This window comes from Streptococcus sp. 116-D4 (assembly GCF_009731465.1).
GTDB classification, from domain to species: domain Bacteria; phylum Bacillota; class Bacilli; order Lactobacillales; family Streptococcaceae; genus Streptococcus; species Streptococcus pseudopneumoniae_E.
Window position 1 is genome coordinate 115,343 of sequence record NZ_AP021887.1, and the last position, 57,671, is coordinate 173,013.

53 protein-coding genes and 1 pseudogene (2 of these 54 running past the window's edge) are annotated in these 57,671 nt (G+C 39.9%); 42 read left to right on the forward strand and 12 right to left on the reverse strand.

Going from position 1 to position 57,671, the window contains the following annotated elements; all coding sequences use genetic code 11:
* Positions 1-190, forward strand: the final stretch of a protein-coding gene (ilvD, locus tag UKS_RS00560) for a dihydroxy-acid dehydratase (RefSeq protein ID WP_156011367.1). 1,514 nt of this gene lie to the left of the window's left edge; the window shows 190 of its 1,704 coding nt (coding positions 1,515-1,704); its start codon lies off the left edge, out of view; it ends in the stop codon at positions 188-190.
* Positions 191-250: 60 nt separating this feature from the next.
* On the opposite strand, the gene UKS_RS00565 is transcribed toward ilvD, so the two are convergent.
* Positions 251-592 (reverse strand): metal-sulfur cluster assembly factor, encoded by a 342-nt coding sequence (locus tag UKS_RS00565; protein ID WP_049494775.1) that lies wholly within the window; start codon positions 590-592, stop codon positions 251-253.
* A gap of 122 nt (positions 593-714) precedes the next feature.
* Here UKS_RS00565 and UKS_RS00575 point away from each other — a divergent pair, with 122 nt between their 5' ends.
* The 12 genes from UKS_RS00575 to UKS_RS00630 all read left to right on the forward strand — a co-directional run bounded on the left by UKS_RS00575 (position 715) and on the right by UKS_RS00630 (position 11,369).
* Complete coding sequence (locus UKS_RS00575; protein WP_156011368.1) at positions 715-1,569, forward strand: helix-turn-helix domain-containing protein; 855 nt, start codon at positions 715-717, stop codon at positions 1,567-1,569.
* 312 nt (positions 1,570-1,881) lie between these two features.
* The gene (locus UKS_RS00580; protein ID WP_156011369.1) at positions 1,882-3,129 is read left to right on the forward strand and encodes a transporter; all 1,248 of its coding nucleotides are present in this window, start codon (positions 1,882-1,884) and stop codon (positions 3,127-3,129) included.
* A gap of 76 nt (positions 3,130-3,205) precedes the next feature.
* Positions 3,206-4,486, forward strand: coding sequence for a histidine--tRNA ligase (gene hisS, locus UKS_RS00585; RefSeq protein WP_156011370.1), 1,281 nt, complete (start codon positions 3,206-3,208; stop codon positions 4,484-4,486).
* Positions 4,486-4,950: a hypothetical protein gene (locus UKS_RS00590; protein WP_156011371.1), complete on the forward strand. Its 465-nt coding sequence runs from the start codon at positions 4,486-4,488 to the stop codon at positions 4,948-4,950. Before hisS ends, UKS_RS00590 begins: the two co-directional genes overlap by 1 nt.
* Before the next feature lie 9 nt (positions 4,951-4,959).
* The gene (locus UKS_RS00595; protein WP_001176227.1) at positions 4,960-5,166 is read left to right on the forward strand and encodes a helix-turn-helix transcriptional regulator; all 207 of its coding nucleotides are present in this window, start codon (positions 4,960-4,962) and stop codon (positions 5,164-5,166) included.
* A complete protein-coding gene (locus UKS_RS00600; RefSeq protein ID WP_156011372.1) occupies positions 5,166-5,363 on the forward strand; it encodes a hypothetical protein in 198 nt (65 codons plus the stop codon). The genes UKS_RS00595 and UKS_RS00600 overlap by 1 nt, the downstream gene beginning before the upstream one ends.
* Positions 5,360-6,100 (forward strand): DUF3169 family protein, encoded by a 741-nt coding sequence (locus UKS_RS00605; protein ID WP_156011373.1) that lies wholly within the window; start codon positions 5,360-5,362, stop codon positions 6,098-6,100. Before UKS_RS00600 ends, UKS_RS00605 begins: the two co-directional genes overlap by 4 nt.
* Before the next feature lie 11 nt (positions 6,101-6,111).
* A complete protein-coding gene (locus UKS_RS00610) occupies positions 6,112-6,753 on the forward strand; it encodes a CPBP family intramembrane glutamic endopeptidase (protein WP_156011374.1) in 642 nt (213 codons plus the stop codon).
* A gap of 17 nt (positions 6,754-6,770) precedes the next feature.
* Positions 6,771-7,001 carry a hypothetical protein gene (locus UKS_RS00615; RefSeq protein WP_049494763.1) on the forward strand — a complete coding sequence of 77 codons (231 nt, stop codon included), beginning with the start codon at positions 6,771-6,773 and terminating at the stop codon, positions 6,999-7,001.
* A gap of 270 nt (positions 7,002-7,271) precedes the next feature.
* The gene (gene aspS, locus UKS_RS00620) at positions 7,272-9,035 is read left to right on the forward strand and encodes an aspartate--tRNA ligase (protein ID WP_156011375.1); all 1,764 of its coding nucleotides are present in this window, start codon (positions 7,272-7,274) and stop codon (positions 9,033-9,035) included.
* A complete protein-coding gene (locus UKS_RS00625; RefSeq protein ID WP_156011376.1) occupies positions 9,013-9,954 on the forward strand; it encodes a YitT family protein in 942 nt (313 codons plus the stop codon). Before aspS ends, UKS_RS00625 begins: the two co-directional genes overlap by 23 nt.
* A gap of 158 nt (positions 9,955-10,112) precedes the next feature.
* The gene (locus UKS_RS00630) at positions 10,113-11,369 is read left to right on the forward strand and encodes an ISL3 family transposase (protein ID WP_156011377.1); all 1,257 of its coding nucleotides are present in this window, start codon (positions 10,113-10,115) and stop codon (positions 11,367-11,369) included.
* Positions 11,370-11,403: 34 nt separating this feature from the next.
* Here UKS_RS00630 and UKS_RS00635 read toward each other — a convergent pair whose 3' ends face one another.
* The 5 genes from UKS_RS00635 to UKS_RS00655 all read right to left on the reverse strand — a co-directional run bounded on the left by UKS_RS00635 (position 11,404) and on the right by UKS_RS00655 (position 16,864).
* Positions 11,404-12,390, reverse strand: a complete 987-nt coding sequence (locus UKS_RS00635; protein WP_156011378.1) for a LacI family DNA-binding transcriptional regulator — start codon at positions 12,388-12,390, stop codon at positions 11,404-11,406.
* 9 nt (positions 12,391-12,399) lie between these two features.
* Positions 12,400-13,200, reverse strand: coding sequence for a DUF1189 domain-containing protein (locus tag UKS_RS00640; RefSeq protein WP_156011379.1), 801 nt, complete (start codon positions 13,198-13,200; stop codon positions 12,400-12,402).
* A gap of 145 nt (positions 13,201-13,345) precedes the next feature.
* Positions 13,346-14,188 carry a sugar ABC transporter permease gene (locus UKS_RS00645; RefSeq protein WP_049494757.1) on the reverse strand — a complete coding sequence of 281 codons (843 nt, stop codon included), beginning with the start codon at positions 14,186-14,188 and terminating at the stop codon, positions 13,346-13,348.
* 1 nt (position 14,189) lies between these two features.
* On the reverse strand, positions 14,190-15,482 hold the full coding sequence (locus UKS_RS00650) for a carbohydrate ABC transporter permease (protein ID WP_049494755.1): 1,293 nt from the start codon (positions 15,480-15,482) through the stop codon (positions 14,190-14,192).
* Positions 15,483-15,592: 110 nt separating this feature from the next.
* Complete coding sequence (locus tag UKS_RS00655; RefSeq protein ID WP_156011380.1) at positions 15,593-16,864, reverse strand: extracellular solute-binding protein; 1,272 nt, start codon at positions 16,862-16,864, stop codon at positions 15,593-15,595.
* A 478-nt stretch (positions 16,865-17,342) separates the two neighbouring features.
* On the opposite strand from UKS_RS00655, the gene malQ reads away from it, so the two are divergent.
* The 8 genes from malQ (at position 17,343) to UKS_RS09780 (ending at position 26,298) form a co-directional block, all read left to right on the forward strand.
* Entirely contained in the window at positions 17,343-18,860 is a 1,518-nt protein-coding gene (malQ, locus tag UKS_RS00660; protein WP_156011381.1) for a 4-alpha-glucanotransferase, read from the forward strand.
* Between the two features lie 25 nt (positions 18,861-18,885).
* Positions 18,886-21,144, forward strand: a complete 2,259-nt coding sequence (gene glgP, locus UKS_RS00665) for a glycogen/starch/alpha-glucan family phosphorylase (protein ID WP_156011382.1) — start codon at positions 18,886-18,888, stop codon at positions 21,142-21,144.
* Positions 21,145-21,535: 391 nt separating this feature from the next.
* Positions 21,536-22,438 (forward strand): helix-turn-helix domain-containing protein, encoded by a 903-nt coding sequence (locus tag UKS_RS00670; protein ID WP_156011383.1) that lies wholly within the window; start codon positions 21,536-21,538, stop codon positions 22,436-22,438.
* Between the two features lie 150 nt (positions 22,439-22,588).
* Positions 22,589-23,491 carry a helix-turn-helix domain-containing protein gene (locus UKS_RS00675; RefSeq protein WP_156011384.1) on the forward strand — a complete coding sequence of 301 codons (903 nt, stop codon included), beginning with the start codon at positions 22,589-22,591 and terminating at the stop codon, positions 23,489-23,491.
* Positions 23,492-23,675: 184 nt separating this feature from the next.
* Positions 23,676-23,897, forward strand: a complete 222-nt coding sequence (locus UKS_RS00680) for a hypothetical protein (protein ID WP_033679542.1) — start codon at positions 23,676-23,678, stop codon at positions 23,895-23,897.
* Between the two features lie 41 nt (positions 23,898-23,938).
* On the forward strand, positions 23,939-24,763 hold the full coding sequence (locus tag UKS_RS00685) for an ABC transporter ATP-binding protein (RefSeq protein ID WP_156011385.1): 825 nt from the start codon (positions 23,939-23,941) through the stop codon (positions 24,761-24,763).
* The gene (locus UKS_RS00690) at positions 24,756-25,511 is read left to right on the forward strand and encodes an ABC transporter permease (RefSeq protein WP_156011386.1); all 756 of its coding nucleotides are present in this window, start codon (positions 24,756-24,758) and stop codon (positions 25,509-25,511) included. The genes UKS_RS00685 and UKS_RS00690 overlap by 8 nt, the downstream gene beginning before the upstream one ends.
* 580 nt (positions 25,512-26,091) lie before the next feature.
* Positions 26,092-26,298 carry a hypothetical protein gene (locus UKS_RS09780; protein WP_000265676.1) on the forward strand — a complete coding sequence of 69 codons (207 nt, stop codon included), beginning with the start codon at positions 26,092-26,094 and terminating at the stop codon, positions 26,296-26,298.
* A 105-nt stretch (positions 26,299-26,403) separates the two neighbouring features.
* On the opposite strand, the gene UKS_RS00695 is transcribed toward UKS_RS09780, so the two are convergent.
* The gene (locus UKS_RS00695; protein WP_156011387.1) at positions 26,404-27,252 is read right to left on the reverse strand and encodes a putative RNA methyltransferase; all 849 of its coding nucleotides are present in this window, start codon (positions 27,250-27,252) and stop codon (positions 26,404-26,406) included.
* A 151-nt stretch (positions 27,253-27,403) separates the two neighbouring features.
* On the opposite strand from UKS_RS00695, the gene UKS_RS00700 reads away from it, so the two are divergent.
* Both UKS_RS00700 and UKS_RS00705 read left to right on the forward strand, forming a co-directional pair.
* Complete coding sequence (locus UKS_RS00700) at positions 27,404-27,682, forward strand: DUF6110 family protein (RefSeq protein WP_156011388.1); 279 nt, start codon at positions 27,404-27,406, stop codon at positions 27,680-27,682.
* A gap of 1 nt (position 27,683) precedes the next feature.
* Positions 27,684-29,744: a heavy metal translocating P-type ATPase gene (locus UKS_RS00705; RefSeq protein WP_156011389.1), complete on the forward strand. Its 2,061-nt coding sequence runs from the start codon at positions 27,684-27,686 to the stop codon at positions 29,742-29,744.
* 77 nt (positions 29,745-29,821) lie between these two features.
* On the opposite strand, the gene tyrS is transcribed toward UKS_RS00705, so the two are convergent.
* Positions 29,822-31,078 carry a tyrosine--tRNA ligase gene (gene tyrS, locus UKS_RS00710; protein ID WP_084930531.1) on the reverse strand — a complete coding sequence of 419 codons (1,257 nt, stop codon included), beginning with the start codon at positions 31,076-31,078 and terminating at the stop codon, positions 29,822-29,824.
* A 141-nt stretch (positions 31,079-31,219) separates the two neighbouring features.
* Between tyrS and pbp1b the strand changes: the two genes are divergently transcribed.
* The 6 genes from pbp1b to UKS_RS00740 all read left to right on the forward strand — a co-directional run bounded on the left by pbp1b (position 31,220) and on the right by UKS_RS00740 (position 37,924).
* Positions 31,220-33,619 (forward strand): penicillin-binding protein PBP1B, encoded by a 2,400-nt coding sequence (gene pbp1b / locus UKS_RS00715; RefSeq protein ID WP_156011390.1) that lies wholly within the window; start codon positions 31,220-31,222, stop codon positions 33,617-33,619.
* Positions 33,620-33,678: 59 nt separating this feature from the next.
* The gene (locus tag UKS_RS00720; RefSeq protein WP_156011391.1) at positions 33,679-34,590 is read left to right on the forward strand and encodes a DMT family transporter; all 912 of its coding nucleotides are present in this window, start codon (positions 33,679-33,681) and stop codon (positions 34,588-34,590) included.
* Between the two features lie 228 nt (positions 34,591-34,818).
* Positions 34,819-35,517 carry a 2,3,4,5-tetrahydropyridine-2,6-dicarboxylate N-acetyltransferase gene (dapD, locus tag UKS_RS00725; protein ID WP_156011392.1) on the forward strand — a complete coding sequence of 233 codons (699 nt, stop codon included), beginning with the start codon at positions 34,819-34,821 and terminating at the stop codon, positions 35,515-35,517.
* Between the two features lie 67 nt (positions 35,518-35,584).
* Complete coding sequence (locus UKS_RS00730) at positions 35,585-36,715, forward strand: N-acetyldiaminopimelate deacetylase (RefSeq protein ID WP_156011393.1); 1,131 nt, start codon at positions 35,585-35,587, stop codon at positions 36,713-36,715.
* An 11-nt stretch (positions 36,716-36,726) separates the two neighbouring features.
* Entirely contained in the window at positions 36,727-37,266 is a 540-nt protein-coding gene (locus tag UKS_RS00735; protein ID WP_156011394.1) for a 5-formyltetrahydrofolate cyclo-ligase, read from the forward strand.
* Positions 37,250-37,924 carry a rhomboid family intramembrane serine protease gene (locus tag UKS_RS00740; protein WP_156011395.1) on the forward strand — a complete coding sequence of 225 codons (675 nt, stop codon included), beginning with the start codon at positions 37,250-37,252 and terminating at the stop codon, positions 37,922-37,924. Before UKS_RS00735 ends, UKS_RS00740 begins: the two co-directional genes overlap by 17 nt.
* A gap of 53 nt (positions 37,925-37,977) precedes the next feature.
* On the opposite strand, the gene galU is transcribed toward UKS_RS00740, so the two are convergent.
* Together galU and UKS_RS00750 are read right to left on the reverse strand one after the other, a co-directional pair.
* On the reverse strand, positions 37,978-38,877 hold the full coding sequence (gene galU / locus UKS_RS00745; RefSeq protein ID WP_156011396.1) for a UTP--glucose-1-phosphate uridylyltransferase GalU: 900 nt from the start codon (positions 38,875-38,877) through the stop codon (positions 37,978-37,980).
* Positions 38,878-38,898: 21 nt separating this feature from the next.
* Complete coding sequence (locus UKS_RS00750) at positions 38,899-39,915, reverse strand: NAD(P)H-dependent glycerol-3-phosphate dehydrogenase (RefSeq protein WP_156011397.1); 1,017 nt, start codon at positions 39,913-39,915, stop codon at positions 38,899-38,901.
* A gap of 206 nt (positions 39,916-40,121) precedes the next feature.
* Here UKS_RS00750 and UKS_RS00755 point away from each other — a divergent pair, with 206 nt between their 5' ends.
* From UKS_RS00755 to UKS_RS00775, 5 genes are all read left to right on the forward strand, one after another.
* Positions 40,122-41,042: a helix-turn-helix domain-containing protein gene (locus UKS_RS00755; protein WP_156011398.1), complete on the forward strand. Its 921-nt coding sequence runs from the start codon at positions 40,122-40,124 to the stop codon at positions 41,040-41,042.
* A 349-nt stretch (positions 41,043-41,391) separates the two neighbouring features.
* Positions 41,392-42,060 (forward strand): ABC transporter ATP-binding protein, encoded by a 669-nt coding sequence (locus tag UKS_RS00760; protein ID WP_156011399.1) that lies wholly within the window; start codon positions 41,392-41,394, stop codon positions 42,058-42,060.
* A gap of 1 nt (position 42,061) precedes the next feature.
* Positions 42,062-43,216 (forward strand): ABC transporter permease, encoded by a 1,155-nt coding sequence (locus tag UKS_RS00765; RefSeq protein ID WP_156011400.1) that lies wholly within the window; start codon positions 42,062-42,064, stop codon positions 43,214-43,216.
* Between the two features lie 28 nt (positions 43,217-43,244).
* The gene (locus tag UKS_RS09785) at positions 43,245-43,661 is read left to right on the forward strand and encodes a hypothetical protein (protein ID WP_224782229.1); all 417 of its coding nucleotides are present in this window, start codon (positions 43,245-43,247) and stop codon (positions 43,659-43,661) included.
* A gap of 73 nt (positions 43,662-43,734) precedes the next feature.
* Positions 43,735-44,043, forward strand: coding sequence for a hypothetical protein (locus UKS_RS00775; protein ID WP_156011401.1), 309 nt, complete (start codon positions 43,735-43,737; stop codon positions 44,041-44,043).
* Between the two features lie 142 nt (positions 44,044-44,185).
* Here the strand turns inward: UKS_RS00775 and UKS_RS00780 are convergent, their stop codons facing one another.
* Both UKS_RS00780 and argS read right to left on the reverse strand, forming a co-directional pair.
* On the reverse strand, positions 44,186-44,431 hold the full coding sequence (locus tag UKS_RS00780) for a hypothetical protein (RefSeq protein ID WP_000084861.1): 246 nt from the start codon (positions 44,429-44,431) through the stop codon (positions 44,186-44,188).
* Between the two features lie 535 nt (positions 44,432-44,966).
* Complete coding sequence (gene argS, locus UKS_RS00785; protein ID WP_156011402.1) at positions 44,967-46,658, reverse strand: arginine--tRNA ligase; 1,692 nt, start codon at positions 46,656-46,658, stop codon at positions 44,967-44,969.
* 154 nt (positions 46,659-46,812) lie between these two features.
* Between argS and argR the strand changes: the two genes are divergently transcribed.
* The 8 genes and pseudogenes from argR to UKS_RS00830 form a co-directional block, all read left to right on the forward strand.
* On the forward strand, positions 46,813-47,259 hold the full coding sequence (gene argR, locus UKS_RS00790; protein WP_001231476.1) for an arginine repressor: 447 nt from the start codon (positions 46,813-46,815) through the stop codon (positions 47,257-47,259).
* A 50-nt stretch (positions 47,260-47,309) separates the two neighbouring features.
* On the forward strand, positions 47,310-49,847 hold the full coding sequence (mutS, locus tag UKS_RS00795) for a DNA mismatch repair protein MutS (protein WP_156011403.1): 2,538 nt from the start codon (positions 47,310-47,312) through the stop codon (positions 49,845-49,847).
* Positions 49,848-49,992: 145 nt separating this feature from the next.
* A complete protein-coding gene (gene patA / locus UKS_RS00800; RefSeq protein WP_156011404.1) occupies positions 49,993-51,699 on the forward strand; it encodes a multidrug efflux ABC transporter subunit PatA in 1,707 nt (568 codons plus the stop codon).
* 1 nt (position 51,700) lies between these two features.
* Complete coding sequence (gene patB, locus UKS_RS00805; protein WP_156011405.1) at positions 51,701-53,467, forward strand: multidrug efflux ABC transporter subunit PatB; 1,767 nt, start codon at positions 51,701-51,703, stop codon at positions 53,465-53,467.
* 333 nt (positions 53,468-53,800) lie between these two features.
* Positions 53,801-54,490 carry a gamma-glutamyl-gamma-aminobutyrate hydrolase family protein gene (locus UKS_RS00810; protein WP_156011406.1) on the forward strand — a complete coding sequence of 230 codons (690 nt, stop codon included), beginning with the start codon at positions 53,801-53,803 and terminating at the stop codon, positions 54,488-54,490.
* A 170-nt stretch (positions 54,491-54,660) separates the two neighbouring features.
* Positions 54,661-56,010 (forward strand): glucose-6-phosphate isomerase, encoded by a 1,350-nt coding sequence (locus UKS_RS00820; protein WP_156011407.1) that lies wholly within the window; start codon positions 54,661-54,663, stop codon positions 56,008-56,010.
* A 130-nt stretch (positions 56,011-56,140) separates the two neighbouring features.
* A complete protein-coding gene (gene gltX, locus UKS_RS00825; protein ID WP_156011408.1) occupies positions 56,141-57,601 on the forward strand; it encodes a glutamate--tRNA ligase in 1,461 nt (486 codons plus the stop codon).
* A 13-nt stretch (positions 57,602-57,614) separates the two neighbouring features.
* Positions 57,615-57,671: pseudogene (locus UKS_RS00830) on the forward strand (cytidine deaminase family protein) (it continues 378 nt past the right edge of the window).

The following is a 57,671-nucleotide window of genomic DNA, read 5'->3' on the forward strand; positions in this document are numbered from 1 at the left end:
GGTTGACCAAGATACTAAAGAAATTTCCATGGCCGTATCCCAAAAAGAACTTGAAAAACGCAAGGCAGAAACAACCTTGCCACCACTTTACAGCCGTGGTGTCCTCGGTAAATATGCCCATATCGTATCATCTGCTTCACGCGGAGCCGTGACAGACTTCTGGAATATGGACAAGTCAGGTAAAAAATAAACTCAAAAAGCAAGCCAACTTCGGCTTGCTTCTTTTCATCTTCAAAAGTAATTTTCCTGCTTAACGAGGTGGCAGTCCAAGGGCAATACGGCCATAGCGACTGATTCGTGTGATTTTCCAAGCAGGCGACCAGGTGACTTCAACCTTGACATCTTCGATACCATCAATTTGTTTCAGACCTGCCACGATTTCGATAGGCAAGCTTTCGGCACAATCACAGGCGGTGTCAGTGAAGGTCATGACAATCTTGCAGAGACCCATTTCGTCCAGATTGATTTCATAAATCAGTCCTAGATTGTAAACATCCAATTCCACATCTGTATCAAAAACCTTCTCTAGTTTTTCGATAATTTGGTCTTGTAAGGCCAAAGCACGGTCATTGATTTTGATATCGTCTCTCATTACAGTCCCTCCACGTGATAAATATCCTCTATTTTCTCATAATTCTGACAATTTGGCAAGTTTTTGATGAATTTTCTGAAAAATATGATAAAATGAAGAAAATACGGAATCAAGGGGAACCCATGGAGCAGATTGGAAAAGTCTTTAGACAATTACGAGAGTCAAGAAATATCTCGCTGAGACAAGCAACTGGAGGACGATTTTCGCCGTCTATGTTGTCCCGCTTTGAAACAGGTCAGAATGAGCTTTCGGTGGAAAAGTTTCTATTTGCCCTAGAAAATATATCTGCCAGTGTGGAGGAAATCCTCTTTCTGGCCAGAGGTTTTCAGTATGATACAGATTCTGAGTTGAGAAAAGAAATCATAGATGTCTTGGATCCAAAGAACATAGCTCCGCTTGAAGACTTGTATCGCAAGGAGTATCAAAAGCAGGCCGATTCTCAAAACAAACAGAAACATATTTTAAATGCCATTATTATCAAGTCCTATATGAAGAGCATGGATGAAAGGGTGGAGTTAACGGCAGAGGAAAGGAAAGTCCTTCATGATTACTTGTTTTCTACCGAGATCTGGGGAATCTATGAACTCAATTTATTTTCAGTCAGTTCTCCCTTCTTATCTATTTCTCTTTTTACTAGATATGTACGAGAAATGGTACGTAAATCTGATTTTCTAATGGAAATGTCTGGCAATCGAAATCTGTTTCACACTATACTATTGAATGGTTTTTTAGCTAGCATTGAATGTGAAGAATTTACCAATGCCTCTTATTTTAAACGTGTTATCGAAGAACATTTCTACAATGAAAATGAGACCTATTTCCGAATTGTCTATTTGTGGGCAGAGGGTCTCCTTGACAGCAAGCAAGGTAGAGTCAAGGAAGGTCGGAAAAAGATGGAAGAGGCTGTCCGTATTTTTGAGATGCTAGGCTGTAACAAATCTGCCGATTACTATAGAAGAAAAACTCCCGATTCTTGAATATCTGCAAACTAAGAAAATGATTTGAAATTTTAAGCGATAGAACTGTTGAGCTTTCTCAGGCCATCAAAGAAGTTCTATCGTTTTTTTGCTCATTTTGTGTGTTGCATATATTCAAAAGTTTTTTCTCTAGAATTTCTAAGTGCTATACTGTAGTCATACTTCATATAGAACTTATACTCTTCGAAAGTCTCTTCAAACCACGTCAGCTTTATCCCCAATCTCAAAACAGTGTTTTGAGCAACCTGCGGCTAGCTTCCTAGTTTGCTCTTTGATTTTCATTGAGTATTCGAACAAGAAGGGAGATTACCTATGAAACTATTGTTCAGAAATCAAGCTTATCGTCTCTTGACTTTGTCACGCTTCTTCAATGCTTTTGGTGCTTCGATTTTTAATCTGGTATTTATCGTCTATGCATCGACCTTGCCACAGGCCTCCTTTGCTGTTGCTATGGCGAATATTGTCATGATTATTCCGACTCTCTTTACAGTTTTTGTAGGGATTCGGGCAGATTACACGAGGGATAAGGTCAAATGGATGGTCTATAGCGGTTTGTTTCAGGCGGTTTTATTTTTTCTAGCAGCCCTAGTTGTTCAGCAAGCTAGTCTCTTTGCCTTTTCTAGCCTGTGTTTGATCAATGTTATCAGTGATGTGATTAGTGATTTTGCAGGTGGTTTACGAATGCCTCTCATTAAGGAAAAAGTAGCTGAAGAGGATTTGATGGAAGCTTATTCTTTTTCCCAGTTTATCACCTATATTTCAGCTATTGGTGGTCAAGCTTTCGGAGTTTGGCTCTTAGGTCTATCGGTCAACAATTTTTCCCTCGTTGCGGGAATCAATGCCTGCTTTTTCCTCGTATCAGCCTCTATTCTCTTTTTAGGAAAAAGCAAATTGAGCCTGTCAATGTCATCTGCCGCTGGTGAATCACAAAAAAATGATAAGCTTTCTATCAAAGACCAGTTCCTAACAATTTACCGAAATTTACGCCTCGTTTTTCTTAAAAGTGGACAGAAAAACTTTGGTTTTATGCTCTTTGCTGTCTTGCTGATCAATGCCTTGGGTGGCGCTTTGGGTGGAATTTATAATATCTTCTTCTTGAGCCATTCTCTTTTGGATTTTTCTTACACAGAGGCATTATTTATCAGTCAATTCTGTGCTTTGTTAGCAATCATCATCAGTAGCCTTACGGGCAATGATTACTTTGGGAAGCAGTCCCTGCCTAGATTGATGATGTGGGCGACTGTAGGACTCAGTCTAGTTGGTCTGGCTAACGTATTCAATCAAGTCGTGCTTGGCTTGCTATTTCTCTTCTTTACTCTGTATGTGTCTGGTAAAGTTTCACCAAAGATTAGTGCCATGCTCCTGAAAAATCTAGCTCCAGAGGTTCTAGCTCGTACCAGTAATTTTTTAGGTTTATTATTTACCTTATCTGTACCTGTGGGAACAGCCTGTTTTTCACTAGTAGCCGTATGGAATATACAGTTGACTTGGATGCTATTTGTTGGTTTTTCCTTGCTAGCTATTCTTTTGACAGTTATTAATCTTAAAAATGATATCTAAATCCTAATTTTTTCTCACTGTTTTAATCCCTTTATTTATGGTAAAATAAGACTATTAAGTTTAAAGAGGATTCCCTATGAAATTACAAAAACCAAAAGGAACGCAGGATATTTTACCTGCTGAATCTGCCAAGTGGCAGTACGTTGAGGGCTTTGCCCGTGAGATTTTCAAGCGCTATAACTATGCGGAAGTGCGCACGCCCATTTTTGAGCATTACGAGGTTATCAGTCGCTCTGTCGGAGATACAACCGATATCGTAACCAAGGAAATGTATGACTTCTATGACAAGGGTGACCGCCATATCACCCTCCGTCCAGAAGGAACTGCTCCCGTTGTCCGTTCCTATGTGGAAAATAAACTTTTCGCCCCAGAAGTGCAAAAGCCAAGTAAGTTCTACTACATGGGGCCCATGTTCCGCTATGAGCGCCCACAAGCAGGTCGTTTGCGCCAGTTCCATCAGATTGGTGTTGAGTGTTTTGGCTCTAGCAATCCAGCTACCGATGTGGAGACCATCGCGATGGCAGCCCATTTCTTGAAAGCAATCGGTATCCAAGGTGTTAAATTGCACCTTAACACTCTTGGAAATCCTGAGAGCCGTGCGGCCTACCGTCAAGCCTTGATTGACTATTTGACACCGCTCAAGGAGACCTTGTCTAAGGATAGCCAACGTCGTTTGGAGGAAAATCCTCTCCGTGTCTTGGACTCTAAGGAAAAAGAAGACAAGGTGGCAGTAGAGAATGCGCCGTCTATCTTGGACTTTCTTGATGAAGAAAGTCAAGCTCACTTTGATGCTGTGCGTCAGATGTTGGAAAATCTTGGAGTAGACTACATCATCGATACCAATATGGTGCGTGGTCTGGACTACTATAACCACACGATTTTCGAGTTTATCACTGAGATTGAGGGCAATGACTTGACAGTCTGTGCGGGTGGTCGTTACGATGGTTTGGTTTCTTACTTTGGAGGCCCTGAAACTGCTGGCTTTGGTTTTGGACTTGGTGTAGAGCGCCTGCTTCTCATTCTTGAAAAGCAAGATGTGGCCCTCCCTATCGAGAATGCCCTAGATGTCTACATCGCAGTCTTGGGTGAAGGAGCAAATGTCAAGGCCTTGGAGTTGGTACAAGCCCTTCGCCAACAAGGTTTCAAAGCAGAGCGTGATTACCTCAACCGTAAACTCAAAGCTCAGTTTAAGTCAGCCGATGTCTTTGCGGCTAAGACCCTCATCACCCTAGGAGAGAGTGAAGTCGAAAGCGGACAAGTGACGGTCAAGAACAATCAAACCCGAGAAGAAGTGCAAGTGTCATTTGAGACAATCAGCCAAAACTTCTCAGAAATCTTTGAAAAACTAGGATTTTAATGATAGATAAACCGGTCAGGAACCTATTCCTGACCTTTTTCTTTTGCAAAATGACAAAAATCATAAACTTTTTGACAAATATGCTTGTCAAAAAGAAAAAGATGTGTTACAATGTAAGTAAGTTAAGAGAAAAGGAGAAAGGAGCTATGATGTGGGTAGTAGTACTTATACTATTTCTGATTTTCTTTTATTCTAATAATTCTGAAAAAATCAAGAAACTAGAGAAGAAAATCAAAAAGCTTGAGCGAAAAGAGAAAGGAAATATAGAAATGTCGAGATTATTGCAAGAAATGATTGGAAAGAAACCAATTATAACAGGAGCGTATATTGGGCCAGATAACTGGGAAGTTGTGGATGTCGATGAGGAATGGGTCAAACTACGTAGTGTTGATAAAAAGGGGAAAGAAAAATTCAAGTTGCAACGTATTGAGGATATCCAAACTGTTGAATTTGGCGGAGAGTAGGTGTGTAACATGCAACTAAAAAATCGTCTAAAAGAACTTCGGGCTCGCGATGGTCTCAATCAAACCGACCTAGCCAAGCTAGCTGGGGTTTCCAGACAGACCATTAGCCTACTAGAACGGGATGAGTACACCCCATCCATTATCATTGCCCTGAAAATATCTCAAATTTTCAACGAAACAGTCGAATCGGTATTTCGCTTGGAGGAGGACGAGTGATGAACAAGTATAAAGTGATCTATTATGTAGTTGCCGTAGCCCTATTAGTCAGCCTGTGTCTACTAATTGGAACAAATTTAGGATGGTTTGATCTCTATTACAGCGACCAATTTGTTTGGGCCTACTTTGCCCTTATCCCAGTCGTTGAATGGATTGAAAAGAAATCCAAAAATCTAGCAAGTGAAAAAGGAGAATGAATATGAAAAAGAAACGTGGTTTGTTATTTTTAATTCCTTTTGTCTTGGGAGTTTTTTTGTACATGTTTGTAGATATGTTGAAGGCTGGTTCCGAATTCCACGGAATTATGTTAGATGTAAAAATCTTGATACCATGGATATCAGCTATTTGTTTACTATCAGGTTTCGTTGGCATTGTTTTGACGTTCAATTTCTTAAAGAAAAGCAGAAAATTTCACTCCTTGTATCAAGAGGAAATGGATGATGATTTGAATGAAACCTATTATGTGCAAATGTATCGGAATCTTGAGTTTGGAACCATTACTTCTAGTATTACAAGTGTAGCGATTTTATTGGCTCTTGTCATCTCAGGTAGTGAAGTAATTGTACTCGATGTAAGTCATATAACATTTTCCCTTTCCTTTTTGGAATTAGTGCTGCTCTTGCAGAGTCAAAAATATCTTTCTAAAACAATTGCGATTGTTCGTCAATTTGATTTGGCTCTTTTCTCTACACCAAAGGATGTCTTGAACTATATTAATTCTTATGATGAAGGGGAGCGTCAGGCTAATTTGGAACAGAGTTTTCGGATTTTATTCCAATTAAATAACTATGTCTTACCAGGCTTATATATTTTTCTTTTTATCATTTCTTTCTTGACAGGAGAGATTCAGTTACTAGCTTTCTTGCTTGTAGGAGCGATTCATATTTATATCAATGTGATGCAGTTACCTATGGTGAAACGTTATTTTAAATAAAGGAGTTATCTATGAAATTACTTAAAAACCTTGGCTGGTTTGTTCTTGCTTTCTTATCATTTTTGTTTATCTATGGGACCGTTCAGAGTGGGGCTGTAGAAGCTTTGAAACTAGGCGCTTCACCCTATGCTGTTACCTTGCTCTATGTGGCCTTGGCTGGAGTTTATGTGTACGGCATTTACAAATGGTATCAGAAAGGTCCTGTTCGTATTGAGAAGAGTGACTTCAACCGATTTATTTGGCTTCCTGCCTTGGTTTGGTTCTTATCTCTGGTTGTCCAGTTTTTCTTGCCAAATGATCCTTCAGTAAATCAACAAATGGCGATAGACTTGACCTTGTCTCAACCACTTTTCTCATTCTTTGCGGTCGTTATTTTTGCTCCTTTGACGGAAGAGCTTATCTTTAGAGGAATGTTGGCGCGCTATCTCTTTCCTAAGCAGGACAATAGTAAACAAACTCTGATTTTCCTTCTGGTATCTAGTCTTCTGTTTGCCTTGATTCATTTTCCAGGTGATGTGCAACAATTTTTTGTCTATTTTAGCCTGGGTTTTAGTTTAGGCTTGGCTTACATTAGCAGAAAAGGTCTGGTCTACAGTATTTCTCTCCACGCTTTGAATAATTTAGTCGGCTTTTTGATGATTCTCATGCTATAATAGAGTCAGGAGGTCACATGAAACGAGTAATTTTATTAGCAGTGATTCAGGCAGTTGTTCTATTTTTCATTATCGGGGCGCTAGCTTATGCCTTCAAGGGCGATTTCTTCTACAACTATCTAGCAGTTGTCTTTGCCCCTATTGCAGGTGTCTTGCGCTTTGGGACAGCTTATATAACGGAAATTGTCTTGCCTCGAAAGGCAGCTGAAATCGCTGAAAAGCGTAAAGCAGACAACAATTCAAATTAAAAGAGTCCGGTGATATTTTCATCGGATTTTTGTATTATACTCAATGAAAATCAAAGAGCAAACTAGGAAACAAGCCGCAGCTTGCTCAAAGCACGGCTTTGAGGTTGGAGATGAAGTTGACGTGGTTTGAAGAGATTTTCGAAGAATATTAGCGCTAATTTTTAGGGACTTTACCTGATTTTTTAAGACAGGCAAACTTTTCTGCTGATTTTCATGAAGAGCCTGCGCTTTTATGGTAAAATAGTAACAGAATAAAAGAGGAGAGAAAACATGAAACGTAGTATGTACGCTGGTCGTGTTCGCAAGGAGCACATCGGACAAGAAATGACTTTGAAAGGATGGGTTGGCCGTCGTCGTGACCTTGGTGGTTTGATCTTTATCGATCTTCGTGACCGTGAAGGAATCATGCAGTTGGTTATCAACCCTGAAAAAGTCTCTGCAGAGGTTATGGCAACAGCTGAAAGCCTTCGTAGCGAATTTGTTATCGAGGTGACTGGACAGGTCGCTGCGCGTGAGCAAGCCAATGATAAGTTGCCAACTGGTGCGGTTGAGTTAAACGTGACCGCTCTGACAGTGCTGAATACAGCTAAGACAACCCCATTTGAGATTAAGGATGGCATTGAGGCTAATGACGATACACGTTTGCGTTACCGTTACCTTGACCTTCGTCGTCCAGAAATGTTGGAAAATCTTAAACTTCGTGCTAAGGTGACCCACTCTATCCGCAACTACTTGGATGAGTTGGAGTTTATCGACGTGGAGACACCATTCCTTTCTAAGTCAACGCCAGAAGGGGCGCGTGACTATTTGGTGCCATCTCGTGTTAATAGAGGGCATTTCTACGCTCTTCCTCAAAGTCCACAGATTACAAAACAGCTCTTGATGAATGCTGGTTTTGATCGTTACTACCAAATCGTCAAATGTTTCCGTGATGAGGACTTGCGTGGAGACCGTCAGCCTGAGTTTACTCAGGTCGACTTGGAAACGTCTTTCCTTACTGAGCAAGAAATCCAAGATATCACAGAAGGCTTGATTGCGCGCGTGATGAAAGAAACTAAAGGTATCGAAGTGACGCTTCCATTCCCTCGTATGAAATACGATGATGCTATGGCTCGTTATGGTTCTGACAAGCCAGATACTCGTTTTGACATGTTGCTTCAGGACCTGACAGAAGTGGTCAAAGGTGTAGACTTTAAAGTCTTTTCAGAAGCACCTGCTGTCAAAGCCATTGTGGTCAAAGGCGCTGCGGACAACTATTCACGTAAAGACATCGACAAGATGACGGAAGTAGCCAAGCAGTACGGTGCCAAAGGTCTTGCTTGGGTCAAGGTGGTTGATGGAGAAGTAAACGGACCAGTTGCCAAGTTCTTGACTGGCATCCAAGCAGAATTGACAACAGCGCTTGCTCTTGAAGATAAGGACTTGGTTCTCTTTGTGGCGGATACGTTTGAGGTGGCCAATGCAGCTCTTGGTGCCCTTCGTGGACGTATTGCCAAAGAGCTTGGCTTGATTGATGGCGATAAATTCAACTTCCTTTGGGTGGTTGACTGGCCAATGTTTGAATGGTCTGAAGAAGAAGGCCGCTACATGAGCGCTCACCACCCATTCACCCTTCCACAGGAAGAGACTGCTCACGAATTAGAAGGTGATTTGGCTAAGGTTCGTGCCATTGCTTACGATATCGTCTTGAACGGTTATGAGCTTGGTGGGGGTAGTCTTCGTATCAACCAAAAAGACCTTCAAGAACGTATGTTCAAGGCTCTTGGTTTCTCAGCCGAAGAAGCAAATGACCAGTTTGGTTTCCTTCTTGAAGCCATGGACTATGGTTTCCCACCACATGGTGGCTTAGCTATCGGGCTTGACCGATTTGTCATGCTCTTAGCTGGAGAAGAAAATATCCGTGAAGTCATTGCCTTTCCTAAGAATAACAAGGCAACTGATCCAATGACACAAGCTCCTTCAACAGTAGCTCTCAAACAACTAGAGGAACTCAGCTTACAAGTAGAAGAAGATGAAACAAGCAAAACGAATTAAGCGGTGGCGCTATTATCTGCGCCGCTTTGCTCATCAGATAAAAATTTTACGTGTCTTACAAAGCATCTCTCGCGAAAAATATGATGAGAAGATTTCGGCCTCTCTGGTCTATGGTTTTTTATCAGCAGTAGCGGTCAATTTCTTTTTCCAACCAGGGCATGTGTATTCGAGTGGTGCGACAGGTCTGGCACAGATTATCTCTGCCTTGAGTAATCACTGGTTTGGTTTTCACATTCCGATTTCGCTGACCTTCTACGCCATTAATTTTCCTTTGATGGTCTTGGCTTGGTATCAGATTGGGCATAAGTTCACCGTCTTTACCTTTATCACGGTGTCCATGAGTTCCTTCTTTATCCAGTTTATTCCTGTGGTGACCTTGACGGAGGATCCCATTATCAACGCCCTTTTTGGGGGTGTTGTCATGGGCTTGGGGATTGGTTTTGCTCTTCGCAACAATATCTCCAGCGGTGGGACAGATATCGTCAGCCTGACCATTCGCAAGAAAACAGGGAGGAATGTTGGTAGTATTTCTTTCTTGGTAAATGGAACTATCATGCTGATAGCAGGTTTGACCTTTGGTTGGAAATACGCTCTCTATTCTGTGATTACCATCTTTGTCTCTAGCCGTGTCACAGACGCTGTCTTTACCAAGCAAAAACGCATGCAGGCCATGATTGTGACCAATCACCCAGACAAGGTAATTGAAAAAATCCATAAAAAATTGCACCGCGGAGCAACCATGATCCACGATGCAGAAGGAACCTATAATCATGAGAGAAAGGCAATCTTAATTACCGTTATCACACGAGCAGAGTTTAATGAATTTAAACAGATTATGAAACAGGTGGATCCAGGTGCCTTTGTCTCTGTGTCTGAGAATGTTCATATTCTGGGACGATTCGTTGAAACAGAAAATTAGTAACCAAAAAACCAGCTCGAGCTGGTTTTTATTTTGGCTCTATAATATTTGTAGTGGGTAAATCCCCTATAGATATTATGGAGCTATTTTGTTGTAGAAAAAAAGTCCCATATGACCTATAATGAAAAGCGACAAAACAACTCATTAGAAAGATTCATATGGAACAATTACATTTTATCACAAAACTGCTCGATATTAAAGACCCAAACATCAAGATTCTAGATATCACCAATAGGGATACACACAAGGAAATCATCGCTAAATTGGATTATAAGGCTCCATCTTGTCCTAATTGTGGAAGTCAAATGAAGAAATATGACTTTCAAAAACCGTCTAAGATTCCTTACCTCGAAACGACCGGTATGCCTACTAGAATTCTCTTGAAAAAGCGTCGATTCAAGTGCTATCAGTGCTCAAAAATGATGGTGGCTGAGACTCCTCTAGTAAAGAAAAATCATCAAATCCCTCGTATCATCAACCAAAAGATTGCGCAAAAATTGATTGAAAAAACTTCTATGACCGATATTGCTCATCAGCTGTCCATTTCAACTTCAACTGTTATTCGCAAGCTCAATGACTTCCGTTTTAAGCATGATCTTTCTCGTCTTCCTGAAATTATGTCCTGGGACGAGTATGCCTTCACTAAGGGAAAGATGAGTTTCATTGCGCAAGATTTTGATAAGCTCAATATCATCACTGTTCTTGAAGGTAGAACACAAGCTATCATTCGAAATCACTTTCTTAAATATGATCGAACCGTCCGATGTCGAGTGAAGATCATTACGATGGATATGTTTAGTCCCTACTATGACTTGGCTAAACAGCTTTTTCCGTGTGCTAAAATTGTACTTGATCGCTTTCACATTGTGCAACATCTTAGTCGTGCTATGAGTCGTGTGCGTGTCCAAATCATGAATCAGTTTGAGCGAAAATCTCATGAATACAAGGCTATCAAGCGCTACTGGAAACTCATCCAACAGGATAGTCGTAAATTGAGTGATAAACGCTTTTATCGCCCTACTTTTCGTATGCACTTGACCAATAAAGAGATTCTAGACAAGCTTTTGAGCTATTCAGAAGACTTAAAACACCACTATCAGATCTATCAGCTCTTGCTTTTTCACTTTCAGAACAAAGATCCTGAGAAATTTTTCGGACTCATTGAGGACAATCAAAAGCAGGTTCATCCTATTTTTCAGACTGTCTTTAAAACCTTTCTAAAGAACAAAGAGAAAATCATCAACGCTCTTCAATTACCTTATTCCAACGCAAAATTGGAAGCGACCAATAATCTCATCAAACTTATCAAACGTAACGCCTTTGGATTTCGGAACTTTGAAAACTTCAAAAAAAGAATTTTTATCGCTCTGAACATCAAAAAAGAAAGGACGAATTTTGTCCTTTCTCGAGCTTAGCTGACTTCAACCCACTACAGTTGACAAAGAGCCTTTATTTTTCGATAATTTTGTGGGCGATTAACTGACGGTAACAAATTTGTTTATTGCTTTTAGCATCGTTGATAATCTGGAGAATGGTTTCAAGGGAAACACGACCAAGCTCCAGACTATTGATATCAACATAAGCCGCCAAGTTGAGCTTGGGATTGACAGAGTCAAAGCTGAGAACAGGGACATCCAGTTGGTGTTTAGCAATATAGTCACAGACCCCCTCAGCTAGGAGACTATCAGTTGTAATGATAGCATCAATCTGTGGATCATGCTGAAAGAGGAGTTTACTAAATTGGTAGCCTTTTTCTTCTAAGAACTCCGTTGCAAAATAGGTCAAATTTTCGTCCATAGGCAGTTGGTGTTGTTTGAGGGCTGACTCATAGCCTGTTAAACGGTCTTGCGTCACGAAGAGTCGCTTCGTCCCTCCAATGAAGGCAATTCGTTTGCAGCCTTTTTTGATGAAATATTCGGTTGCATCAAAACCAGCTTGGACATTGTCGTTGTCGACAAGAGGGATAAAGGGTGAAATGGATTTTCCTAGGATGAGGAAGGGGAACTGCTCATCAGCCACCAGTTTGACCAAGGGATCTTCCTCTTCGGCATAAAGGAAGATTAACCCATCCACACGTTTACCGTAAACCATTTGTGAAATCGCGTTAAGTCTCTCTTTTTCATCTTTACCTGTTGCAATCTGAATAGCATAGTGGTTTTCAGAGGCGACTTGGGCGATACCACGGAGGACAGATGGGAAGAAAGGATTTTGATAGAAGGCATCTGAGTCGTCAGGAAGGACCAAGCCGATAACCTGAGTATAACTACTTACCAAACTACGAGCGTTGAGGTTGGGGTGGTAATTAAGCTCCTTCATGGCCTTACGAACGCGTTTTTTTGTTTCGTCGCTAATGGTTGATTTATTTTGAATAACACGGGTTACGGTTGAAGGCGAAACACCAGCAGCCTTGGCCACGTCTTTAATCGTAACGGGCATAAAAATCTCCTATTTATGGTAATCTGGATCACGGAAATGCGTTTTATAAAAGATAGTGACCAGATACAGAACAAAAAGAATGTTTTGTACAGTAATGAGAGTTGTCATATTTTGGCCAAATAATCCCAAAATAAGTGTAATCAGAGTTGGTAATCCTAAACAGTTCAAGATAAAATGGTAGCACTCTTTAAAGGTTCTAAATGAAAAGAGGCGTGATTTCTTAGTGATATAAAGGAGAAGACTCGCTCCTAGAGAGACAATGAAGAAATTCAAACCAAAGAGGAAGCTTGCGCCGAGAACTAGGAAGAGACTGATATAGACACGATTTTGCTGGTACCAATCTTTGGAAATTGCTTGGGTCAAGCTGTCCTTGCTTTTAAAACTCTCAGTCTCAATTGCTCGGTAAGAGATACGGGTCAGCTCTTTACTTTCCTTGCTGATGACCAGCTCATTCGTATCGAAATGCAGTTGCAAGTCCTTAGGTAATTCCTTGCTTTGGCTTGGACCGATCACAACAGAAGGAGCTTGAGTAGCTGCTCCTGTATAAGTTAATGTGCCATCAACAATTGCAGCGTGTTCAGAGAGGTCCTGGACAACCTCATCTGTCAATGGTTCATAGACATTATCAATAAAGGTTTCTAGCGGATAAGTCTCCTGAGAGCTATTTTGGATGGCAATGGGGACCATAGACAAGCTGATAAGGAAAATACTGGTAAAGAGAAGCTGAAACCAGTTGAGTCCGAAACGTTTGGACAGGGGTTTACGAAATCCCCAAATACTTGAAAAATAGGAAAATGGATATGGAAGCATTTGTATCTTTCTAAAAGGTGTTTTCTATATGAGTATTATTATATAGAGAAATGTGCTTTATTTCAAGTCTAGGAGACAAATTGCTTGCTACAAGGATAGTTTTATAGTCACAAGCTCCAAAATGAAAAAGGGTGGCGGGGATAAATTATCCCTTGTCGCCACCACTTGTAAGTCCTGAAACAAAGTTCTTTTGTAGGAAGAAGAAGAGAATACAGATTGGAAGGGCGATGAGGATAGCACCTGCTGAGAAGTAGGCAATCTTCATGTTTTTCACATTGCTAACGAAGGTTTGGAGACCGACGGCAACAGTAAAGTATTCTTTCTCACGAAGCAAGAAACTAGAGAGGATGTAGTCCCCGAAAGGTCCCATGAAGGCCCAGAGAGCTTGTACGGCAACCATTGGGCGAACCAGTGGAAGAACAATTTGCCAGAAGCGGCGGAAGTGTCCTGCACCGTCTAGTTTTGCAGATTCGTCTAGAGACATTGGCACTGTATCGAAGTAGCCTTTCATGAGCCAAGCATTCATCGGGATACCACCACCAACATAAAGGAAGATGAGGAACCAGCTGTGGTTAAGGGCGTTCAACATAAGTGCCATAACGAAGAAGGCTGTCAAAGCGGCCATGGTTGGCACCATTTGGATAATCAAGAAGAAAACCAAACTTTGTTTACGAGCCAAGAAGTTGTAACGACTGTAGGCATAACCGGCAAGTACGATGATACTTGTTTGGACAGCCATGGTAATCAAGGCGATGATCAAGGTATTGAGATACCAAGTACCGTATAGGGTTTCGGTAAAGAGTCCTTTAAAGTTATCAAAATTGAAGTCGATGTTAGTATCGAGTTTAAAGGCTGCCACGTTACCTGTCTTGAAGGCTGACATGATAGTAATCAATAGTGGATAGATAATCACGATTGAAAGGCCAATCAAGTAGAGGTAAGTAAGGGTTTGAGTCAGTCTACGTTTGAGTTTGATTGAGTTATTCATCTTAGACGTCCTCCATATCAAATGCGTGAAGTTTCTTGAATGCAATCATAGAGATTGAGATGACAATGATAGAGATAATCAAGGTAACAGCTGCCGCCATAGAGTATTGAGGAGATGTACCTGTTGTCAAACGGTAGATCCATGAGATCAAGATATCAGTTGAACCAGCTCCCCCTCCGACAGTACCAGGTCCTCCACCATTGAAGAGGTACATGATAGAGAAGTTGTTAAAGTTGAAGGTGTATTGGCTGATCAAAGTAGGTGCCGCAACGGCCAAGATCATTGGGAAAGTGATGTTGCGGAATTTTTGCCAAGCATTGGCACCGTCAATATAAGCTGCTTCGTAAAGGTCGTTAGGAATAGATTGTAAGATACCCAAAGTCAAAACGTAGATGTATGGGAATCCAAGCCAACCTTGCATCATAATCAAGGCAATCTTAGTCCAAGTTGGATCTGTTTTCCAAGGAATAAGCGCCCCATCAAGGAAAGGAAGGAATTTAGCCAAGATTGGCAATACTTGAGTGTTGATAGCTCCGACACTATCGTTAAACATATTTGAGAATGTCAAAATAGTGATGAAGGCTGGAACAGCCCAAGGAAGAAGGAAAATAACACCGAAGATACGTTTTCCTTTGATAAATGGCTGGTTAGCAATGATAGCTGTGAAGATACCGATGACGATCTGTAAAGTTGAGGCAGCCAAAGCCCAAATGATAGTCCAAGTAAGAACAGAACCAAAGGCAGAACGGAAGGTACTCAAGCTCCAGATGTTTGCGAAGTTTGTCAAACCAACCCAGTCCAACAATTTGTTTGGTGGCAAGTGTTGGAAGTCATAGTTGGTAAAGGCGATCATCAAGGTTACGATAACGGGGAAGATAATCGCAAAAGTCATAGCAATGTAAGATGGAATGATCAAGAGATAAGGGAAGCCATTTTCATAGATTCCTTTGATCATATCTTTTAGCGTAAGTGGTACTGGAATTCCATTGTTAATACGTTTTGCAATAGTATGTGCATCTTTAATATTTGCGAAATAAAAGAGTACATAAACAACTACAAAGATTAAATGGAAGGCACCACGAATCAGCATAAAGAGGGAATTATCACGACCTGGTTTGTCACCAAGAGTGATAAGATTGCTCAATTCAGGGGCTGCAAGTGCTAGGAAGTAAAGGACGAATACAAGGGTTACACCAAGGAAGATAAAACCTTTGGCTTTTTGTTTATTGTAAATCTGTCCTAACCCAGGAATGATAGACAGCAGGGCTGCTTTACTAGGTTGTTGCTTTTCCATAATAACTCCTTTCATAGGATACTGGTTTCTAATCAAAACCTAAACTATATATGTTTTTTATTGATAAATTCAAAGGGGGATTTGAATTTCACCCCCCTTGAACAATTTTTTTATTCACCAAATTTTTGTTTGATTGTTTCTTTGATCAATGTTACAGCATCGTTAGCAGCTGTTTTAGCATCTTTCTTACCACTTACAGCTTCAAATAGCATTGTTTTAGCTGGGTCCCAAACAGCTGACATTTGAGGGATGTTTGGCATTGGTTGAGCGTTTTGGAACTGTTTGATAACAGCTGTTGTCAGCTCATCGTTTTTACCTTCAGCGTAAGTACGAGCTTCAGTGTTAGCTGGGATTTCGTTAGTCTTATCGTAGAAGGCTTTTTGTTGTTCAGTTGAAACAAGGAAGTCTACAAATTTTTGAGAAGCTTCAAGGTTCTTAGTGCTTGATGGGATGATCCAAGCTTTACCACCACCGAATGTTTCATAGTTTTTACCATTTGGAAGAGTAGGGATAGTCGCAACACCGTAGTTTACTTTAGCATCTTTGAAGGCTTGGGCTTTCCAAGGACCATCGATGATAGCAGCAGTTTTACCTTCTTGGAATTGAGTTTGGATTAAGTTTGGAGCTCCTTCAGTATCTTGCATACCTTTAGGCCATTTTTCGTACCAAGATTTAGCATAGTTGATAGCTGTAATTGAACCTTCGTTTGCAAGTCCGATGTCTTTAGAATCTTTACCGTTTTGGCCGAATACGTAACCGCCGTTACCAGCAAGAAGTCCATATGCATAGTAGAAGTTTGTCCAGTCAGCTAGGAAGGCAGTCGTTTTACCATCTTCGCCAGCGAAAGCGTATTTGCTATCTTTAGCAAGGTTCTCTAAGTCAGCAAAAGTTTTTGGAACTTCTTTTATCAAGTCTTTGTTGTAGTACATAACGAGTGACTCGACAACGGCAGGAGCACCGTAAACTTTACCGTCAGCAGCTGTTACAAGAGATTTAGTTTTATCATCTGTTTTAGCACCATCGCTCAATTTCACTTCTGAAAGTTGTCCGTCTTTACCTAGGCTACCTACTCGGTCGTATGGTGCCATCATAACGTCAGCAGCTTTACCAGATTGGTTATCTAGAGAAAGGTTATCAAGACCACCCATTTGGTCTCCTGTTTTGATAGTAACTTTTACTCCAGCTTCTTTTTCGTAAGCTTGTGCAGCAGATTCAGCGAAGGCTTTATATTGGTCCTCAACGTAGAAAGTGAGTTCTTTCGCTTCAGATGAACCAGCATCAGCCGCTTTATCAGTAGTTTTGCTTCCGCAAGCTACTAAAAGCAAGCTAGCTAGAGTAACAGTTCCGAGCACAGCAGCGCTCTTCATGAATTTAGATGACATAGTGTATTCCTCCTAAAGAATAACAAATTTTATAATGAGGAAACGCAAACGTTTCCCTTTATAGGACAAGTATAGCACAATCGGAAAGCGGTTGCAAGTGTTTTTTGTAAAAATTTTTAAAAAAATTGTGGAAAAAGTAAACGCTTTATCGCCTTATATATAGTAGAAAATCCCAAAAATCGCTTTTGCTTTAAATTTAAAAAAAGTGGAGAAAACGATTGCCTAATTTACAAATGGAAACTAAAGAGATTTGCTTCTTTCTTTCTTGCCAATAAGATAAGTGGAAACCTTATTCCTATTTTGTTTGTCTCTTAAAAGAATATATATACGAGTAAGAATAAAAAATTTAAAAAAATAATCAAAAAACTTATTTAAAGTCACTTGCATTTATAGAGAAAATAAGCTATACTAGCAATGGCGCAAACGTTTGCGTTCGTAAAAATGTAATATCTAACTATAAACACATGAGGTGCTTATTATGAAAAAACGTCAAAGTGGTGTCTTGATGCACATTTCTTCTCTTCCAGGAGTATACGGAATCGGATCATTTGGTAAAAGTGCTTACGACTTCGTTGATTTCTTGGTTCGCACAAAACAACGTTACTGGCAAATCCTTCCACTAGGAACAACTAGTTACGGAGACTCTCCTTACCAATCTTTCTCAGCTTTCGCAGGGAACACTCATTTTATTGATTTAGATATCTTGGTGGAACAAGGCTTGTTGCAAGCCAGTGACCTTGAAGGGGTTGACTTTGGTAGCGATGCGTCTGAAGTTGATTATGCGAAAATCTACTATGCACGTCGTCCTCTTTTAGAAAAAGCGGTAAAACGTTTCTTGGAAGTAGGAGATGTTAAAGATTTTGAGAAATTTGCTCAAGACAACCAATCATGGCTTGAACTCTTTGCAGAGTATATGGCTATCAAAGAGCATTTTGACAATCTTGCTTGGACAGAATGGCCGGATGCAGATGCTCGTGCTCGTAAAGCTTCAGCCCTTGAGAGCTACCGTGAGCAATTGGCAGACAAGTTGGTTTATCACCGTGTGACTCAATACTTCTTCTTCCAACAATGGTTGAAATTGAAAGCTTATGCTAACGACAACCACATCGAAATCGTTGGGGACATGCCAATCTACGTAGCGGAAGATTCAAGCGATATGTGGGCAAATCCACATCTCTTCAAGACAGATGTCAACGGTAAGGCGACTTGTATCGCAGGATGCCCACCAGATGAATTTTCTGCAACTGGTCAGCTTTGGGGGAACCCAATCTATGATTGGGAAGCAATGGACAAAGATGGTTACAAATGGTGGATTGAACGCTTGCGTGAAAGCTTCAAAATCTACGACATCGTTCGTATCGACCACTTCCGTGGCTTCGAATCTTACTGGGAAATCCCTGCTGGTTCTGATACAGCAGCACCTGGTGAGTGGGTGAAAGGTCCTGGCTACAAGCTTTTTGCAGCCGTTAAGGAAGAACTTGGTGAGCTAAACATTATCGCAGAAGACCTTGGTTTCATGACTGACGAAGTTATTGAATTGCGTGAACGTACTGGCTTCCCAGGAATGAAGATTCTTCAATTTGCCTTCAACCCAGAAGACGAAAGCATCGATAGCCCACACTTGGCACCTGCTAACTCAGTTATGTACACAGGAACACACGATAACAATACGGTCCTTGGTTGGTACCGCAACGAGATCGATGATGCGACTCGTGAGTACATGGCTCGTTACACGAACCGCAAAGAATACGAAACAGTGCCACATGCTATGCTTCGTACAGTCTTTTCATCAGTTAGCTTCATGGCAATTGCCACTATGCAAGATTTGCTAGAATTGGATGAGGCAGCTCGTATGAACTTCCCATCTACTCTTGGTGGAAACTGGTCTTGGCGTATGACTGAAGACCAATTGACACCCGCTGTCGAAGAAACTTTGCTTGACTTGACAACAATCTATCGCCGAATCAATGAAAATTTGGTAGAATTAAACAAATAATACAATATCAGGAGATACCTTAAACATGTTATCACTACAAGAATTTGTACAAAATCGTTACAATAAAACCATTGCAGAATGTAGCAATGAAGAGCTTTATCTTGCTCTTCTTAACTACAGCAAGCTTGCAAGCAGCCAAAAACCAGTGAACACTGGTAAGAAAAAAGTTTACTATATCTCAGCTGAGTTCTTGATTGGTAAACTCTTGTCAAACAACTTGATTAACCTTGGTCTTTATGACGAAGTTAAAAAAGAACTTGCTGACGCAGGTAAAGAGTTGATCGAAATCGAAGAAGTAGAATTGGAACCATCACTTGGTAATGGTGGTTTGGGACGTTTGGCAGCCTGCTTTATCGACTCAATCGCTACACTTGGATTGAATGGTGACGGTGTTGGTTTGAACTACCACTTTGGTCTTTTCCAACAAGTGCTTAAAAACAACCAACAAGAAACAATTCCTAACGCTTGGTTGACTGACCAAAACTGGTTGGTTCGCTCAAGCCGTAGCTACCAAGTGCCATTTGCTCACTTCACATTGACATCAACTCTTTACGATATTGATGTACCTGGTTACAAGACAGAAACGAAAAACCGCTTGCGTTTGTTTGACTTGGATTCAGTTGATTCTTCAATCATCCAAGATGGTATCGACTTTGACAAGACAGATATCGCTCACAACTTGACTCTTTTCCTTTACCCAGACGATAGCGACAAACAAGGTGAATTGCTCCGTATCTTCCAACAATACTTCATGGTTTCAAACGGTGCTCAATTGATCATCGATGAAGCAATCGAAAAAGGAAGCAACTTGCATGACCTTGCTGACTACGCAGTTGTCCAAATCAACGATACTCACCCCTCAATGGTGATTCCTGAATTGATCCGTCTTTTAACTGAACGTGGTATCGAACTTGATGAAGCAATCTCAATCGTTCGTAGCATGACTGCCTACACTAACCACACAATCCTTGCTGAAGCCCTTGAAAAATGGCCTCTTGAATTCTTGCAAGAAGTGGTTCCTCATTTGGTACCAATCATCGAAGAATTGGACCGTCGTGTGAAAGCAGAATACAAAGATCCAGCTGTTCAAATCATCGATGAGAGTGGACGTGTCCACATGGCTCACATGGATATCCACTACGGATACAGCGTAAACGGAGTTGCGGCTCTTCACACTGAAATCTTGAAGAATTCAGAGTTGAAAGCTTTCTACGACATCTACCCAGAAAAATTCAACAACAAAACAAACGGTATCACTTTCCGTCGTTGGCTCATGCATGCTAACCCAAGATTGTCTCACTACTTGGATGAGATTCTTGGAGAAGGTTGGCACCATGAAGCAGATGAGCTTGAAAAACTTTTGTCTTATGAAGACAAAGCAGCTGTCAAAGAAAAATTGGAAAGCATCAAGGCTCACAACAAACGTAAATTGGCTCGTCACTTGAAAGAACACCAAGGTGTGGAAATCAATCCAAACTCTATCTTTGACATCCAAATCAAACGTCTTCACGAGTACAAACGCCAACAAATGAACGCTTTGTACGTTATCCACAAATACCTTGACATCAAAGCTGGTAACATCCCTGCTCGTCCAATCACAGTCTTCTTTGGTGGTAAAGCAGCTCCTGCCTACACAATCGCCCAAGATATCATTCACTTGATTCTTTGCTTGTCAGAAGTGATTGCTAATGACCCAGCAGTTGCTCCACACTTGCAAGTAGTTATGGTTGAAAACTACAACGTTACTGCAGCAAGCTTCCTTATCCCGGCATGTGATATCTCAGAACAAATCTCACTTGCTTCTAAAGAAGCTTCAGGTACTGGTAACATGAAATTCATGTTGAACGGAGCTTTGACTCTTGGTACTATGGACGGAGCTAACGTGGAAATCGCTGAATTGGTTGGAGATGAAAACATCTACATCTTTGGTGAAGATTCTGAAACTGTTATCGACCTTTATGCAAAAGCAGCTTACAAATCAAGCGAATTCTACGCTCGTGAAGCCATCAAACCATTGGTTGACTTTATCGTCAGCGACGCTGTTCTTGCAGTAGGTAAGAAAGAACGCTTGGAACGTCTTTACAATGAATTGATCAACAAAGACTGGTTCATGACTCTTCTTGACTTAGAAGACTACATCAAAGTGAAAGAGCAAATGCTTGCTGACTACGAAGACCGTGATACATGGTTGGATAAAGTCATCGTCAACATTGCTAAAGCAGGATTCTTCTCATCTGACCGTACAATCGCTCAGTATAACGAAGATATCTGGCACTTGAACTAATACTCTTCGAAAATCAAATTCAAACCACGTCAGCGTTGCCTTACCGTATATAGGTTACTGACTTCGTCAGTTCTATCTACAACCTCAAAGCAGTTCTTTGAGCAACCTGCGGCTAGCTTCCTAGTTTGCTCTTTGATTTTCATTGAGTATAAGATACAAATTCATACTAATACACTTTCCTATGAAGCGAATTTCGATTGAAATTCGCTTTTTTAATACTTGAGTGGAAATAGACCTCAGATACTATATTAAAATGGGGCAAATATAAAGAGTTATGGCTTAAAACTATTCATTATAATTATTTTTTCTGAAAATTGTAGGAAAGTGTGTTAGAATGGAAATGTATACACGTAGTTGTTTGGCTATCAAATTAGAATTTAAAGAGGTCATTATGAGTAATTTAGAAATAGGGAAACGAATTCGCACCTTACGGACTGAAAAAGGATTGAGTAGAGAAGCCTTTTGTGGAGATGAAAAAGAACTTACTGTTCGTCAGTTGGGTCGAATTGAAACAGGAAATAACTTGCCCAGCTTAGCGAAACTAGATTATATAGCTGGAGAGCTAGGAATTCCGATGTCTCAGTTAATTGATGAAGGCATGATAATTGTTCCCAAAGAGTATTTAAAGCTAAAAACGAAGTTAATTCGTCAATCTATTCATGGAGATGAAGAAAAGGTCCGCCAGCGTGAGGCTATCTTTGAAGATATTCAGGAACATTTTTATGATCAACTCCCTGAGGATGAACAAATAGCAGTTGAGGTTCTACAAGCTATTGATGATGTATATGTTTCTGAAAATGCCGAATTTGGAGAAGGTTTAATTGAGGAATATTTCAATCAAACTTTGCTACAAACGGAGTATTCTGTAAATGATTTATTGATCTTATATTTATATTTTTTATCAAGTGCTATTAGTTTCAAACGACATGATGAAATTTTTAAAAAAGTAAGAAGTAATATCGTGACTATAATTGACTGTTCAGATAACACTTACATGCATCTACTACAAAGAGTATTAATTGCAATGCTGTTGTATCAATTGAGAAACGAATACTACGAAGATATCTCTGTCATTTTTGGTTTTCTAAGAGAAATTATGATGGAAATTCAAGATTCAAACTTAAAACCAACGGTAGACTACTTAGAAGTCAAATATTACCTATACGGGGAAAAAGATAAAGAAAAAGCCCTACAATACTATGAAAAAGCTATCAGTGGAGCAGAATTTTTTAATGATATAAATTTCAAAAATCGAGTGATAGAGGAGATGAAAGAAGAGTTTCCAGATATGTAAAAAACTCTTTGTTCATTGTGGAGGTGGCTGATAAGCAGTCTAAGTAGCTTTTTCAGTAAGAATTTAATATATTTGAAGTAATAGTTGATAACAAATAGTCATAACTACTTTTATTTGCTGTGTGCAAAAGTCTATTTATAGAGGAATGATATGAAAAATTTAGAAATCGGGAAACGGATTCGCACCTTACGGACTGAAAAAGGATTGAGTAGGGAAGCCTTTTGTGGAGATGAAAAAGAACTTACTGTTCGTCAGTTGGGCCGAATTGAAACAGGAAATAACTTGCCCAGTTTAGCTAAACTAGACTATATAGCAAAAATATTGGGAGTTCCGATATCTCAGTTAATTGATGAAGGCCCGCTAATCGTTCCTAAAGAGTATTTAAAGCTAAAAACGAAGTTAATTCGTCAATCTATTCATGGAGATGAAGAAAAAGTCCGCCAGCGTGAAGCTATCTTTGAAGACATTCAGGAACGTTTTTATGACCAACTTCCTGAAGATGAGCAAGTAGCAGTTGAAGTCCTACAAGCCATTGATGATGTATATATTTCTGAAAACGCTGAATTTGGGGAAGGTTTAATTGAAGAGTATTTTGAGCAAACAATGCTGCGAACAGAATATTCGACAAATGATCTACTACTATTGTACTTGTATTTCTTATCTTTAGCGGTTAAAGCAGAACGAGATGAAGTAACTTTAAACAAAGTTTGTCTAACTATTGTATCTCAAACAAATTATGATGATACAAACTATATTCACTTGCTTCAAAGGGTACTAATAGGTTTAGTACTTTATCAGCTTGACATCGATTATCATGAATTTATACCTGAAATATTGAGTATGTTAAGAGAAATTATGATTGACATCGGAGATACTAGTTTAAAACCCACAGTTGATTATTTAGAAGCAAAGTATTACCTCTATGGTAAAGGAAATGAAGAAAAAGCCCTACAGTATTACGACAAAGCTATTATGGGAGCAGAGTTTTTAAATGATAATTTATTTAAAAACCGAGTTTTAGAGGAAAAAAATCTAGACTTCCCAAACATTTGATTTGTACATAATAGATATTATTTTCAATAACTGAAACAACAGGACATAAATGTCAGTAGACAAAGATGTCCTGTTTTTTTACTCTCGTAAGGTATATACTGTTATTGTAAATAAGTTAAGCAGAGCGCAATGCTAGAACCATTACTATTTAAACGGGATGTAGATTAGCAGGCGGGAGGAAAATATGGTAAAAACAATTGACTATTATATGGATGAAAAGTTTGTCAAGAAGGACTATCTGATTATCAAAAATAGTCTAGATAGCAGACGCCTATGTAAAGTGACACTTGATGAGAAATTGCTCAAATTAGTTCTCTTGCTTCCAAATGAAATGAGAGAAATCAAAATGGACTCCAACTTAAAACCTAGAATTAGAGTTGTTGACATAACCGATGGGAGTGAGTGAAGTTTCTAAAATACAATTTATCATTAGAAAGAGGTAATACAATGATTAAGGTAGAAAGAGTTATAAAGCGATTTGGAGATAATGTTGCTTTAAATCAAATTAGTTTTTCAATAAACGAAGGAGAAATTTTTGGATTCCTAGGTCCATCTGGTTCAGGGAAAACAACAATGATCAATATTCTGACAGGACAGCTACAGGCCAACAGCGGAAAGACAGAATTATTAGGGAAAGATTCTCAAAAATTACTTCCGTCAGATTTTGAAGAGTTAGGCTTAGTAGGTGACACAAGTGGTTATTACGAAAAATTAAGTTTGTACAATAACTTGTTACTGTTTGCAAGACTATACGGAGTTTCAAAATCACGAATTGAAGAAATTCTAAAACAAGTTGGTCTGTATGATAGTAAAGACACTCCAGCTGAGAAACTTTCTACAGGAATGCGTCAACGAATGCTTTTAGCTCGTGCTTTAATCAATTACCCTAAAGTTCTATTTTTAGATGAACCTACAAGTGGGTTAGATCCCACCACCTCAAAGAAGATTCACAAATTACTACAGGAGTTAAAGGAAAGAGGAACAACCATTTTCTTAACTACTCATGATATGAATGAGGCGACTTTATTATGTGATAACCTAGCTCTTTTGAATAAAGGTGATCTTATTGAACAAGGAAGCCCAGGCGAAATTATCCAAAAATACAACACGGAAAAGAATGTTGCAGTAACCTATAGTGATTCTACTAAAAAGGTAGTGCGCTTTGAAGACTTGCAGCAAGAAGATTATAAAAAAATAATGACGATTCACTCATGTGAACCAACTTTAGAAGACATTTTTATTAAATTGACAGGAGAAAAATTAGATGTTTAAGAGAATTTTAGCCCTTATCTGGTTGAGGACACAAGTATTGTTAACAAACAAAAACACTTTGGTACAGGTAGTATTCCCATTCTTTCTGGTTCTACTCTTCCAAAATTTTATGAATACAGATGGCACTCAAGGGAAAGTACTATTGTATAGCTCTTTAACAATGGCATTCTCATTTTCTTCTGGGTCAATGATTTCAAACTCTATTGCAGAGGAAAAAGAAAAAAGAATTTTTAAAACACTTATTTTAAGCGGAGTTCGCCGTGGAGAATATCTTGTTTCAGTGTTGTTTTATCCTGTAATCTTTGCCTTGGCTTCAGTTATTTCCTTCCCTATTATGGTTGAAGTGGATTTCGCAAAAGATTATCCTGTATACCTTGTAGTAGCTTCTCTGGTAGCATTATGTACAATCCTCTTAAATTTGGTGATTGGAGCTATTTCAGAGACACAAACGCAAGCTCAGGTTTATGGTTTGATTCCAATGCTTGGTCTCTCATTCTTGCCAATGTTTGCTCAAGTTAGCTCAGAGGTCAAGAAATTCATGGATACAACCTTCTTAGGAGTTTATGTAGATTTCTTTAATAAACCAGATTTCAAATTGAATTTTGACAGTTTGGGGATCACTTTTGCTTGGGTTGTAGCATTACTTGCCCTCAGCTATTGGGGATTGAAAAATAAAAAAAAAGTTCCGTTTGGAAAGTTAACACTTAATCAACTTCAAAAACTAACTTTTTTAAAAGCTAAGTGTTAGTAAGCTTGTAAGAAACCTAGTTTAAAACAATAAACCAGCGCTTTAAATGCTGGTTTTACTGTCTTCAGCCTTCTGTTTCTTCGTAGTTGATTACCTCATATCTCTTGTATTCGCTTACACAAAGTATTATAATATGATTGTAGGAAAGAAGGTGTTCTTATGATACATACACTTAAATTGGTGTTGTTTATTACCTTTCTTGTAATAAGCTTGTTACCTGATAAGATTTTTGGAAAAAATAAAAAAATTTGGAAAATAGTTCTTGCAATATTGATGGCGGCGACAGCATTGTCATTTATGTACTAAGTTATTTTAAGAATGTAGGGTTTATTTCCCTACATTCTTTTTAGTTTTTTCTGTTTTCTAGATTCTATTTATCCAAGCGCTTCAAAAACTAACTTTTTTTAAAGCTTAGTGTTAGTAAGTTTTGTAAGAAACCTAGTTTAAAACAATAAACCAGCGCTTAAAATGCTGGTTTTACAACCTTTAAGCCTCGAAATCTACTTAAAAATTACCTCAAATTTCTTGTGTTCGCTTACATAAAGTATTATAATATGATTATAGGAAAGAAGGTGTTCTTATGTGGAAAAAATATTTTTCAAAATATAAATGGACGGATTTATTTTGGATTCTATTTGTTATTTTAACATGCCTCTTGGCGGGTAATAGTAATCTTTACCCCCTTACCCATCAAGAAATCTCTTATCATGGGTGCTTATCGGGAATTACACTTGCCTTATTTCACTTGCTATTTATTGATAAGTTTTTTATTTCGAATCGAAAATAAATGGAGAAGCTAAAAGCTTTAAATGTTTTAGACTTTTGGGATAGATAGTTTAAAAATTGAAATTTAAAACCGCAGATCTTCTTGAAATGCGGTTTTTTGTGTCAATTATAGTACTCTCCCAACCAGAATCTCAGCCTCAATGGTAATCTCTGTCAGTTGGCTCCAGTCAATCTTGCTCTGGTCAATGTGAAAGAGGAGAGGAGTCATACTGAGTAGGGCTTGGAGCTGCTCTGCTGTGATAGTTTTAGTCAGAGAGGCAGTTTGACTAGATAGGATGGTAAAGTGTTCTCGGAAATGATTTTTGATATCTTGGTTGGAATAGTCCTTGTTTGTCAGCTGGTCTTGTACCTTCTGACGGATTTCCTTGAGGTGATTTTTAGTTGGAATAACCTTTATCAAGATACCGTCTTTGGATAAAACGCGACGAAATTCTCCATAGTTGGCAGGGGAAAAGATATCAAGCAGGATATCCATGCTAGCGTCTTTTATAGGAAGACGAGCCAAGTCACCAACGAACCAGTTGACTGCCCAGTTGGGTTCGCTCTTGGCAGCGATTTGGACGGAATCTTTGGAAATATCAAAGGCATAGAAGGTTTTGTCAGGATGCCTTTCTTGGAGTTTGCGAGAATAGAAACCTTCACCGCAACCGATATCTAAGACTGTGGTGCTAGTTTCTGAACTGGCTAGCAAGTCAGATACAGCCTCTAAGATAGCCTGATAAAAGCCGGCTTCTAGGATTTGTTGACGGTTTTGAAAATTTTCCTTGTCGTAGTTAGCAGATTGCTTGATTTGAGGTGCTAGATTGACATAGCCGAATTTCGCCAAGTCAAAAGAATGGCGATTGCTACATTTGAGACTGCTCTCTACCAGAGTCAGATTGTCTTGGCAGATAGGACAGGCAAAGGCAGTCGCAGAAGCAAAACGCTGAATTTTGGGTTTGAGATTTGTATTCATAGTTTAAGTGTATCAAAAGAGGCAAATGAAAGCAACTTTAGGAATAAGTAGATGGGAGATTCAGTAGAAATAAAACTAATTCTCCAATTTATGGAATGAAATTGCTTTTATATCTAAATTGCTATATAATAATGATAAGGAGGAAATAAGTATGTTAAAAGAAGTATTAAGCGTCGCAAAAGTTGCGAAAAAATCATCACTCTTTTTGGGTGGTGTCGCATTTGGTACCCTTGGTTTGAAAATCTTAGCAAGTAAGGAAGCTAAAAAAGGTTATTCTAAAGCTTTGGCTAAGGCTTACAAGTTGAAAGACGGGCTAGATGCATCTGTTTCTGTTGTGAAACAACATGGAGACGATGTCTTGCAAGATGCCAAACATTTGTACGAGCAAGAGAAAAAAGAAGAGCAATTAGATAGCCTTATAGGAGAATAATATGTCTTTTAAAGTGCTACATAGAGGATACCAACATATCCGACTATCATCTTCTTTTTCACTCACCTTGGATATTCAAGACTATCTTCGTTCCTTGGCGAGAGATGAAAAGGGGATTGAGTCTATCCAGTTTTACATGGATCAACAGCACTTTACTCTACGCATAAAAGAAGGCTTTTCTGTATTAGATAATGCAGAAGCCTTTTTAAAAAGAATTGATAAAGGGAAAGTTTCTGAGTTGATGACTCTTCCCATTCGTAGAGAAGAGAGTGCTTATTCTATTGTTTCAGGTGCAGCGATTAAGCGTATACTTTTTCGTAGTTTTGTGCCGTATCCTATTCGCTATATATGGACTTGTTATCAGGCTTTTGGCTATATTAGAGAAGCCTATCAAACACTAGCGCGTAAGGAACTAACGATGGAGGTCTTGGACTGTTCGGCGATTTTATTGTCCTTGTTTATGAACCAATCCAAGACGGCTAGCAATATCATGTTTATGCTTGATTTGGGGAATCATTTAGATCAGTGGTCCTTGAAAAAAACTGCAACAGATTTAGAACAAAGTCTTCTTGCAAAAGAGAGCGATGTATTTCTAGTACAGGGGGATATGGTTGTTAGTATCAAGAGTTCCGATGTTCAAATAGGAGATGTCTTGGTCCTATCTCAAGGAAATGAAATTCTGTTTGATGGACAAGTAGTTTCAGGTTTAGGTATGGTCAACGAAAGTTCCTTGACAGGAGAGAGCTTTCCAGTTGAAAAAAGAGAGTCTGATTTGGTTTGTGCAAATACAGTATTAGAAACTGGAGAGTTGTGCATTCGTGTAACCGATAATCAGATGAACAGCCGTATTTTACAGCTGATTGAGTTGATGAAGAAATCTGAAGAAAATAAGAAAACGAAACAACGCTATTTCATCAAGATGGCGGATAAGGTCGTCAAATATAATTTCTTGGGGGCTGGGCTGACTTACCTATTGACAGGTTCTTTTTCTAAAGCTATTTCTTTCCTATTGGTCGATTTCTCCTGCGCTTTGAAAATCTCTACTCCTGTAGCTTATTTGACAGCTATCAAGGAGGGGTTGAATCGTGAAATGGTGATTAAGGATGGGGATGTTCTGGAGAAATATCTGGAAGTTGATACTTTCTTGTTTGATAAGACGGGAACAATCACAACTAGTTATCCTATAGTTGAAAAGGTGTTACCTTTTGGGGACTATAGTGAGGAAGATATTCTCAGAATCAGTGCCTGTCTTGAGGAACACATTTATCATCCTATTGCTAATGCCATCGTCAAGCAAGCTGAGATAGAGGGAATTGAACATGAGGAAATGCATGGGAAACTCCAATATATCGCAAGCAAGGGGATCAAATCTCATATAGATGGGCAACCAGTTCTTATTGGGAATTATGTCTTGATGCAGGATGAGCAGATTCATATCAGTTCAGAACAAAATGCTTTAATTGAAGAGTACAAGAGTCACTACAATCTCTTATTCTTGGCTTATCAGAATGAATTGATTGGAATGTTCTGTATTCATACTCCTTTGAGAAAAGAAGCAAAAGCAGCCTTGGAGAAACTTAAGGCACAAGGGAAAAAATTGATTCTGGCAACAGGGGACACCCTGGTTAGGACAGAGGAATTAGTTAAAGATTTGCCCTTTGATCAGGTCTATACAGACTTGAAACCTGATGGGAAATTCGAGTTAGTAGAGGAACTACAGAAAGCAGGTCACACTATTTTGATGGTTGGGGATGGGTTGAATGACTCAGCTGCTCTAACCCTATCAGATATCGGTGTGGTGATGAATGAGAGTGCAGACATTTCTAAGCAGATGAGCGATATCTTATTGTTAGATAATCGTTTGGATTTCTTCCAAGAGTTGGATTCGCTATCATCATCTTTGCAAACACTCATCAAGAAGAATATTCAAGATACCGTTGTCGTAAATAGTGGTTTGATTGGCTTTGGCTTGTTTAATTGGCTCAGTCCTTCAAATCTCTCTATCTTACATAATCTAACAACCTTACGTATTGTACTGCGTAGCCTGTCTATTAAGGGATAGGTGGGGACTATTAACAGCAAAAAGGAGTTACCTTTCTCGAGGTTAACTCCTTTTTTTATAGGTAAATGTTGAACAGTTTAGTAAGTCAATACAAAATATTTTTTCTTTCCACGACGGATAACAGTCAGTTCGTTCTCAAGCTTATCTGCGTCACTTAAGACATAGTCAAGGTCTTGGATGCGGTCACCGTTGACGTAGATAGCTCCGTTTTGGACGTCTTCACGGGCTTGGCGTTTTGAGTTAACTACACCAGATGAGACGAGCAGTTCCACGATATTGTGGTTTTCATCTGCTTGTACTTGGTAGTTTGGCACTCCACGAAGTCCTTGTTTGAGTTCTTTAACAGAAAGGTTTTTGATGTTTCCTGCAAAGAGTTGTTCAGTGATGTTAAGGGCTTCTTTGTAAGCTTCTTCTCCGTGAACAAGAGTCACGACTTCACGAGCGAGAATTTTTTGAGCCAAGCGTTCGTGTGGCGCTGCTTCAAATTGTTTACGGATTTCTTCAATCTCATCAAGTGACAAGAAAGTAAAGATTTTCAAGAAGCGAACAGCGTCTGCGTCCATAACGTTCATCCAGAATTGGTACATTTCATATGGGGAAGTCTTTTCAGGATTGAGCCAGACTGCGTTTCCTTCTGATTTACCAAATTTCTTACCAGTTGCATCGGTAATCAGTGGAACAGTGATTACGTGGCCAGTCTTGTCAGCCTTACGACGAAGCAATTCAGTACCAGCTGTCATATTTCCCCACTGGTCAGAACCACCGATTTGTAGCGTTACGTTGTGGTCTTGGTTAAGAACGAAGAAGTCGTACCCTTGCATGATTTGGTAAGCGAACTCAGTGTAAGAAATCCCAGTTTCAATCCGTTTTTTCACAGACTCTTTACTCATCATGTAGTTGACAGTAAAGTATTTTCCGATATCACGGAGGAAGTCAATGAAGCTGATGCTGCCAAACCAGTCGTAGTTGTTGACCATGACAGCTTTATTTTCACCATTTTCAAAGTCAAGAAAACGAGAAAGTTGTCCTTGGATAGACTTGACCCAGCCATCTACTGTGTCTTTTGTTTGGAGACTACGTTCAGCATCTTTGAAGGACGGATCTCCGATGAGACCTGTAGCACCGCCAACGAGCGCATAAGGTTTGTGACCTGCTAGTTGCAAGCGACGACTTGTCAAGATTGCGACAAGGTGGCCTAGGTGAAGGCTGTCAGCAGTTGGATCGTAGCCAGTATAATAAGAAACTTGACCTTCTTCTAGGGCTTTACGCAAAGCTTCTTCATCAGTCGTTTGAAAAATCAAACCACGCTCTTTTAGCTCATCAAAAATGTGCATGTGTCTTTTCTCCTTTTTAAAATTATTGTTTCTAACTATTGTATCACAAACTTGGGCAATAGCCTAGCAGAATAGGGAAGAAAGTGGCTATTTTATTGAAAGTTTACCTTTTATGGTATAATAGAAAAAATGAGGAAATCCATGCAAAATCAATTAAAAGACTTAAAACAAAAAATGCTGGAATTTTTCCAGCTAGTAAAATCAAAAATAAATCATAAAAAATCAGAGAAAGTCTCAGAAGAGAAGCCATCGGATTGGACAAGAGGGAGAATTCTGTCTATCCTAGGGAGCGTTTTAGTCGCTATTAAGGGAATTTTGAATACCCTCTTTATTCTAGGCTTTATCGGTGGGCTTTTTGGTGCTGGTGTAGCTCTTGGTTATGGGGTTGCTTTGTTTGACAAGGCTAAGGTTCCCCAAGCGGATAGTTTGGTCAAGCAGGTTAAAAATATTTCTTCCATCTCAGAAATTGTTTATGCAGATGGAAGTGTCATTGCTTCTATCGAAAGTGACCTACTGCGAACTTCTGTCTCATCTGAGGAAATATCGGACAATCTCAAAAAGGCTATCATTGCAACTGAGGATGAACATTTTCTTGAACATAATGGGGTTGTGCCCAAAGCTGTGATTCGGGCGACTTTGGGAACCTTTGCAGGTTTGGGCTCATCTAGCGGGGGCTCGACCTTGACTCAACAGTTAATTAAGCAACAAGTGGTTGGAGATGCTCCTACTTTGGCTCGTAAGGCTACAGAAATTGTCGATGCCCTTGCCTTGGAACGCAACATGAGCAAGGATGAAATCTTGACTACTTATCTCAATGTTGCTCCCTTTGGTCGAAATCATAAAGGCCAGAATATTGCAGGTGCCCAGCAAGCTGCTGAAGGAATTTTCGGTATCGATGCCAACAAGCTGAGTATTCCCCAAGCGGCCTTCCTAGCAGGTTTGCCACAGAGTCCGATTACTTATTCCCCTTATGAAAATACTGGAGAGTTAAAGAGTGATGAAGACTTAGAGTTTGGTTTGAAGCGGGCCAAGGATGTTCTCTACAACATGTACCGTACGGGTGCTCTGACTCAGGAAGAATACGACCAGTACAAGGATTATAATCTCAAACAAGACTTCTTGCCATCAGGTACTGTCAATGTTGTTTCGAGGGATTATCTCTACTTTACAGCTATGGCTGAAGCGACAGAGCGTATGTATGATTATTTAGTTCAACAGGACAATGTTTCTAGCCAAGAGTTGAAAAACGAGTCGATTCAAAAGGCTTATCGTGAGCGAGCTGAGCAGGAACTAAGTAATGGCGGCTACAAAATCACGACAACGATCAATAAAAAAATCCATAACGCCATGCAACATGCAGTTGCTAACTACGGTCGTTTGGTAGATGATTCGACTGGGCAGCCTGAAGTAGGGAACGTTTTGATGGACAATAAAACGGGAGCTGTTCTAGGCTTTGTTGGTGGTCGTAATTACCAGACTAACCAAAACAATCACGCCTTTGACACTAAGCGCTCGCCAGCCTCTACAACCAAGCCTTTGTTGGCCTACGGTATTGCCATTGACCAAGGTTTGATGGGAAGCGCTAGTATCTTGTCCAATTATCCGACAAAATTCTCTAATGGAAATCCTATCATGTATGTGAACAGTCCAGGTACAGGCATGATGACCCTGGGTGAAGCCCTGAACTATTCGTGGAATATCCCGGCCTATTGGACCTATCGCATGCTGCGTGAGAAGGGTGTGGATGTCAAGGGTTACATGGAGAAAATGGGTTACGAGATTCCAGAGTACGGTATCGAAAGTTTGCCTATGGGTGGTGGGATTGAAGTCACAGTTGCCCAGCATACCAATGGTTATCAAACAATTGCCAATAACGGTGTCTACCATCAAAAACATGTGATTTCTAAGATTGAATCATCTGACGGTACAGTAATCTACGAATTCCAAGACAAACCTGTTCAAGTGTACTCGAAGGCAACAGCAACAATTATGCAGAGTTTGCTTCGTGAGGTAATTTCATCTCGAATCACTTCAAGTTTCCAAACGGATTTGGCTTCTATCAATTCAAGTTTAGCGCGTGCAGACTGGATTGGTAAGACTGGTACAACCAATGAAGATGAAAATATGTGGCTCATGCTGTCAACGCCAAGATTGACTCTAGGTGGTTGGCTAGGTCATGATGACAACCACCCAATGGCTAAGGGGGCCGGGCATTATCGAAATGCCAAATATATGGCTTACTTAGTAAATGCTATCCAACAGGCTGAGCCTGGTGTTTGGGGCAATGAACGCTTTAATCTTGATTCTAGTGTGACCCAATCTCAGGTCCTCAGATCTACAGGGCAGAAGCCAGGCAAAGTATCCGTTAATGGAAAAACAGTTGATCTTTCAGGTTCTACTGTAACGAGCTATTGGGCTAATAAGGCGGGAGCACCTACGACCAGCTATCACTTTGCTATTGGAGGAAGTGAAGCAGATTACCAAAACGCTTGGTCCAGTATTATTGGTAGTTTCTCATCTACACAATCAAATAGTAGATGATAGGAAAGTGGTATTGATTGCCACTTTTTTCTTTTTTCCTTTCGTGTTACAATAAAGGTATGAATCAGTATCAGAAAAAGATTGTTAACGGAATTATTTATTCGCTCCTATCCGGCTTAATATGGGGCATCTGTGGAATTTTAGGAGAATATTTCTTTACTCATTACCAGGTGTCTTCGGGCTGGATTACCTCTATGCGTTTGACACTGGCAGGGAGCCTTGTGCTTGTTTGGTCATCCATACAATTAAAATCGCAAGTTCTAGATATTTGGCGAGATAAGAAAAATTACCTGCCCTTTTTAGCCTATGCTATTTTGGGGATTTTTTCAGTTCAGTATTTTTTCTATCTCTGTGTAGAATACTCAAATGCTGCAACAGCAACTATTTTACAGTTTATCAGCCCTGTCTTTATCCTCTTTTACAATCGCTTAGTTTATCAAAAACGAGCGTCAAAAAGAGCCATTTTCTATGTTTTGATTGCCATGCTGGGTGTTTGCTTGATGGCGACAAAGGGAGATCTCTCTCAGTTATCCATGACACCGCTAGCCCTTATAACAGGTTTGCTGAGTGCCATGGGTGTTATGTTTAATGTGATTTTACCTCGGTCTTTCGCTAAAAGATACGGTTTTGTACCGACGATTGGGTGGGGGATGATTTTGGCAGGTTTATTTAGTAATGTCCTCACGCCAGTGTATCAGCTTTCCTTTACTCTTGATATTTGGAGTATCTTGATTTGCCTCATTATCGCTTTCTTTGGGACGGCTTTTGCTTTATTTATTTCCATGAAGGCGGTGTCCTTGGTTTCTCCTTTGGTGGTTTCCGTTATCAGTGCCAGTGAACCTTTGTCGTCTGCTCTATTGAGTGTTTTATTTTTAGGCTTGGTAGTGGATTGGTCCCTCCTTCTAGCTATGGCCTTGATTATTTTACCGATGATTTTCCTTTCGATAGAAGAAGCGAAAGAAAGTAGATAAAAAGTCTTTTCTTAATTCTAAAAGTATGCTATACTAGGATAGTCAATAAAACACGGGGAGATAGTTGTGAAGAGTGTTTTTAGGTTGCATCGGTAGGAGCTTGCTTTTACCGACAGCACGTTTTATCTCAGATCCCTAAAAATCATACCTAAAAACAAACAAAAAGGCTTCAAATTTGAGGCCTTTTTTGGTAGAATAGGTATCATTATAATGAACCAGGAGGCGCCTATGACTGCTACAAAAATGAACGCTCAAGAAATTATCCAATTTATCGCCAATGCTGAAAAGAAAACCAGGGTTAAAGTAACCTTTGAAGGACAACTTGCAACGGCTGTACCTAGCTCTGTCGTCAAACTAGGAAATGTCCTATTCGGAGACTGGAAGGATGTGGCTCCACTTCTTGATGGTTTGGTAGAAAATCAAGACTATGTTGTTGAGCAAGATGCTCGTAATTCTGCCGTTCCTTTGCTAGATAAACGTGATATCAACGCTCGTATCGAGCCAGGTGCTATTATCCGTGACCAAGTTGAAATTGGTGCCAATGCCGTTATCATGATGGGAGCAGTCATTAACATTGGTGCTGAAATCGGGGCAGGAACTATGATTGACATGGGGGCTATCCTTGGTGGTCGTGCTATCGTGGGGAAAAACAGTCATGTTGGTGCAGGTGCGGTTCTTGCAGGTGTGATTGAGCCAGCTAGTGCAGAACCAGTCCGTGTTGGAGACAATGTTCTCATCGGTGCCAATGCTGTGGTTATCGAAGGGGTCCAAATCGGTAGTGGTTCAGTTGTCGCAGCAGGAGCTATTGTAACCCAAGATGTCCCAGAAAACGTGGTAGTAGCAGGTGTTCCAGCTCGTATCATCAAAGAGATTGATGCCCAAACCCAACAAAAAACAGCGCTAGAGGATGCGCTTCGTACCTTGTAATTGTAAAAGTAATAAAGAGGCGGAACTCTTCTTCCAGCCTCTTTCTGCTATATAGGAGGATAGATAGATGTTAGATTTGATTCAGACTAGACGAGATTTGCACCAAATTCCAGAGATTGGCTTGGAGGAGTTTAGGACTCATGCTTATTTGCTAGATGTGATTGAGAAATTGACTGCAGGCAAGAATTTTGTCCAAATCCGAGCTTGGCGGACAGGGATTTTGGTTTATTTGCAGGGAAGTCAGCCGAAGCGTACCATTGGTTGGCGAACAGACATTGATGGCCTGCCTATCGTTGAACAAACAGGCTTGCCTTTCGCTTCTCAGCATCAAGGTCGTATGCATGCTTGTGGCCATGATTTCCACATGACTATTGCTTTGGGCTGTCTTGAGAGAGCCCTTGAGGAGCAACCAAAGAACAATCTGCTCTTTCTGTTTCAACCTGCTGAAGAAAATGAAGCTGGTGGCATGCTCATGTACGAGGATGGCGCTTTTGGAGATTGGTTGCCAGATCAATTTTATGGGCTCCATGTTCGGCCAGATTTGAAGGTTGGTCAGATTGCGACTAATACTCATACACTCTTTGCAGGGACTTGCGAGGTGAAGATCCGATTCAAAGGCAAAGGGGGACACGCAGCTTTTCCACATGAAGCTAATGACGCCTTGGTGGCGGCTAGCTACTTTGTGACCCAAGTACAGTCAGTTGTCAGCCGCAACGTTAACCCAATCGAGGGAGCAGTGGTGACCTTTGGCCTTTTCCAAGCTGGAACCACCAACAATGTCATCACAGACACAGCCTTTTTGCATGGAACCATTAGGGCCTTGACACAGGACATGAGTCTCTTGGTGCAAAAGCGGGTCAAAACAGTTGCAGAAGGAGTTGCAGCAGCCTTTGATATGGAAGTCGAAGTGGAACTCAAGCAAGGTGGCTACCTACCTGTTGAAAACAATCCAGCCTTGGCGCGTGAACTGATGGACTTCTTTGAAGAAAAAGAGGGAATTGAGCTGATTGATATCGAACCTGCTATGACAGGTGAAGACTTTGGTTATCTTCTTTCAAAAGTTGATGGCGTTATGTTTTGGCTAGGTATTGATAGTCCCTACGCCCTTCATCACCCTCAGATGAGTCTTAAGGAAGAAGCCTTAGCTATTGGGGTGGATGCGGTCTCTAGTTTCCTGAAAAAGAAAGCAACAGAGTAGAGGGGGTGTCTATGAAATCAGAATTACGTAAGCAAGTCTTGCAAGAAATGAAGGCTTTACCTCGAGATCAAAAACAGTTTATAGACCGAGTTTTAACCGAGCGACTTTTACAAGACCCCTTTTACCAAGAAGCTAAGATCATCGCAACCTACCTCTCATTTTCTCATGAGTTTCAAACGCAAGAACTGATTGAGCAGGCGCTGAATGACGGCAAGAAGGTTTTGATACCTAAAACTTATCCCAAGGGGCGCATGGACTTTGTGGTCTATTATCCGCAACAGTTGGTAAAAACTTCCTTTGGATTACTGGAGCCACAGGGAGATTTGGAAGTAGTGGATGCCTCTCAGATTGATTTGATTCATGTTCCGGGGCTGATTTTTACGACGGAAGGATATCGGATTGGATATGGTGGAGGTTATTATGACCGCTATCTAGAACATTTTTCTGGTCATACTTTGAGTACGGTATATCCTTGTCAAATTCAGAACTTTATCCCTGAAAAGCATGATATTCCTGTTCAGGAGGTATTAATTGATGAAGGAAATCTTTGATAGACGTTACCCTGTGACGAGTTTCTTCCTCTTAGTGACGGCCTTGGTGTTTCTACTAATGTTGGTGACTGCAGGTGGAAACTTTGACAGGGCGGATACCTTATTTCGATTTGGAGCCATGTATGGGCCAGCTATTCGCCTCTTTCCTGAGCAGGTTTGGCGTCTATTTTCTGCCATTTTTGTTCATATTGGGTGGGAACATTTCATTGTTAATATGCTTTCGCTCTACTATCTTGGTAGGCAAGTAGAGGAAATTTTCGGATCCAAGAAGTTTTTCTTTCTCTATCTCTTATCTGGAATGATGGGCAATCTCTTTGTTTTTGTATTTAGTCCAAAATCCTTAGCAGCAGGCGCTTCTACTTCTCTCTATGGACTATTTGCTGCAATTATTGTTCTTCGCTATGCAACGCGTAATCCTTATATCCAACAGCTAGGGCAATCTTATCTGACACTTTTTGTGGTTAACATTATTGGAAGTGTTCTGATTCCAGGAATCAGCCTAGCAGGCCATATCGGTGGTGCAGTTGGTGGCGCATTTCTAGCAATTATCTTTCCAGTTCGAGGAGAAAGACGGATGTATAGCGCTAGTCAGAGACTGGTAGCATTAGTATTGTTTGTAGGACTCGCAGTCTTGCTTTTCTACAGGGGAATGGGATGAAAATTTATGTAATGAAAAAAGATAAGGTAATTTTTGAACCTTATCTTTTTATGTTATTCTTTCTCAGCCAATTCTTTTCCCAGTTGGATGAGGTAATCTTTCAAGTCATCTTTGACTTGTGGGTGCTTGAGGGCGTAGTCAATAGATGTTTTCATAAAGCCAAACTTATCCCCAACGTCGTAACGAGCTCCTATAAATTCACGAGCGAAAACACGTTGTGTTTTATTGAGCGTATCAATCGCGTCGGTAAGTTGGATCTCATTTCCAGCGCCAGGAGCTTGCTTTTCGAGAATATCAAAAATTTCTGGTGTGAGAAGATAGCGTCCGATGATTGCCAAATCACTTGGAGCCTCTTCTGGAGCTGGTTTTTCAACGAAAGTTTCGACACTATAGAGACCATTGATGCCTTCTCCTTGAGGCGCTATAACTCCATATGCTGAAACTTCTTCATGAGGGACAGGCATAACAGCGATTGTTGATGCATGAGTCGTCTCGTAATCGTTCATCAATTGTTTTGTCAAAGGAATAGCACGTTCATCTGTGATATCCATTAGGTCGTCACCAAGCATGACAACGAAGGGCTCATTTCCTACAAAAGCTTTGGCTTGTAAGACAGCATCTCCAAGACCACGAGGATGACTTTGTCGGATAAAGTGAAGGCGCATACCAGTTGCCTCATCTACCAATTTTAACAAATCCGTTTTGCCTTTTTCTTTGAGATTGTACTCAAGCTCAAAGTTTGAGTCAAAGTGGTCTTCAATAGAACGTTTTGATTTACCAGTGACAACCAGAATATCTTCAATACCTGATTTGAGAGCTTCCTCTACGATAAATTGGATAGTTGGTTTGTCTACAATTGGCAACATTTCTTTGGCAAGGGCCTTGGTTGCTGGTAGAAATCGAGTTCCAAGTCCAGCAGCAGGGATGACTGCCTTTCTAACTTTTGATGTCATAAGAATCCTTTCTCTAGAGGGTTAAGACCACTCATTTTCTGCTTTAAATTCATTGTTCATGATGTCATAAATGGCATCTTTGATATTGGTTCCGTGGTAAATAACTTGGTAAATGGCCTGTGTAATGGGCATATAGACTCCAAGTTCTTGGGCTAGTTCATAGGCTGCTCGAGTCGTTGAAATTCCTTCGATTACCATGCCCATATTGGCTTCGATATCGGCTAGAGATTCTCCACGACCAAGAGCATCTCCAGCTCTCCAGTTACGAGAGTGGATGGAAGTTCCCGTTACGATCAAGTCTCCTACACCGGATAAGCCACTATAGGTCAATGGACTGGCCCCAAGTGCTACTCCTAAGCGGGTAATTTCTGCCAAACCTCGAGCGATGATGGCTGCCTTAGCATTGTCACCAAATCCCAAACCATGTAAAGCTCCAGCACCGACAGCAATAATATTTTTGAGAGCACCAGCAGTTTCAACCCCGATAACATCCGTATTGGTATAAAGTCGGAAGTAGTGATTACTAAAGAGCTCCTGAACGTATTGAGCTGTTTGTAAATTCTTAGAAGCAGCAGTGATTAAAGTCAGGTCACGAACAATGGTTTCTTCCGCATGACTAGGTCCTGAAACAACGACAATATCACTGCGGAGATGTTCAGGAATTTCTTCTTCAAGGATGGTTGATAATCGTTTATGGCTATCAGGCTCTAATCCCTTTGATGCGTGCATGATGATAGTCTTATGGTCTAAGGTTTTTGCAACTTGTTGGGCAACAAGTCGTGTCACTTTTGTTGGGACAACAAACAAAATCGCATCTACATCTTTTAATGTCTTTGCTAAGTCGGTGTAGGCAATGATATTTTCATCTAGAACGACATCTTTAAAGTAGTGTTTGTTAGTATGATTGGTATTAATTTCATTGATTTGCTCGGGAAGATTTCCCCAAATACGTACCTCGTGTCCATTGTCATTTAAGACTTGTGAAAGGGCAGTTCCCCAAGAACCAGGCCCCAAGACGGCGACGGTTTGTTTTTCCATGTTTTCCTCCTTGATAGAGTTCTCTTCTTATTTTATCACATTCTAGGGGATTTTGCACTTGCATTGCTGGGGAGTGGTTGCTTTGTTACTTGAAAAATATACAAAAACCGAGCCTAAGTATTAAAGTCTTAGGCTTTAGTTCTGACAGATAGTTTGATTCAGTATATGCTATAATAGAGGTAAACAACTCAGGAGGTTCTTGTAGGTTGCGAGAGTTTGGCGAAAAAATTAAAAGATTACGTTTGGCTAAAAAAATCAGTCGTTCAGAATTTTGTGGTGATGAGTCTGAATTAAGTATTCGTCAATTAATTAGAATTGAAAATGGAGAATCCAGACCAACACTAACAAAGTTAAAATATATCGCTGAACGTTTGGGGGTTGAAGATTACAAGTTGATGCCAAGTTATATAGAGTTGGATAAGGAATATCTAGAATTGAAGTATTTCTTGATGAGGACTCCTACATACGAAGATGAAACTATCGCCCAAAAGAAAGAGAGTGTTTTTGATAAGATTTTTGAAGAATATTATGATAGACTTCCTGAGGAAGAAAGATTTATCATAGATGTTTTACAAGCATATGATGATTTTGGTTGGTGGAATGATGATAGCAATTTAGGAATGATTTTACAAGAGTATTTCGATCACATTTTGTTGAAATCAAAATATGAAGTTAACGATATTTTAATCATAAAGCTATTTTTGGTAAGATTAGTACACCAAGATACGATAATAGATGAGATTGAAGTGAATACCTTCCTAGTAATAGCTGATAAAATTTTACAACAAGTTGAGATGTTTGATATTGAATATTCATTTCTAATCAGAGATTCATTACTTTTGTTGTTAGGAATATTTGAAAAAATTACTAATTACAGTCAATTTGAAGATATTCTTTACAAATTAAATGAAATTACCTCAAAATCATACGACTATCAGAAAAAACCAATTATTCGACTATGGGAGTGGCGCTATGCATTATTTGTAAAAAAAGATTATCCAGTAGCTGAAAATTATTTTCAAGAAGCAAAAATATTTGCTAGAATGATTGATAATAATCATTTGATAGAACAGCTAGAAAAACAATGGCAATATGACCTCCAGGATTTTTTTAAAAATAAACATTAGAAAATAAAAAAGTGACAAAAATGTCACTAGTTAAAAAGACCGAGAGAAAGTTTTCGAAATCATAAAAACGCATGATATCAGGTGTTTAAAAACTTGATATTATGCGTTTTATCATTTAAAGAGTTATTATGTTTTTCCCTTAGATTGAGTTCGTATCGAGTTCCTTTTTATACTAATTGAGTACTTATTAGTAGATAAGTTGTTGAAATTAGTGACATTTATGACCTTGGAGAATGAGCAACATAGAAGTATAATAATCCTGTAGAAAAAATAAGGAGAGAATATATGTTAGTGCTAGTTGTTGCCATTTTTTGGATTTATAAATAATAAAGATAGAACGGGAAGATCTATGTTAGAACTAAAAAATATTAGTAAAAGTTACGGACAAGGGACGCTAAAAAATAATGTCTTAAGAGAAATAAATTTTAAGGTAGTTGAAGGAGAATTTGTATCGATAATGGGACCATCAGGTTCGGGCAAATCGACATTTATCAATATTTTGGGACTGATTGATTCTGAATTTGAAGGAGAATATATATTAGACGGAAAAAGTATTGAGAAGTTAAATGAAAATCAACAAGCAAGTTACCGTAATTGTGATATTGGATTTGTTTTTCAACAATTTCATCTTATTGATGAGTATACTGTTAAAGAAAATATTTTATTATCTTTCCTATATTCTGACCAACAGCCAGATATAGAATACATTGATAGTTTATTACAAGACTTAGGACTTATAGATAAGATGAATGAGTACCCAAGTCATTTATCAGGCGGACAGAAGCAACGAGTTGCTTTAATTAGAGCTCTTGCTCATAAACCTAGATTTCTTATAGCGGATGAACCTACAGGTGCATTAGATGAGAAAAATAGGAATGAGATATTGCAAATTCTACAAAATTTGAATCATTATGGAACGACAATTATTGTAGTAACTCACGATGAGTTTGTTGCCAGTTATTGTAGAACAAGGTATCGAATGAAAAATGGGTATCTAACATCTGAAGGAGAAGGATGACATGAAGTTTAAAAAGCTGTTAATAGATACTCTAAAGCTGTTAAAGAGGAATAAAAGACAAAGTATTCTGACATCCTTAGCCATCACAGTGGCAACATTTGTTTTATTAGTAATACTATCAAGTTCTTCCTATACAACTTCTACATTAGGTAATGATTTAAAGATAGAAGAAGACACAGCAACAATGACTTATACGCCTCAGAATATATTGGATATTAGAGGGTTTACACAGGAAGATAAACAATTGGTTGAGCAAACTATTGGAAAACATGCAAGACTTTCTTCCAGCTCTTATGCTTTGTATGCTGAAACGTATTTTAATGATTCTAAGCAGAATCTTAGTTTTCGAACATTAGGCGATTTGAATAAGAATGGTTTAGTTGTGCCTGCTTTATTAAAAGGAAGAACATTAGAGGAACTAGATGGAGGTGTCGCTATTAGCGATAAGGCTCTCATGTTATTGACTAGAAAGAAAAATATTGAAACTTTTTTAGGAGAGACTATCAATATATCTGGAAAAGAATATCTAATTCAGGCAATATATTATGGATCAGCTGTTAATGAAAGATTACCTTCTTTATTGGTTACCAATGAAATCAAAGAGTTACTTTTAGGAGGAAGGGAATATTTTGATGAATTAGTAGTAGAAACTAATCAGTTGGAGAATATTAATAAGGCTTTATCTGCTTTAGATACTTATGGAATATTCCGCAAGGAAGGAACTTATGGATATATAGATAATAGAAGGGTATATGAGGAAACAAAGGCCCAAGCTACTACAATATTAAATTTCATTGCACTTTTATCTAGTATTTCAATTTTTGTAGCTGGTTTTGGGGTTATGAATGCTATGTTGTCTTCTGTTAGCGAACGTAGCAAGGAGATAGCCATTCGTCGAGCTTTAGGGGCTAAAAAATCTGATATTTATCAATCGTATATGATGGAGGGGATTCTTTTATCGCTTCTGGGAGCTATAACTGGTATTGGAGTAGCGATATTATTTGTTGTTTTAATGAACATGAGTGGTTTTGTTACGACATTAACTCTGGATCATATTTTGATTACTCTATTCACAACGGGTGTATTTGGAATTGTATTTAGTATTATGCCTGCAATGGTTGCAGCAAATAAAAATGTTATTGAAGGTCTAAGGTAATGATGGATGTGAATTTAAAGGAGGTAGAATGAAATTTACAAAAATAGATAGAGTATTTTCTCTATTGCTAATTGTGGAATTTACAATATGTTTTTTTACACTAGATAATTTTAATCTTTTTCAATTTATGCTGTTTGTACAAATTATACCATCAATATTATTAGCTTTGTTATCGGGAAGTATTTCTTCTAGAAGTAAGCACAGCTGGGTGTTATTAATTATTTTTGGAATAATCTATGCTTTAATGATGTTTGGAATTTTCAGAGTTACTCCTATGACGCTTATAGAACAAAATACGATTCAATCTGAAACTTCCGTATTTACATTCAATAGAAATTTACAGTTAGGAACTTATTTTGGATTTTTCCTACAGGAATTTTTACTAGGAGCTTTTATTTGCACTATTTCAAAATGTTTTGGGAGAATTAAACAAGGGAAATTTTAATGAAGCCTGCATTAAAAAGAAGAATTGCTTCTGCAGTTATTTAGAAAATTATATTATTGAAATGGTGTAACATTTGGAGAAAATTATTTTTGAACGAAAAAGATTTGAGTATGTCGGTTCTAAGAGAAAACAAGTAAAGGACTTTATGATTCTAAAAAATTTCATGTCCAAGACAATTCAAGTTGAAATCAGAGTGGAGGGATACTTGTTAGACCTTCTTATTTTAAAAGGGATGAGTACAGAATTTTATAATTTAGATTTTCTTTCTTTGCCCTATGATGTCAATATAGATGTGAAAGAAGTTGTAGAGGATGTTGATTTAACAGTCTATAAGAATAGTAAGTATAGGAAGTTTGATTTCTTTAAAAATATTTGTAAATGATATTTTTGAAAGTCTATCCATCCTTATATTAGAATTGCTACAACAAGTTTTCAACACTTGTTTCAATTGAACATACTAAAAACCGAGCCTAAGTATTAAAGTCTTAGGCTCGGTTTTGATATTCCTTAAAGAATAGCTCGGTTTATTTCAATTGATCTGTAATGTCTTTTGATAGCAACATTCCTAGATGATAAGTTTTATTGATGTAAGCAATGACATCATTGATATTTTCAGTCGTTTGAATTTTCTCTTTGATGTCAGCCCTAAATGTTTCATCCTTTAAAAGTTGTTCTTGGTATAGTCTTTGAAGTCGTTCTTTCTCGTACTTATTGAGCAGAAAAAGAAACACCAAGCTAATCACAACGAGGATATAAGCATATTGGCTCATAGGAAATCTCCCTGTATGATAAAGAAGTAGTAGTGAATAGATTGAATTAGTGAAGCGCCTAACCAAATTCCTGATAGGGTTTGACATTCGTTACTTAGATTGCCTTGCATCCTAGTGACTTGAAGATTACCACCAGCCACTAAGCCAATTAATAGATTTGGTTGACCAATTTAGTGAGGCGTTTAGACAAGTATCTCTAATTACGACGTAAAGCAGTTAGCTAGTCCGCATATAAGCGGCTAGCGTCTAACAATTAAAAACTTTAGTTCCAGTAACTTTAAGATTACGACGTCTTTCGGTAGAAATCGATAATATTTCTATCGAAAGACTAGTGAAGCGCCTAGCCAAATCTCTAATAGGATTTGGAGTTAGTTATTTAGACTACTTTACAATAAAGTGATTAAAAGATTACGACATGAGCCTAACCAAATCGATATTATTTGGTTAGGTGAATTAGTGAAGCGTTTAGGCAATTCGCCATATAGCGATTGCCGTCAAGAGACTAGGAACTTTAGTTCCAGTCTCTTGTAACGATTTACATCTTCTCTGGCGCTTCTACTCCAAGCAAGCGAAGGGCTTCTTTGAGAACGACTGCGGTTGCATAGCTAAGGGCTAGACGGCTGTCGCGTTCTGGGCTTTCATCCAAGATACGCGTATGTGCATAGTATTTGTTAAAGGCTTGAGCCAGGCTAATTGCAAATTTAGCAATAATAGAAGGTTCAAAGTTGTCCGCCGCACGGTTGATAATACGTGGGAAGTCTTGGATGAGTTTGATGATTTCCCAGCTTTCAGCATCATTCAAGCTGTAGTTGCTAGCTGTTTCTGGTTTGAAGTCTGCTTTGCGCAAGATAGATTGGATACGAGCGTAGGCATATTGAACGTAAGGTCCAGTTTCACCCTCGAAGGATACCATAGCCTCTAGGTCGAAGTCGTATCCATTTGTACGGTCGGTTTTGAGGTCATAGAATTTAATGGCTCCAACCCCAACAGCATGCGCTACCTGGTCTTTGTTTTCAAGTTCAGGATTTTTAGCCTCGATTTGGGCCTTGGCACGGCTAACAGCCTCTGCAACAGTAGGCTCTAGCAAGATGACATTCCCTTTACGCGTAGAGAGTTTTTTTCCTTCTTTTGTCACCAAACCAAAAGAAACGTGGGTAATGTCATCACTCCAGTCGTAGCCCATTTCTTTCAAGACAGCTTTGAGCTGTTTAAAGTGGGCAGATTGCTCTTGACCAACGACGTAGATAGATTTAGCAAATTGGTATTCATTTTTACGGTAAAGGGCAGCGGCCAAGTCACGTGTGATATAGAGAGTTGCACCGTCCGATTTCTTGATAAGAGCTGGATGTTCAATTCCATATTTCTCAAGATTTACAACCTGGGCACCTTCTGATTCAACAAGAAGGCCTTTTTCAGAAAGAATGTCTACAACTGCATCCATCTTATCGTTGTAGAAGGCTTCTCCGTTGTAGCTGTCAAATTCAACCTTCAATTCATTGTAAAGGCGGTTAAATTCTACCAAACTTTCATCACGGAACCATTGCCAAAGAGCGAGAGCTTCCTCGTCGCCATTTTCAAGTTTACGGAACCATTCGCGTGCTTCTTCATCCAAGCTAGGGTCATTCTCAGCTTCCGCATTGATGCGGACATAGAGTTTAAGGAGTTCATCGATTGGATGAGCTTTTACAGCTTCTTCGTCGCCCCATTTTTTGTAGGCAACAATCAACATTCCAAACTGTTTACCCCAGTCTCCCAAATGGTTGACTTTGACTGTTTGATAACCAATTTTTTGGAAAATATGTGATAAACTATCTCCGATAACAGTTGAGCGCAGGTGACCAATAGAAAATGGTTTAGCGATATTGGGACTGGACATATCGATCACAACATTTTCTTGTTTACCAATATGTTGGTCAGCATAGTGTTCTTTTTTAGTGATAACAGCTTGCAATACTTGAGCAGAAATGGCAGATTTATCAAGGAAAAAGTTAACGTAAGGTCCTGTTGCGACAACCTTTTCAAAGGCTTGGCTGTTAATTTTTGCAGCCAGTTCAGCAGCAATCATTTGAGGTGCCTTACGTTCGACTTTTGCAAGAGAAAAAGCAGGGAAAGCAATGTCTCCCATTTCTGAGTTTTTAGGGGTTTCCAGTAAATTTAAAATAGCCTCTTGGTCCAGACTATCAATGATGCTAGCCAATTCGCTAGCAATCAATTCTTTTGTATTCATTAAGAGCTCCTTTTTGGACTTTTCTACTATTTTATCACAATTTTAAAGATTTATCACAATTTTAAAGAAAGAAGAAAAAATTTTTGAAATCTCCTGTTTTTTTGGTATAATATGGTTATAAATTTAGTTATAAATATGCATATAAGAGGATTTTATGAGAAAAAGAGATCGTCATCAGTTAATAAAAAAAATGATTACTGAGGAGAAATTAAGTACACAAAAAGAAATTCAAGATCGGTTGGAGGCGCACAATGTCTTTGTGACGCAGACAACCTTGTCTCGTGATTTACGCGAAATCGGCTTGACCAAGGTCAAGAAAAATGATATGGTGTATTATGTACTAGCAAATGAGACAGAAAAGATTGATTTGGTGGAATTTTTGTCTCATCATTTAGAAGGTGTTGCAAGAGCAGAGTTTACCTTGGTACTTCATACCAAATTGGGAGAAGCCTCTGTTTTGGCAAATATTGTAGATGCAAACAAGGATGAATGGATTTTAGGAACAGTTGCTGGTGCCAATACCTTATTGGTCATTTGTCGAGACCAGCACGTTGCCAAACTCATGGAAGATCGTTTGCTAGATTTGATGAAAGATAAGTAAGGTCTTGAGAGTTGCTCTCAAGACTTATTTTTGACAAGGAGAGACGGAAAATGGCGACAGAAAAGCTATCACCCGGCATGCAACAGTATGTGGATATTAAAAAGCAATATCCAGATGCTTTTTTGCTCTTTCGGATGGGTGATTTTTATGAATTATTTTACGAGGATGCGGTCAATGCTGCGCAGATTCTGGAAATTTCCTTAACGAGTCGCAACAAGAATGCGGACAATCCGATTCCTATGGCGGGTGTCCCCTATCATTCTGCCCAACAGTACATCGATGTCTTGATTGAGCAGGGCTATAAGGTAGCGATTGCTGAACAGATGGAAGATCCTAAACAAGCAGTTGGGGTTGTGAAACGAGAGGTTGTTCAGGTCATTACGCCAGGGACAGTGGTCGATAGCAGTAAGCCGGATAGTCAGAACAATTTCTTGGTTGCTATAGACCGTGATGGCAGTCAATTTGGCTTAGCTTATATGGACCTGGTGACGGGTGACTTTTATGTGACAGGTCTTTTGGATTTCACGCTGGTTTGTGGGGAAATCCGTAATCTCAAGGCGCGCGAAGTGGTGCTGGGCTATGACTTGTCTGAGGAAGAGGAACAAATCCTTAGTCGTCAGATGAATCTTGTGCTTTCCTATGAAAAAGAAAGCTTTGAGGACCTTCATTTACTGGATTCACGATTGGTAGCTGTGGAGCAAGCGGCATCTAGTAAACTGCTCCAGTATGTCCATCGGACCCAGATGAGGGAATTGAACCACCTCAAACCTGTTATCCGCTATGAAATCAAAGATTTCTTGCAGATGGATTATGCGACCAAGGCTGGTCTGGATTTGGTTGAGAATGCTCGTTCGGGCAAGAAGCAAGGCAGTCTTTTCTGGCTTTTGGATGAAACCAAAACTGCTATGGGAATGCGTCTCTTGCGGTCTTGGATTCATCGCCCCTTGATTGATAAGGAACGAATTATCCAACGTCAAGAAGTGGTGCAGGTCTTTCTCGACCATTTCTTTGAGCGCAGTGATTTGACAGACAGTCTCAAGGGTGTTTATGACATTGAGCGCTTGGCTAGTCGGGTTTCTTTTGGCAAAACCAATCCCAAGGATCTCTTGCAGTTGGCGACCACCTTATCCAGTGTGCCACGGATTCGTGCGATTTTAGAAGGGATGGAGCAACCTGCTCTAGCCTATCTCATCGCACAACTGGATGCAATCCCTGAGTTGGAGAGTTTGATTAGCGCAGCGATTGCTCCTGAAGCTCCTCATGTGATTACAGATGGGGGAATTATCCGAACTGGATTTGATGAGACTTTAGACAAGTACCGTCGCGTTCTCAGAGAAGGGACTAGCTGGATTGCTGAGATTGAGGCTAAGGAGCGAGAAAACTCTGGTATCAGCACGCTTAAGATTGACTACAATAAAAAAGATGGCTATTATTTCCATGTGACCAATTCGCAACTGGGAAATGTGCCTGCTCACTTTTTCCGCAAGGCAACGCTGAAAAACTCAGAACGCTTTGGGACTGAGGAATTGGCCCGTATCGAGGGAGATATGCTGGAGGCGCGTGAGAAGTCAGCTAACCTAGAGTATGAAATCTTTATGCGTATTCGTGAAGAGGTCAGTAAGTACATCCAACGTTTACAAGCTCTAGCCCAAGGAATTGCGACAGTTGATGTCTTACAGAGTCTGGCGGTTGTGGCTGAAACCCAGCATTTGATTCGACCTGAGTTTGGAGATGATTCGCGGATTGATATCCAGAAAGGGCGCCATGCTGTCGTTGAAAAGGTCATGGGGGCTCAGACCTATATTCCCAATACAATTCAGATGGCTGCAGATACTAGTATTCAACTGATTACAGGGCCCAACATGAGTGGGAAGTCAACCTACATGCGTCAGTTAGCTATGACGGCGGTTATGGCCCAGATGGGGTCCTATGTACCGGCAGAAAGCGCCTATTTACCGATTTTTGATGCCATCTTTACCCGTATCGGAGCAGCAGATGACTTGGTTTCAGGTCAGTCAACCTTTATGGTGGAGATGATGGAGGCCAACAATGCCATTTCGCATGCGACCAAAAATTCCTTGATTCTTTTTGATGAATTGGGACGGGGAACTGCAACTTATGATGGGATGGCTCTTGCTCAGTCCATCATCGAATACATCCATGAACATATCGGAGCCAAAACCCTCTTTGCGACTCACTACCATGAGTTGACTAGTCTGGAGTCTAGTTTACAACACTTGGTCAATGTCCACGTGGCAACCTTAGAGCAGGAGGGGCAAGTCACCTTCCTTCACAAAATTGAACCAGGTCCAGCTGATAAATCCTACGGTATCCATGTTGCCAAGATTGCTGGTTTGCCAGCAGATCTCCTAGCAAGAGCGGATAAGATTTTGACTCAGTTAGAGAATCAAGGGACAGAAAGTCCTGCTCCCATGAGGCAAACAAGTGCTGTCACAGAACAGATTTCACTCTTTGACGCGCCTGCAGACCATCCGATTCTAGCAGAATTAGCTAAACTGGACATTTACAACATGACACCTATGCAGGCTATGAATGTCTTGGTCGAGTTAAAACAGAAACTATTATAAAGAGAAAATTACTAGTCATTCTAGCTATATCAAGGAGACTTCTTTGACAAGTTTCCACTTTTTTGCTAGAATAACATCACACAAACCGAATGAGAAGGAGCTGACACATTGTCGCTCCCTTTTGTCTATTTTTTAAGGAGAAAGTATGCTGATTCAGAAAATCAAAACCTACAAGTGGCAGGCCTTGGCTTCGCTCCTAATGACAGGCTTGATGGTTGCTAGTTCACTTCTGCAACCGCGTTACCTGCAGGAAGTGTTAGATGCCCTACTTGCTGGGAACTATGAAGCCATTTATAGTATCGGTGCTTGGTTGATTGGTGTGGCCTTGGTTGGTCTGGTTGCTGGTGGGCTCAATGTTATCCTTGCAGCCTATATTGCCCAAGGAGTTTCATCCGACCTTCGGGAGGATGCCTTCCGTAAAATCCAAACCTTTTCTTATGCCAATATTGAACAATTTAATGCGGGAAATTTAGTCGTTCGCATGACAAATGATATCAACCAGATTCAGAACGTCGTCATGATGACCTTCCAAATTCTTTTCAGACTTCCCCTCTTGTTCATCGGTTCGTTTATCTTGGCGGTTCAAACCCTACCTTCTCTGTGGTGGGTGATTGTTCTCATGGTAGTCTTGATTTTTGGTTTGACTGCTGTCATGATGGGTATGATGGGACCTCGTTTTGCCAAGTTTCAAAGCCTTCTTGAACGCATCAATGCTATCGCTAAGGAAAATCTGCGCGGTGTTCGTGTGGTCAAGTCCTTTGTCCAAGAAAAAGAGCAATTTGCTAAGTTTACGGAGGTTTCAGACGAACTTCTCGGTCAAAATCTTTACATTGGTTATGCCTTTTCAGTAGTGGAACCTTTCATGATGTTGGTCGGTTACGGAGCTGTCTTCCTCTCCATTTGGCTAGTTGCAGGGATGGTTCAGTCGGATCCGTCAGTTGTTGGCTCCATTGCTTCCTTTGTCAATTACCTGAGCCAGATTATCTTTACCATAGTTATGGTTGGATTTTTAGGAAATTCTGTCAGTCGTGCCATGATTTCTATGCGTCGTATTCGAGAAATTCTGGACGCAGAGCCAGCCCTGACCTTCAAGGATGTCCCAGATGAAGAGTTGGTCGGAAGTCTTAGCTTTGAAAATGTAACCTTTACCTATCCAATGGATAGGGAACCGATGCTGAAAGATGTGAGCTTTACTATTGAACCTGGTCAAATGGTTGGTGTCGTTGGAGCGACTGGTGCAGGAAAATCAACCTTGGCTCAACTGATTCCACGTCTCTTTGACCCGCAGGAAGGGGCTATCAAAATCGGAGGTAAGGATATTCGAGAAGTGAGTGAAGGAACCCTGCGTCAAACAGTTTCTATCGTTCTCCAACGTGCCATTCTTTTTAGTGGAACGATTGCAGATAACTTGAGACAGGGAAAAGGAGATGCCACTCTATTTGAAATGGAGCGTGCAGCCAATATTGCCCAAGCCAGTGAATTCATTCATCGTATGGAGAAAACCTTTGAAAGTCCAGTTGAGGAACGGGGAACCAATTTTTCTGGTGGGCAAAAACAAAGGATGTCAATTGCTCGTGGAATTGTCAGCAATCCACGTATTCTGATTTTTGACGATTCGACCTCAGCTTTGGATGCCAAGTCAGAGCGCCTGGTTCAAGAAGCCTTGAATAAGGACTTGAAAGGGACGACAACCATTATCATCGCGCAAAAGATTAGCTCGGTTGTTCATGCAGACAAGATCTTGGTTCTGGATCAAGGACGATTGATTGGTCAAGGCACGCATGCAGACTTGGTTGCCAACAATGCTGTTTACCGTGAAATCTACGAAACACAGAAAGGAAAGGAGGAGTAAAATGAAGACAGTTCAATTTTTTTGGAATTATTTTAAAGTCTATAAGCTATCATTTGTAGTTGTTATCCTGATGATTGTTCTGGCGACTCTTGCCCAAGCTCTCTTTCCGGTATTTTCTGGACAAGCAGTGACGCAGCTAGCTAATTTAGTTCAAGCTTATCAAGATGGCAATCCAGAACTTGTTTGGCAAAGTCTATCAGGAATCATGGTCAATCTTGGTCTGCTGGTTTTGGTTTTATTTATTTCTAGTGTGATATACATGTGTCTCATGACGCGTGTGATTGCAGAGTCGACCAACGAGATGCGCAAAGGCCTCTTCGGTAAGCTTGTTCGCTTGACGGTTTCTTTCTTTGACCGCCGACAAGATGGCGATATCTTGTCTCGTTTTACCAGTGATTTAGATAATATCCTCCAAGCCTTTAACGAAAGCTTGATTCAGGTCATGAGCAACATCGTTCTATACATTGGTCTGATTCTCGTCATGTTTTCGAGAAATGTGACGCTGGCCCTCATCACCATCGCCAGCACACCAGTGGCCTTCCTCATGCTGATTTTTATCGTGAAAATGGCACGGAAATATACCAACCTCCAGCAAAAAGAGGTAGGAAATCTCAACGCCTATATGGATGAGAGTATCTCAGGCCAAAAAGCTGTCATTGTGCAAGGAATTCAAGAGGATATGATGGCAGGATTTCTTGAACAAAATGAGCGCGTGCGTAAGGCAACCTTTAAAGGAAGAATGTTTTCAGGAATTCTTTTCCCTGTCATGAATGGCATGAGTCTGGTTAATACAGCCGTCGTCATCTTTGCTGGTTCAGCTGTTCTTTTGAATGATAAGGCTATTGAAACAAGTACAGCCCTAGGTTTGATTGTTATGTTTGCCCAATTTTCTCAGCAGTACTACCAGCCTATTATTCAAGTTGCGGCTAGTTGGGGAAGCCTCCAGTTAGCCTTTACAGGGGCTGAACGGATTCAGGAAATGTTTGATGCAGAGGAAGAAATCCGACCTGAAAAGGCTCCAACTTTCACTCAGTTGCAAGAAGGTGTTGAAATCAGTCATATTGATTTTTCATACTTGCCTGATAAACCTATTTTGAAAGATGTTAGCATTTCTGCCCCTAAAGGCCAGATGACAGCAGTTGTTGGTCCGACAGGGTCAGGGAAAACGACTATTATGAACCTTATCAATCGCTTTTATGATGTTGATGCTGGTGGGATTTATTTTGATGGGAAAGATATTCGTGACTATGATTTAGATAGTCTCAGAAGTAAGGTGGGAATTGTCTTGCAAGATTCGGTATTATTTAGCGGAACCATTCGAGACAATATCCGTTTTGGTGTACCAGATGCCAGTCAGGAAATGGTTGAGACAGCAGCCAAGGCAACCCACATTCACGACTATATTGAAAGTTTGCCTGATAAATACGATACTCTTATAGATGATGACCAAAGCATCTTCTCAACTGGACAAAAGCAATTGATTTCTATCGCTCGAACCCTAATGACAGATCCAGAAGTTCTCATTCTAGATGAAGCAACTTCCAACGTAGATACGGTGACAGAAAGCAAGATTCAGCATGCCATGGAGGCGGTTGTAGCAGGCAGAACCAGTTTCGTCATTGCTCACCGATTGAAGACCATCCTCAATGCTGATCAGATCATTGTCCTCAAAGATGGAGAAGTCATTGAACGTGGTAACCACCATGAACTCTTGAAACTAGGTGGCTTCTACTCAGAACTCTATCATAATCAATTTGTCTTTGAATAATAAAAAGTTGTCCTATGTGGGCAGCTTTTTCTTGTCCATAAAAAATTTTTATCACAGCCTTAAAAAAAACATATTAGACGAAAGGCGCTTTGAGTGATATGATAGGAGTATCGTTATACTCAATGAAAATCAAAGAGCAAACTAAGAAGCTAGCCGTAGGTTGCTCAAAGCACTGCTTTGAGGTTGTAGATAGAACTGACGAAGTCAGCTCAAAACACTGTTTTGAGGTTGTGGATAGAACTGACGAAGTCAGTAACATATATACGGTAAGGCGACGCTGACGTGGTTTGAAGAGATTTTCGAAGAGTATTAACATTCGAAAGGAGAGACATCATGGCTAGAACAGTTGTAGGAGTGGCTGCAAATCTATGTCCCGTAGATGCAGAAGGCAAAAACATTCATTCATCTGTATCTTGTAGATTCGCAGAGAGCATTCGTCAAGTCGGTGGTCTCCCTTTAGTCATTCCTGTTGGTGATGAGTCAGTTGTACGCGATTATGTGGAAATGATTGATAAACTCATCTTGACAGGCGGTCAAAATGTCCATCCTCAGTTTTATGGAGAGAAAAAGACCATCGAGAGCGATGATTACAATCTAGTACGCGATGAGTTTGAACTGGCTCTATTGAAAGAAGCGCTTCGTCAGAATAAACCGATTATGGCAATCTGTCGCGGTGTCCAACTTGTCAATGTTGCCTTTGGGGGAACCCTCAATCAAGAAATCGAAGGTCACTGGCAAGGACTGCCTTTCGGAACATCTCACTCTATTGAGACAGTAGAAGGAAGCGTGGTGGCCAAGCTATTTGGAAAAGAAAGTCAGGTTAACTCTGTCCATCGTCAAAGTATTAAAGATTTGGCACCTAATTTCCGTGTGACTGCTGTGGATCCAAGAGACCAGACCATCGAAGCGATTGAGTCTATCGACGAACACCGCATTATCGGTTTACAGTGGCATCCAGAGTTTTTGGTTAATGAAGAAGATGGTAATTTGGAACTATTTGAGTATTTATTGAATGAACTGTAGCGACTGGAGCATCCGGTCGTTCTTTCTTTTATTATTTCAAAATTTTTGGAATGCGGTATTTTTACGCAAACGTTTGAATTCTGATAAAAATTGGAGAAATTTGACAAAAAAACTTGAAAAAAACGAAGGTAAGCGTTATGATAGAAAAGAAGAAATATTGGAGGAATAACATGTCACATATTAAATTTGATTATTCAAAAGTTTTAGACAAATTTGTTGCACCACATGAAGTGGAATACATGCAATCACAAGTAACAGCAGCAGACGAATTGATCCGTAAAGGAACTGGTGCTGGAAGCGACTTCTTGGGATGGTTGGACCTTCCTGAAAACTATGATCGCGAAGAATTTGACCGCATCTTGAAGGCTGCTGAGCAGATCAAGTCAGACAGCGATGTTTTAGTTGTGATCGGTATCGGTGGATCTTACCTTGGTGCCAAAGCTGCGATTGATTTCTTGAACCACCACTTTGCAAACTTGCAAACAAAAGAAGAACGCAAAGCTCCACAAATCCTTTACGCTGGAAACTCAATCTCATCTACTTACCTTGCTGACTTGGTAGAGTACGTTGCGGATAAAGATTTCTCAGTAAACGTGATTTCTAAATCAGGTACAACAACAGAACCAGCGATTGCTTTCCGTGTCTTCAAAGAACTTTTGGTTAAGAAATACGGTCAAGAAGAAGCAAACAAACGTATCTATGCAACAACTGACCGCCAAAAAGGTGCTGTTAAGGTTGAAGCAGACGCTAACGGTTGGGAAACATTTGTAGTTCCAGATGATATCGGTGGACGCTTCTCAGTATTGACAGCCGTTGGTTTGCTTCCAATCGCAGCATCAGGAGCTGACATCAAAGCCCTTATGGAAGGTGCGAATGCAGCTCGCAAAGACTATACTTCAGACAAAATCTCTGAAAACGAAGCTTACCAATATGCTGTAGTGCGTAACATCCTTTACCGTAAAGGCTATGCAACTGAAATCTTGGTAAACTACGAGCCATCACTTCAATACTTCTCAGAATGGTGGAAACAATTGGCTGGTGAATCAGAAGGAAAAGACCAAAAAGGTATCTACCCAACTTCAGCTAACTTCTCAACAGACTTGCACTCACTTGGACAATTTATCCAAGAAGGAACTCGTATCATGTTTGAAACAGTTGTCCGTGTTGACAAACCACGTAAGAACGTGATTATTCCTACTTTGGAAGAAGATCTTGATGGACTTGGCTACCTCCAAGGAAAAGACGTTGACTTTGTAAACAAAAAAGCGACTGACGGTGTTCTTCTTGCCCACACAGATGGTGACGTACCAAACATGTATGTTACTCTTCCTGAGCAAGATGCCTTCACTCTTGGTTATACAATCTACTTCTTCGAATTGGCTATCGCCCTTTCAGGTTACTTGAATGCCATCAACCCATTTGACCAACCAGGTGTTGAAGCTTACAAACGTAACATGTTTGCCCTTCTTGGAAAACCAGGATTTGAAGAATTGAGCAAAGAACTTAACGCACGTCTATAATAATGGAAGAAAAGAGTGGTTTGTCCACTCTTTTTACTCTCTTTATTCATAGCAATTGGACTCAGCCAAGACTTGTGATATAATATAGAGAGCAAAAAGGCAGATGCCTAGAGACTTTATAGGAGAAGATATGTCAAAAGATATCCGCGTACGTTACGCACCAAGTCCAACAGGACTACTACACATCGGAAATGCCCGTACAGCATTATTTAACTACCTTTACGCACGCCATCATGATGGAACTTTTATCATTCGTATCGAAGATACTGACCGTAAACGTCATGTCGAGGATGGTGAACGTTCACAGCTTGAAAACCTTCGTTGGTTAGGTATGGACTGGGATGAGAGCCCAGAAACTCATGAAAACTACCGTCAGTCTGAGCGCTTGGACTTGTATCAAAAATACATCGACCAACTGTTAGCTGAAGGAAAAGCCTACAAATCTTACGTTACAGAAGAAGAGTTGGCAGCTGAACGCGAACGCCAAGAAGCAGCTGGCGAAACACCACGCTACATCAATGAATACCTTGGTATGAGTGAAGAGGAAAAAGCGGCTTACATCGCAGAACGTGAAGCAGCAGGGATTATCCCAACGGTTCGCTTGGCTGTCAATGAGTCAGGTATCTACAAGTGGCATGATATGGTCAAAGGCGATATCGAATTTGAAGGTGGCAATATCGGTGGTGACTGGGTTATCCAAAAGAAAGACGGTTACCCGACTTACAACTTTGCCGTTGTCATCGACGACCACGATATGCAAATTTCTCATGTTATCCGTGGAGACGACCACATTGCTAATACACCAAAACAGCTCATGGTTTATGAAGCACTTGGTTGGGAAGCTCCAGAGTTTGGTCACATGACCTTGATTATCAACTCTGAGACTGGTAAGAAGTTATCTAAACGTGATACTAATACACTTCAATTTATCGAAGACTACCGTAAAAAAGGTTATTTACCAGAAGCAGTCTTTAACTTTATTGCTCTTCTTGGTTGGAACCCAGGTGGCGAAGATGAAATCTTCTCTCGTGAAGAACTCATTAAACTTTTCGATGAAAACCGCCTCAGCAAGTCTCCAGCAGCCTTCGACCAGAAGAAACTTGACTGGATGAGCAATGATTATATCAAGAATGCAGACCTAGAAACTATCTTTGAAATGGCAAAACCATTCCTAGAAGAAGCAGGACGTTTGACTGATAAGGCTGAGAAATTAGTAGAACTCTACAAACCACAAATGAAGTCAGTGGACGAAATTGTTCCATTGACAGACCTTTTCTTCTCAGACTTCCCAGAATTGACAGAAGCTGAACGAGAAATCATGGCAGGAGAAACTGTTCCAATTGTTCTAGAATCTTTCAAAGCGAAACTAGAAGCGATGACAGATGAGGAATTTGTGACAGAAAATATTTTCCCACAAATCAAAGCTGTTCAAAAAGAAACAGGTATCAAAGGGAAAAATCTTTTCATGCCTATTCGCATCGCAGTTTCAGGTGAAATGCATGGACCAGAATTGCCAGATACTATCTTTTTGTTAGGTCGTGAAAAATCAATCCAGCATATCGAAAATATGCTAAAAGAAATCTCTAAATAAGAAGGATGCAACAATGGACATCTGGGAAAAGATGTACGAAGAAGCACAGAAACTATACAATCCACATGAA

What these genes read in the sequence shown, in the direction of transcription:
- UKS_RS00650 (WP_049494755.1), bottom strand. Translation starts at nt 15,482, where the DNA reads ATGGAAAAGCAACAACCTAGTAAAGCAGCCCTGCTGTCTATCATTCCT.
- UKS_RS00600 (WP_156011372.1), top strand. Translation starts at nt 5,166, where the DNA reads ATGAACAAGTATAAAGTGATCTATTATGTAGTTGCCGTAGCCCTATTA.
- pbp1b (WP_156011390.1), top strand. Translation starts at nt 31,220, where the DNA reads ATGCAAAATCAATTAAAAGACTTAAAACAAAAAATGCTGGAATTTTTC.
- UKS_RS00730 (WP_156011393.1), top strand. Translation starts at nt 35,585, where the DNA reads ATGTTAGATTTGATTCAGACTAGACGAGATTTGCACCAAATTCCAGAG.
- UKS_RS09785 (WP_224782229.1), top strand. Translation starts at nt 43,245, where the DNA reads ATGAAATTTACAAAAATAGATAGAGTATTTTCTCTATTGCTAATTGTG.
- UKS_RS00690 (WP_156011386.1), top strand. Translation starts at nt 24,756, where the DNA reads ATGTTTAAGAGAATTTTAGCCCTTATCTGGTTGAGGACACAAGTATTG.
- UKS_RS00675 (WP_156011384.1), top strand. Translation starts at nt 22,589, where the DNA reads ATGAAAAATTTAGAAATCGGGAAACGGATTCGCACCTTACGGACTGAA.
- tyrS (WP_084930531.1), bottom strand. Translation starts at nt 31,078, where the DNA reads ATGCACATTTTTGATGAGCTAAAAGAGCGTGGTTTGATTTTTCAAACG.
- mutS (WP_156011403.1), top strand. Translation starts at nt 47,310, where the DNA reads ATGGCGACAGAAAAGCTATCACCCGGCATGCAACAGTATGTGGATATT.
- UKS_RS00625 (WP_156011376.1), top strand. Translation starts at nt 9,013, where the DNA reads ATGAAACAAGCAAAACGAATTAAGCGGTGGCGCTATTATCTGCGCCGC.
- UKS_RS00700 (WP_156011388.1), top strand. Translation starts at nt 27,404, where the DNA reads ATGTTAAAAGAAGTATTAAGCGTCGCAAAAGTTGCGAAAAAATCATCA.
- UKS_RS00680 (WP_033679542.1), top strand. Translation starts at nt 23,676, where the DNA reads ATGGTAAAAACAATTGACTATTATATGGATGAAAAGTTTGTCAAGAAG.
- UKS_RS00780 (WP_000084861.1), bottom strand. Translation starts at nt 44,431, where the DNA reads ATGAGCCAATATGCTTATATCCTCGTTGTGATTAGCTTGGTGTTTCTT.
- UKS_RS00595 (WP_001176227.1), top strand. Translation starts at nt 4,960, where the DNA reads ATGCAACTAAAAAATCGTCTAAAAGAACTTCGGGCTCGCGATGGTCTC.
- glgP (WP_156011382.1), top strand. Translation starts at nt 18,886, where the DNA reads ATGTTATCACTACAAGAATTTGTACAAAATCGTTACAATAAAACCATT.
- UKS_RS00580 (WP_156011369.1), top strand. Translation starts at nt 1,882, where the DNA reads ATGAAACTATTGTTCAGAAATCAAGCTTATCGTCTCTTGACTTTGTCA.
- UKS_RS00720 (WP_156011391.1), top strand. Translation starts at nt 33,679, where the DNA reads ATGAATCAGTATCAGAAAAAGATTGTTAACGGAATTATTTATTCGCTC.
- UKS_RS00590 (WP_156011371.1), top strand. Translation starts at nt 4,486, where the DNA reads ATGATAGATAAACCGGTCAGGAACCTATTCCTGACCTTTTTCTTTTGC.
- malQ (WP_156011381.1), top strand. Translation starts at nt 17,343, where the DNA reads ATGAAAAAACGTCAAAGTGGTGTCTTGATGCACATTTCTTCTCTTCCA.
- UKS_RS00630 (WP_156011377.1), top strand. Translation starts at nt 10,113, where the DNA reads ATGGAACAATTACATTTTATCACAAAACTGCTCGATATTAAAGACCCA.
- UKS_RS00760 (WP_156011399.1), top strand. Translation starts at nt 41,392, where the DNA reads ATGTTAGAACTAAAAAATATTAGTAAAAGTTACGGACAAGGGACGCTA.
- UKS_RS00565 (WP_049494775.1), bottom strand. Translation starts at nt 592, where the DNA reads ATGAGAGACGATATCAAAATCAATGACCGTGCTTTGGCCTTACAAGAC.
- patB (WP_156011405.1), top strand. Translation starts at nt 51,701, where the DNA reads ATGAAGACAGTTCAATTTTTTTGGAATTATTTTAAAGTCTATAAGCTA.
- UKS_RS00635 (WP_156011378.1), bottom strand. Translation starts at nt 12,390, where the DNA reads ATGCCCGTTACGATTAAAGACGTGGCCAAGGCTGCTGGTGTTTCGCCT.
- UKS_RS00610 (WP_156011374.1), top strand. Translation starts at nt 6,112, where the DNA reads ATGAAATTACTTAAAAACCTTGGCTGGTTTGTTCTTGCTTTCTTATCA.
- UKS_RS00615 (WP_049494763.1), top strand. Translation starts at nt 6,771, where the DNA reads ATGAAACGAGTAATTTTATTAGCAGTGATTCAGGCAGTTGTTCTATTT.
- UKS_RS00685 (WP_156011385.1), top strand. Translation starts at nt 23,939, where the DNA reads ATGATTAAGGTAGAAAGAGTTATAAAGCGATTTGGAGATAATGTTGCT.
- UKS_RS00765 (WP_156011400.1), top strand. Translation starts at nt 42,062, where the DNA reads ATGAAGTTTAAAAAGCTGTTAATAGATACTCTAAAGCTGTTAAAGAGG.
- galU (WP_156011396.1), bottom strand. Translation starts at nt 38,877, where the DNA reads ATGACATCAAAAGTTAGAAAGGCAGTCATCCCTGCTGCTGGACTTGGA.
- UKS_RS09780 (WP_000265676.1), top strand. Translation starts at nt 26,092, where the DNA reads ATGTGGAAAAAATATTTTTCAAAATATAAATGGACGGATTTATTTTGG.
- UKS_RS00705 (WP_156011389.1), top strand. Translation starts at nt 27,684, where the DNA reads ATGTCTTTTAAAGTGCTACATAGAGGATACCAACATATCCGACTATCA.
- gltX (WP_156011408.1), top strand. Translation starts at nt 56,141, where the DNA reads ATGTCAAAAGATATCCGCGTACGTTACGCACCAAGTCCAACAGGACTA.
- UKS_RS00810 (WP_156011406.1), top strand. Translation starts at nt 53,801, where the DNA reads ATGGCTAGAACAGTTGTAGGAGTGGCTGCAAATCTATGTCCCGTAGAT.
- UKS_RS00645 (WP_049494757.1), bottom strand. Translation starts at nt 14,188, where the DNA reads ATGAATAACTCAATCAAACTCAAACGTAGACTGACTCAAACCCTTACT.
- UKS_RS00640 (WP_156011379.1), bottom strand. Translation starts at nt 13,200, where the DNA reads ATGCTTCCATATCCATTTTCCTATTTTTCAAGTATTTGGGGATTTCGT.
- aspS (WP_156011375.1), top strand. Translation starts at nt 7,272, where the DNA reads ATGAAACGTAGTATGTACGCTGGTCGTGTTCGCAAGGAGCACATCGGA.
- UKS_RS00695 (WP_156011387.1), bottom strand. Translation starts at nt 27,252, where the DNA reads ATGAATACAAATCTCAAACCCAAAATTCAGCGTTTTGCTTCTGCGACT.
- patA (WP_156011404.1), top strand. Translation starts at nt 49,993, where the DNA reads ATGCTGATTCAGAAAATCAAAACCTACAAGTGGCAGGCCTTGGCTTCG.
- UKS_RS00740 (WP_156011395.1), top strand. Translation starts at nt 37,250, where the DNA reads ATGAAGGAAATCTTTGATAGACGTTACCCTGTGACGAGTTTCTTCCTC.
- UKS_RS00605 (WP_156011373.1), top strand. Translation starts at nt 5,360, where the DNA reads ATGAATATGAAAAAGAAACGTGGTTTGTTATTTTTAATTCCTTTTGTC.
- UKS_RS00670 (WP_156011383.1), top strand. Translation starts at nt 21,536, where the DNA reads ATGAGTAATTTAGAAATAGGGAAACGAATTCGCACCTTACGGACTGAA.
- argR (WP_001231476.1), top strand. Translation starts at nt 46,813, where the DNA reads ATGAGAAAAAGAGATCGTCATCAGTTAATAAAAAAAATGATTACTGAG.
- UKS_RS00820 (WP_156011407.1), top strand. Translation starts at nt 54,661, where the DNA reads ATGTCACATATTAAATTTGATTATTCAAAAGTTTTAGACAAATTTGTT.
- dapD (WP_156011392.1), top strand. Translation starts at nt 34,819, where the DNA reads ATGACTGCTACAAAAATGAACGCTCAAGAAATTATCCAATTTATCGCC.
- UKS_RS00575 (WP_156011368.1), top strand. Translation starts at nt 715, where the DNA reads ATGGAGCAGATTGGAAAAGTCTTTAGACAATTACGAGAGTCAAGAAAT.
- hisS (WP_156011370.1), top strand. Translation starts at nt 3,206, where the DNA reads ATGAAATTACAAAAACCAAAAGGAACGCAGGATATTTTACCTGCTGAA.
- UKS_RS00735 (WP_156011394.1), top strand. Translation starts at nt 36,727, where the DNA reads ATGAAATCAGAATTACGTAAGCAAGTCTTGCAAGAAATGAAGGCTTTA.
- UKS_RS00655 (WP_156011380.1), bottom strand. Translation starts at nt 16,864, where the DNA reads ATGTCATCTAAATTCATGAAGAGCGCTGCTGTGCTCGGAACTGTTACT.
- argS (WP_156011402.1), bottom strand. Translation starts at nt 46,658, where the DNA reads ATGAATACAAAAGAATTGATTGCTAGCGAATTGGCTAGCATCATTGAT.
- UKS_RS00750 (WP_156011397.1), bottom strand. Translation starts at nt 39,915, where the DNA reads ATGGAAAAACAAACCGTCGCCGTCTTGGGGCCTGGTTCTTGGGGAACT.